General features: G+C 69.8%; 54 protein-coding genes and 1 riboswitch (1 of these 55 only partly in view). Of the genes, 29 read left to right on the top strand and 25 right to left on the bottom strand.

Translation table 11 applies throughout. The features are described 5' to 3' along the window. On the top strand, positions 1-835 hold the 3' portion of the coding sequence (locus ACFWP7_RS22980) for an MFS transporter (protein WP_384383838.1). 617 nt of this gene lie to the left of the window's left edge; only the last 835 of its 1,452 coding nucleotides appear in the window; its start codon lies off the left edge, out of view; it ends in the stop codon at positions 833-835. A gap of 72 nt (positions 836-907) precedes the next feature. Further along, entirely contained in the window at positions 908-1,627 is a 720-nt protein-coding gene (locus ACFWP7_RS22975; RefSeq protein WP_384383835.1) for a tetratricopeptide repeat protein, read from the top strand. A 171-nt stretch (positions 1,628-1,798) separates the two neighbouring features. On the opposite strand, the gene ACFWP7_RS22970 is transcribed toward ACFWP7_RS22975, so the two are convergent. After that, positions 1,799-2,704, bottom strand: coding sequence for a helix-turn-helix transcriptional regulator (locus ACFWP7_RS22970; RefSeq protein WP_384383833.1), 906 nt, complete (start codon positions 2,702-2,704; stop codon positions 1,799-1,801). Between the two features lie 101 nt (positions 2,705-2,805). Here ACFWP7_RS22970 and ACFWP7_RS22965 point away from each other — a divergent pair, with 101 nt between their 5' ends. Continuing rightward, a complete protein-coding gene (locus tag ACFWP7_RS22965; protein ID WP_384383830.1) occupies positions 2,806-4,236 on the top strand; it encodes an MFS transporter in 1,431 nt (476 codons plus the stop codon). On the opposite strand, the gene ACFWP7_RS22960 is transcribed toward ACFWP7_RS22965, so the two are convergent. Next, a complete protein-coding gene (locus ACFWP7_RS22960; RefSeq protein ID WP_384383827.1) occupies positions 4,229-5,128 on the bottom strand; it encodes an LLM class flavin-dependent oxidoreductase in 900 nt (299 codons plus the stop codon). The genes ACFWP7_RS22965 and ACFWP7_RS22960 overlap by 8 nt on opposite strands. Positions 5,129-5,289: 161 nt before the next feature. Here ACFWP7_RS22960 and ACFWP7_RS22955 point away from each other — a divergent pair, with 161 nt between their 5' ends. Continuing rightward, on the top strand, positions 5,290-5,823 hold the full coding sequence (locus ACFWP7_RS22955; RefSeq protein ID WP_384383825.1) for a MarR family winged helix-turn-helix transcriptional regulator: 534 nt from the start codon (positions 5,290-5,292) through the stop codon (positions 5,821-5,823). A gap of 79 nt (positions 5,824-5,902) precedes the next feature. Further along, positions 5,903-6,109: a hypothetical protein gene (locus tag ACFWP7_RS22950; protein WP_384383823.1), complete on the top strand. Its 207-nt coding sequence runs from the start codon at positions 5,903-5,905 to the stop codon at positions 6,107-6,109. Between the two features lie 142 nt (positions 6,110-6,251). On the opposite strand, the gene ACFWP7_RS22945 is transcribed toward ACFWP7_RS22950, so the two are convergent. Further along, entirely contained in the window at positions 6,252-6,842 is a 591-nt protein-coding gene (locus tag ACFWP7_RS22945; protein ID WP_384383820.1) for a TetR family transcriptional regulator, read from the bottom strand. Between the two features lie 26 nt (positions 6,843-6,868). Further along, positions 6,869-7,873 carry an aldo/keto reductase gene (locus tag ACFWP7_RS22940; protein WP_384383818.1) on the bottom strand — a complete coding sequence of 335 codons (1,005 nt, stop codon included), beginning with the start codon at positions 7,871-7,873 and terminating at the stop codon, positions 6,869-6,871. A gap of 238 nt (positions 7,874-8,111) precedes the next feature. Here ACFWP7_RS22940 and ACFWP7_RS22935 point away from each other — a divergent pair, with 238 nt between their 5' ends. Beyond that, positions 8,112-9,164: a chitinase gene (locus ACFWP7_RS22935; RefSeq protein ID WP_384383816.1), complete on the top strand. Its 1,053-nt coding sequence runs from the start codon at positions 8,112-8,114 to the stop codon at positions 9,162-9,164. 87 nt (positions 9,165-9,251) lie between these two features. Here ACFWP7_RS22935 and ACFWP7_RS22930 read toward each other — a convergent pair whose 3' ends face one another. Beyond that, complete coding sequence (locus ACFWP7_RS22930) at positions 9,252-10,634, bottom strand: glycine--tRNA ligase (RefSeq protein ID WP_384383813.1); 1,383 nt, start codon at positions 10,632-10,634, stop codon at positions 9,252-9,254. A 131-nt stretch (positions 10,635-10,765) separates the two neighbouring features. Between ACFWP7_RS22930 and ACFWP7_RS22925 the strand changes: the two genes are divergently transcribed. The 5 genes from ACFWP7_RS22925 to ACFWP7_RS22905 all read left to right on the top strand — a co-directional run bounded on the left by ACFWP7_RS22925 (position 10,766) and on the right by ACFWP7_RS22905 (position 16,843). Continuing rightward, a complete protein-coding gene (locus ACFWP7_RS22925) occupies positions 10,766-11,728 on the top strand; it encodes a metal ABC transporter substrate-binding protein (protein WP_384383811.1) in 963 nt (320 codons plus the stop codon). A 71-nt stretch (positions 11,729-11,799) separates the two neighbouring features. Then, a complete protein-coding gene (locus tag ACFWP7_RS22920; RefSeq protein WP_384383808.1) occupies positions 11,800-12,570 on the top strand; it encodes a metal ABC transporter ATP-binding protein in 771 nt (256 codons plus the stop codon). A gap of 54 nt (positions 12,571-12,624) precedes the next feature. After that, positions 12,625-13,527: a metal ABC transporter permease gene (locus ACFWP7_RS22915; RefSeq protein WP_384383806.1), complete on the top strand. Its 903-nt coding sequence runs from the start codon at positions 12,625-12,627 to the stop codon at positions 13,525-13,527. 59 nt (positions 13,528-13,586) lie between these two features. Further along, positions 13,587-14,003 (top strand): Fur family transcriptional regulator, encoded by a 417-nt coding sequence (locus ACFWP7_RS22910; protein ID WP_384383803.1) that lies wholly within the window; start codon positions 13,587-13,589, stop codon positions 14,001-14,003. Between the two features lie 485 nt (positions 14,004-14,488). Continuing rightward, the gene (locus ACFWP7_RS22905; protein ID WP_384383972.1) at positions 14,489-16,843 is read left to right on the top strand and encodes a M4 family metallopeptidase; all 2,355 of its coding nucleotides are present in this window, start codon (positions 14,489-14,491) and stop codon (positions 16,841-16,843) included. An 85-nt stretch (positions 16,844-16,928) separates the two neighbouring features. Here the strand turns inward: ACFWP7_RS22905 and ACFWP7_RS22900 are convergent, their stop codons facing one another. Genes ACFWP7_RS22900 through ACFWP7_RS22885 form a run of 4 tightly spaced genes read right to left on the bottom strand, consistent with a single transcriptional unit; the run spans position 16,929 to position 19,458 of the window. After that, positions 16,929-17,777, bottom strand: a complete 849-nt coding sequence (locus tag ACFWP7_RS22900) for an isoprenyl transferase (protein ID WP_384383801.1) — start codon at positions 17,775-17,777, stop codon at positions 16,929-16,931. Positions 17,778-17,805: 28 nt separating this feature from the next. Next, entirely contained in the window at positions 17,806-18,552 is a 747-nt protein-coding gene (gene recO / locus ACFWP7_RS22895; RefSeq protein ID WP_384383799.1) for a DNA repair protein RecO, read from the bottom strand. A gap of 22 nt (positions 18,553-18,574) precedes the next feature. Continuing rightward, positions 18,575-19,189 (bottom strand): DUF1266 domain-containing protein, encoded by a 615-nt coding sequence (locus ACFWP7_RS22890; RefSeq protein WP_384383796.1) that lies wholly within the window; start codon positions 19,187-19,189, stop codon positions 18,575-18,577. Between the two features lie 53 nt (positions 19,190-19,242). Continuing rightward, positions 19,243-19,458, bottom strand: coding sequence for a hypothetical protein (locus ACFWP7_RS22885; RefSeq protein WP_384383793.1), 216 nt, complete (start codon positions 19,456-19,458; stop codon positions 19,243-19,245). 319 nt (positions 19,459-19,777) lie between these two features. On the opposite strand from ACFWP7_RS22885, the gene ACFWP7_RS22880 reads away from it, so the two are divergent. Then, the gene (locus ACFWP7_RS22880; protein WP_384383789.1) at positions 19,778-20,611 is read left to right on the top strand and encodes a Scr1 family TA system antitoxin-like transcriptional regulator; all 834 of its coding nucleotides are present in this window, start codon (positions 19,778-19,780) and stop codon (positions 20,609-20,611) included. Then, entirely contained in the window at positions 20,593-20,865 is a 273-nt protein-coding gene (locus ACFWP7_RS22875) for a DUF397 domain-containing protein (RefSeq protein ID WP_384383786.1), read from the top strand. The genes ACFWP7_RS22880 and ACFWP7_RS22875 overlap by 19 nt, the downstream gene beginning before the upstream one ends. 2 nt (positions 20,866-20,867) lie before the next feature. On the opposite strand, the gene ACFWP7_RS22870 is transcribed toward ACFWP7_RS22875, so the two are convergent. After that, positions 20,868-21,803, bottom strand: coding sequence for a LysR family transcriptional regulator (locus ACFWP7_RS22870; protein ID WP_384383783.1), 936 nt, complete (start codon positions 21,801-21,803; stop codon positions 20,868-20,870). A 125-nt stretch (positions 21,804-21,928) separates the two neighbouring features. Here ACFWP7_RS22870 and ACFWP7_RS22865 point away from each other — a divergent pair, with 125 nt between their 5' ends. Both ACFWP7_RS22865 and ACFWP7_RS22860 read left to right on the top strand, forming a co-directional pair. After that, entirely contained in the window at positions 21,929-23,191 is a 1,263-nt protein-coding gene (locus tag ACFWP7_RS22865) for an MFS transporter (RefSeq protein ID WP_384383780.1), read from the top strand. Then, positions 23,188-23,295, top strand: coding sequence for a DUF397 domain-containing protein (locus ACFWP7_RS22860; RefSeq protein WP_384383969.1), 108 nt, complete (start codon positions 23,188-23,190; stop codon positions 23,293-23,295). Before ACFWP7_RS22865 ends, ACFWP7_RS22860 begins: the two co-directional genes overlap by 4 nt. 91 nt (positions 23,296-23,386) lie before the next feature. Here ACFWP7_RS22860 and ACFWP7_RS22855 read toward each other — a convergent pair whose 3' ends face one another. The 3 genes from ACFWP7_RS22855 to katG all read right to left on the bottom strand — a co-directional run bounded on the left by ACFWP7_RS22855 (position 23,387) and on the right by katG (position 26,587). Then, complete coding sequence (locus ACFWP7_RS22855) at positions 23,387-23,710, bottom strand: helix-turn-helix domain-containing protein (RefSeq protein WP_384383777.1); 324 nt, start codon at positions 23,708-23,710, stop codon at positions 23,387-23,389. After that, positions 23,707-24,087: a type II toxin-antitoxin system RelE/ParE family toxin gene (locus ACFWP7_RS22850; RefSeq protein WP_384383774.1), complete on the bottom strand. Its 381-nt coding sequence runs from the start codon at positions 24,085-24,087 to the stop codon at positions 23,707-23,709. The genes ACFWP7_RS22855 and ACFWP7_RS22850 overlap by 4 nt, the downstream gene beginning before the upstream one ends. A 280-nt stretch (positions 24,088-24,367) precedes the next feature. Then, complete coding sequence (katG, locus tag ACFWP7_RS22845) at positions 24,368-26,587, bottom strand: catalase/peroxidase HPI (RefSeq protein WP_384383771.1); 2,220 nt, start codon at positions 26,585-26,587, stop codon at positions 24,368-24,370. A 394-nt stretch (positions 26,588-26,981) separates the two neighbouring features. Between katG and ACFWP7_RS22840 the strand changes: the two genes are divergently transcribed. Further along, positions 26,982-27,392: a Fur family transcriptional regulator gene (locus ACFWP7_RS22840; RefSeq protein WP_384383769.1), complete on the top strand. Its 411-nt coding sequence runs from the start codon at positions 26,982-26,984 to the stop codon at positions 27,390-27,392. 12 nt (positions 27,393-27,404) lie between these two features. On the opposite strand, the gene ACFWP7_RS22835 is transcribed toward ACFWP7_RS22840, so the two are convergent. Further along, positions 27,405-28,172: an AraC family transcriptional regulator gene (locus tag ACFWP7_RS22835; protein ID WP_384383766.1), complete on the bottom strand. Its 768-nt coding sequence runs from the start codon at positions 28,170-28,172 to the stop codon at positions 27,405-27,407. A gap of 191 nt (positions 28,173-28,363) precedes the next feature. Here ACFWP7_RS22835 and ACFWP7_RS22830 point away from each other — a divergent pair, with 191 nt between their 5' ends. From ACFWP7_RS22830 to ACFWP7_RS22815, 4 genes are all read left to right on the top strand, one after another. Next, complete coding sequence (locus tag ACFWP7_RS22830; RefSeq protein ID WP_384383764.1) at positions 28,364-28,936, top strand: class I SAM-dependent methyltransferase; 573 nt, start codon at positions 28,364-28,366, stop codon at positions 28,934-28,936. Between the two features lie 75 nt (positions 28,937-29,011). Next, positions 29,012-29,093: riboswitch (cobalamin riboswitch) on the top strand. 125 nt (positions 29,094-29,218) lie between these two features. Then, the gene (locus ACFWP7_RS22825; RefSeq protein WP_384383761.1) at positions 29,219-30,256 is read left to right on the top strand and encodes a FecCD family ABC transporter permease; all 1,038 of its coding nucleotides are present in this window, start codon (positions 29,219-29,221) and stop codon (positions 30,254-30,256) included. Between the two features lie 3 nt (positions 30,257-30,259). Continuing rightward, complete coding sequence (locus ACFWP7_RS22820; protein WP_384383758.1) at positions 30,260-31,027, top strand: ABC transporter ATP-binding protein; 768 nt, start codon at positions 30,260-30,262, stop codon at positions 31,025-31,027. 13 nt (positions 31,028-31,040) lie between these two features. Then, a complete protein-coding gene (locus tag ACFWP7_RS22815; RefSeq protein ID WP_384383755.1) occupies positions 31,041-32,054 on the top strand; it encodes an ABC transporter substrate-binding protein in 1,014 nt (337 codons plus the stop codon). 7 nt (positions 32,055-32,061) lie between these two features. On the opposite strand, the gene ACFWP7_RS22810 is transcribed toward ACFWP7_RS22815, so the two are convergent. Together ACFWP7_RS22810 and ACFWP7_RS22805 are read right to left on the bottom strand one after the other, a co-directional pair. Then, complete coding sequence (locus ACFWP7_RS22810; RefSeq protein WP_384383753.1) at positions 32,062-32,496, bottom strand: protein-tyrosine phosphatase family protein; 435 nt, start codon at positions 32,494-32,496, stop codon at positions 32,062-32,064. 5 nt (positions 32,497-32,501) lie between these two features. Further along, complete coding sequence (locus tag ACFWP7_RS22805) at positions 32,502-33,278, bottom strand: FadR/GntR family transcriptional regulator (RefSeq protein ID WP_384383967.1); 777 nt, start codon at positions 33,276-33,278, stop codon at positions 32,502-32,504. A 235-nt stretch (positions 33,279-33,513) separates the two neighbouring features. Between ACFWP7_RS22805 and ACFWP7_RS22800 the strand changes: the two genes are divergently transcribed. The 5 genes from ACFWP7_RS22800 (at position 33,514) to ACFWP7_RS22780 (ending at position 40,304) form a co-directional block, all read left to right on the top strand. Continuing rightward, positions 33,514-35,142, top strand: coding sequence for an ABC transporter substrate-binding protein (locus tag ACFWP7_RS22800; protein WP_384383750.1), 1,629 nt, complete (start codon positions 33,514-33,516; stop codon positions 35,140-35,142). An 18-nt stretch (positions 35,143-35,160) separates the two neighbouring features. After that, positions 35,161-36,120 carry an ABC transporter permease gene (locus ACFWP7_RS22795; protein WP_384383747.1) on the top strand — a complete coding sequence of 320 codons (960 nt, stop codon included), beginning with the start codon at positions 35,161-35,163 and terminating at the stop codon, positions 36,118-36,120. After that, the gene (locus ACFWP7_RS22790) at positions 36,120-38,111 is read left to right on the top strand and encodes a dipeptide/oligopeptide/nickel ABC transporter permease/ATP-binding protein (RefSeq protein WP_384383744.1); all 1,992 of its coding nucleotides are present in this window, start codon (positions 36,120-36,122) and stop codon (positions 38,109-38,111) included. The genes ACFWP7_RS22795 and ACFWP7_RS22790 overlap by 1 nt, the downstream gene beginning before the upstream one ends. A 157-nt stretch (positions 38,112-38,268) precedes the next feature. Continuing rightward, positions 38,269-39,372, top strand: a complete 1,104-nt coding sequence (locus ACFWP7_RS22785; RefSeq protein ID WP_384383742.1) for an oligopeptide/dipeptide ABC transporter ATP-binding protein — start codon at positions 38,269-38,271, stop codon at positions 39,370-39,372. Continuing rightward, on the top strand, positions 39,369-40,304 hold the full coding sequence (locus ACFWP7_RS22780; RefSeq protein ID WP_384383739.1) for a dihydrodipicolinate synthase family protein: 936 nt from the start codon (positions 39,369-39,371) through the stop codon (positions 40,302-40,304). Before ACFWP7_RS22785 ends, ACFWP7_RS22780 begins: the two co-directional genes overlap by 4 nt. 228 nt (positions 40,305-40,532) lie before the next feature. On the opposite strand, the gene ACFWP7_RS22775 is transcribed toward ACFWP7_RS22780, so the two are convergent. The 6 genes from ACFWP7_RS22775 to leuA all read right to left on the bottom strand — a co-directional run bounded on the left by ACFWP7_RS22775 (position 40,533) and on the right by leuA (position 48,860). Then, the gene (locus ACFWP7_RS22775) at positions 40,533-41,741 is read right to left on the bottom strand and encodes an exo-alpha-sialidase (RefSeq protein WP_384383736.1); all 1,209 of its coding nucleotides are present in this window, start codon (positions 41,739-41,741) and stop codon (positions 40,533-40,535) included. A gap of 156 nt (positions 41,742-41,897) precedes the next feature. Beyond that, on the bottom strand, positions 41,898-42,560 hold the full coding sequence (locus ACFWP7_RS22770) for a response regulator (RefSeq protein ID WP_384383733.1): 663 nt from the start codon (positions 42,558-42,560) through the stop codon (positions 41,898-41,900). Then, on the bottom strand, positions 42,557-43,855 hold the full coding sequence (locus ACFWP7_RS22765; protein WP_384383730.1) for a sensor histidine kinase: 1,299 nt from the start codon (positions 43,853-43,855) through the stop codon (positions 42,557-42,559). Before ACFWP7_RS22765 ends, ACFWP7_RS22770 begins: the two co-directional genes overlap by 4 nt. An 81-nt stretch (positions 43,856-43,936) precedes the next feature. Then, a complete protein-coding gene (locus ACFWP7_RS22760) occupies positions 43,937-46,027 on the bottom strand; it encodes an MMPL family transporter (protein ID WP_384383727.1) in 2,091 nt (696 codons plus the stop codon). A gap of 212 nt (positions 46,028-46,239) precedes the next feature. Further along, on the bottom strand, positions 46,240-46,935 hold the full coding sequence (locus tag ACFWP7_RS22755) for a TerB family tellurite resistance protein (RefSeq protein WP_384383725.1): 696 nt from the start codon (positions 46,933-46,935) through the stop codon (positions 46,240-46,242). A 185-nt stretch (positions 46,936-47,120) separates the two neighbouring features. Further along, on the bottom strand, positions 47,121-48,860 hold the full coding sequence (gene leuA, locus ACFWP7_RS22750; protein ID WP_384383723.1) for a 2-isopropylmalate synthase: 1,740 nt from the start codon (positions 48,858-48,860) through the stop codon (positions 47,121-47,123). 321 nt (positions 48,861-49,181) lie between these two features. Between leuA and ACFWP7_RS22745 the strand changes: the two genes are divergently transcribed. Then, positions 49,182-50,255, top strand: coding sequence for a M4 family metallopeptidase (locus ACFWP7_RS22745; protein WP_384383721.1), 1,074 nt, complete (start codon positions 49,182-49,184; stop codon positions 50,253-50,255). 12 nt (positions 50,256-50,267) lie between these two features. On the opposite strand, the gene ACFWP7_RS22740 is transcribed toward ACFWP7_RS22745, so the two are convergent. Both ACFWP7_RS22740 and ACFWP7_RS22735 read right to left on the bottom strand, forming a co-directional pair. Next, positions 50,268-50,621, bottom strand: coding sequence for a hypothetical protein (locus tag ACFWP7_RS22740; RefSeq protein WP_384383719.1), 354 nt, complete (start codon positions 50,619-50,621; stop codon positions 50,268-50,270). Positions 50,622-50,718: 97 nt separating this feature from the next. After that, entirely contained in the window at positions 50,719-51,225 is a 507-nt protein-coding gene (locus ACFWP7_RS22735) for a GNAT family N-acetyltransferase (RefSeq protein ID WP_384383716.1), read from the bottom strand. Positions 51,226-51,976: 751 nt separating this feature from the next. On the opposite strand from ACFWP7_RS22735, the gene ACFWP7_RS22730 reads away from it, so the two are divergent. Together ACFWP7_RS22730 and ACFWP7_RS22725 are read left to right on the top strand one after the other, a co-directional pair. After that, positions 51,977-52,243: a protealysin inhibitor emfourin gene (locus ACFWP7_RS22730; protein ID WP_384383714.1), complete on the top strand. Its 267-nt coding sequence runs from the start codon at positions 51,977-51,979 to the stop codon at positions 52,241-52,243. Between the two features lie 230 nt (positions 52,244-52,473). Further along, entirely contained in the window at positions 52,474-53,787 is a 1,314-nt protein-coding gene (locus ACFWP7_RS22725; RefSeq protein ID WP_384383711.1) for a GH1 family beta-glucosidase, read from the top strand. 27 nt (positions 53,788-53,814) lie between these two features. Here the strand turns inward: ACFWP7_RS22725 and ACFWP7_RS22720 are convergent, their stop codons facing one another. After that, the gene (locus ACFWP7_RS22720; protein WP_384383964.1) at positions 53,815-54,669 is read right to left on the bottom strand and encodes an NAD-dependent epimerase/dehydratase family protein; all 855 of its coding nucleotides are present in this window, start codon (positions 54,667-54,669) and stop codon (positions 53,815-53,817) included. Positions 54,670-54,787: 118 nt separating this feature from the next. Here ACFWP7_RS22720 and ACFWP7_RS22715 point away from each other — a divergent pair, with 118 nt between their 5' ends. After that, entirely contained in the window at positions 54,788-55,630 is an 843-nt protein-coding gene (locus ACFWP7_RS22715) for a helix-turn-helix transcriptional regulator (protein ID WP_384383709.1), read from the top strand. Positions 55,631-55,776: the final 146 nt, after the last annotated feature.

The raw sequence follows: 55,776 nt of genomic DNA, 5'->3' as shown, positions 1-55,776 counted from the left end.
CATCGCGCTCCTCGGCTCCCTCACCTACGCGATCATCGAGGCGCCCACCTCGGGCGCCGTCAAGATCGTGGCCTTCGGCGCGGTCGCCGTCGCCTCACTGATCGGCCTCCTCCGCTACGAGCACCGGCGCGACGAACCCCTCATCGACCTGCGCTTCTTCCGCTCCGCGCCGTTCAGCGGGGCCACCGTCATCGCCGTCTGCGGATTCGCGGCGCTCAGCGGCTTCCTGTTCCTCTCGACGCTCTACCTGCAGAACGTACGCGGCCTCGACGCGCTGCACGCGGGCCTGTGGATGCTGCCGATGGCAGTCATGTGCTTCGTCTGCGCACCGCTGTCGGGCCGGCTGGTCGGCAGCCGCGGCCCCCGTGTGCCCCTCCTGATCGCCGGGGTCGCGATGACGGCGAGCGGGGTGCTGTTCGCCGCGTCCGAGGGCAAGACCTCGAACACCACGCTGATCATCGGCTACGTCCTCTTCGGCCTCGGCTTCGGCTTCGTGAACGCGCCCATCACCAACACCGCCGTCTCCGGCATGCCCCGCTCGCAAGCCGGCGTCGCCTCCGCCGTCGCCTCCACCAGCCGCCAGATCGGCGGCACGCTCGGCGTCGCGGTGATCGGCGCGGTGCTGGCCTCCGGGGTGAGCACGACGGCGTACAAGGACACCTTCATGGCGGCCGCCGGCCCCGCCTGGTGGATCATCGCCGGATGCGGCCTCGCGGTGCTCGTCCTGGGCGCCCTGACCAGCGGAGCCTGGGCACGGAAGACGGCCGAGCGGACGGCGTTCCGGCTGCAGCCGGAACCCGTGCGGACACGGAACTCGACGGGTGTGGGGGCCTGACACCGCGACCCCGTCCGCGCCCGGGCCGGCTGACCCGGGCCGGCTGACCCGCGCTGGCTAACCTCTTCCGGTATGACCTTCTACGAAGAGGCCGTCGAAGCCTTTCGCCGCCGCGAGATCGACGTGGTGCAGCGCCTGAGCGAGGCAGAGATCACCCGCGCCCAGGCTGCCGGTGACGTCGCCGCCGAGGTGGAAGCGGTGGGCTGTCTGGCACGTGTCGCCATCGTGGGCGGCGACCTGCCCGAGGCCCGACGTCTGGCCGAGGAGGCACGGGAGCTCGCACGGCGGACCAGCGACCGCCGCCTGGAGCGGACCCCCCTGCACATCCTGGCGGGCACCGCACGCATGGCCGGTGACGTGCCGGCCGCTCGCCGCCTGCTCGCGGAGAGCATCGCTCTCAACGAGTCCCTGGGCGAGCGCAGAAGCGTCGCGAACGAACGGCACAACCTGGCGTATCTGGAACTGCACGCGGGCGAGGTCCAGAAGGCCCGTGAGCTGTTCTCCGCGGCCCGCCGCGAGGTGGTGGAGGGCGAGATGACGGACGTGTACCCGCAGGTGGCTCTGAGCACAGCGGTCATCGCGGCCGCCGACGGCGACCACCGCCGTGCGACCCGGTACCTGGCAGCGGTCGACAGCGAACTGCGAAGGCTCGGGCATCAGCTGGACCCGGATGACGCCCAGGAGCACCAGACCCTCCGTGCACGGCTGGTGGAGGAGCTCGGCCGCGATTCGTTCGACGCCGAATACGGGGCGGGATCCGGCCAGGCCCTCCTGGAAGTGATCTCCCGGTAGACCACCGCACCGCGACCGGTCGGCCCGGACCGCCGTGACCCCGGCCGCCCTCGCCGTGCTCCACGCTTGGAAGCCGGGCACGACATCACCGGACATCACCCGGACACCGCCGGCTCGGGGACGAACCCGGTCCCGAGAGCCACGGGCGTACGAAGCCCGAGCCAATGCGGCTCAGGCCATGACCACCCCGCGCTCCCCCGCGATCGCGTGCAGCTTCTCCAGCCGCTCGCGCGACTCGGCGTCGGCGGGCACATACGTCACCAGGCGCGGCCCCACGTCCGGACCGAGCCACAGGTCGGTGTGGTCGACGGTGATCCGACCGACGTACGCGTTGCGGAACTCCTTGCGCTTGGTGCCCACACCGACCACCTCGTGGCGGTCCCAGGCCTCGCAGAAGTCCGGCGACTCCGCCCGCAGCCGCTTGAGGAGCGTCTTCCAGGCAGGCGAGGCGAGATGCCCGGCCATCGAGGCGCGGAACTTGGCCGCCATGAGCCGGGTGGTCTCGTCCAGATGCACGATCGAGGAGCGCCACTCCTCGTGCGTGTAGGCAAGGACCATGCAGTTCCGGTCCTCGCGCGGTACGGCGTCGAGGTCGCAGAGCAGCAGGCTGTACGTGCGGTTGTACGCGAGGATGTCGTACCGGCTGTTCTGGACGCAGGCCGGCATCGGCTCCAGCTGCTCCAGGATGGCCCGCAGGGCCGGGGACACCGTCGGGCACGTCGTGGGGGGCGCCGGGTCGACGGCTCCGGCCAGCTGGAAGAGGTGGACGCGCTCGCTCTGGTCGAGCATCAGGGCGCGGGCGAGTGCGTCGAGCACCTGCACGGAGACATGGATGTCGCGGGCCTGTTCCAGCCACGTGTACCAGGTGACCCCGACGGCGGCGAGCTGCGCGACCTCCTCGCGGCGCAGGCCGGGGGTGCGCCGGCGCGCGCCCCGGGGCAGACCGACCTGTTCGGGGGTGACGTGCTCGCGACGGTGGCGCAGGAAGGCAGCCAGTTCGGTCCGCCGGATCTCCGCCTCGCGACCACCGTGCCGCCTGGCCGCCGCCCCCGAATAGTCCTGTGCCATCGTTGTCATGCTCCTAGCCTGCCGCACGTCTTACCCTGTTGCCAGGTACTGCCTCTACCAGGATAAGTAAACTCTGGTACCAGCCTCGGGCCGAGGGCAGGCTGGAGCACGTGACCGAAACCGGAACCCTCACCACCCCCGTCCGATCCCCCGTCTCTCCACCCGTGCTCGGCGGCCTCGGACTCTTCACCGTGCTGATCGGCGCGGCCCTGCCGTTGATCGACTTCTTCATTGTGAACGTCGCACTGCCGACCATGGGACAGGACCTGCACGCGAGTGCGTCCGTCCTCGAACTCGTCATCGCCGGGTACGGAGTCTCGTACGCCGTCCTCCTCGTCCTCGGCGGCAGGCTCGGCGACCTCTTCGGCCGGCGTCGGCTCTTTCTCGTCGGCATGGCGGCCTTCGGCCTGACCTCGCTGGCGTGCGGGCTCGCACCCAGCGCCTGGACGCTGGTGGCCGCACGGGTCGCGCAGGGCGCGGCGTCCGCGGCGATGCTGCCGCAGGTGCTCGCCACCATCCAGTCGGCGACCGCCGGCCCGCGCCGCGCCAAGGCGATGAGCCTGTACGGCGCGACGGCCGGGCTCTCCATGGTGGCCGGGCAGATCCTCGGCGGCGTACTCATCGCCGCCGACATCGCGGGCACCGGCTGGCGCGCGGTGTTCCTCGTCAACGTGCCCGTGGTGATCCTCGGTCTGGTGCTGGCCACTCGGGCGGTCCCCGAGACGCGCTCGCAGCACCCGGAGCCGATCGACGGCCCCGGCACTGTCCTGCTCGCCGTGGCGCTGCTCGCGCTGCTGGCCCCGCTGACCGAGGGCAGGGCGGCGGGGTGGCCGCTGTGGACCTGGCTGTCGCTCGCGCTGTTCCCGGTCGCGGCGGCGGCGTTCTACTTCGTCGAGCGCCGGGAGGACCGCAAGGGCCGTACGCCGCTGGTGCCGCCGAGCCTTTTCGCGCTGCTGTCGTTGCGCCGCGGCCTGGTGATGATCGTGCCGTTCTCGATCGGCTTCAGCGGGTTCATGTTCGTGATCGCGGTGGCCCTGCAGGAGGGTGCGGGGCTCGGTCCGGTCCAGGCGGGTCTTGCCCTCGCGCCGATGGCGGCGGCGTTCTTCGTCGTCTCGCTGTGCGGTCCGCGGCTGATCGCGCGTTACGGCACCCGGGTCGTCACCGCCGGCGGACTGATCCAGACGGTGGGCCTGGCCCTCATGGCGCTGGCCGCCTCGCGGTCCTGGCCGGACCTGGGCATCTGGGAGCTGGCGCCGGGCGCGGCGGTGGCGGGCGCGGGCCAGGCCCTCCAACTCCCCGTTCTCTTCCGGATCATCCTCTCCGAGGTCCCGCCCGCTCGCGGCGGCGTGGGCAGCGGCGTCATGATCACCACCCAGCAGTCCGCCCTCGCCCTCGGCGTGGCCACCCTGGGCTCCCTCTTCCTGTCCCTCGTCCCGGGCCACGGGATGCAGGACGCGCTGGTGACCACGCTGCTGGTCCAGCTGGCGCTCGGAATCCTGACGACGGGCCTGAGCCTGCGGCTGCCCCGCACGATCAGCTGACGGCCCGCTCCTTGGCCACCAACTCCCGTACAGCAGGGGCGACTTCATGGGCGAACCGTTCGAGGGTCGGGGCGTCGTCGGAGGCGAGGAGATAGGCGCTCACTCCTTGGGTGAGGGTGAGTTCGGCGAGCCGCTCGGCGAGCTGCCCCGCCGGGGCGGGACCGGGGAGCTCGTACCCGACAGCCGCGACACCGGGGCCGGGCAGGTTGAGGAGACGGCGCACCGACCGTGGGTCGCGTCCCGCGGCGGCCGCCGCCTCGTCCACGATCCGCTGCCCCGCGGCGAGTTCGGCGGGCGGCAGCCGGGTGGCACTGGGCAGCCAGCCGTCGGCGGCGCGCCCGATGAGCCGCAGCATCCGCGGGCCCAGGGCGCCGACCCAGATCCCGATCGGGTGAGCGGCCGCAGGCCCTGGCCGGGCCCCGTCGAGCCGGTAGTGCCTGCCGTCGACTCCCTTGCTTCCCGCATCCGTCGACCACAGCGCCCGGATGACGTCGATCGCCTCGCCCAACGCCTCGACGGCCTCCCCGGGCGTGCGCCGCGACTGCCCCTCACTGGCGATGGCATCCCAGTACCCACCGGCTCCGAGCCCCAACTCCACCCGCCCGCCACTGAGTACGTCGAGACTCGCCGCGGCCCGCGCCAGCCCGGCCGGCGGCCGCAGCGGCAGGTTGGCCACGTTCGGGAAGACCCGCACCCGCTCGGTACGCGCCGCGATGACGGACAGCAGGGTCCAGGCGTCCAGGAAGTCCGGCCGGTACGGGTGATCGGCGACGCTGACGAGATCGAGCCCCGAGCGGTCGGCGAGCCGGGCCAACTCGATGACGGTGTGCGGCTGTTCGGCGTCGGGGGTGAGCACCGCGCCGAAGAGGAGGTCGTGGCCGTAGTCGGGCATGGCGGTCCTTAAGGGGGTCGCTGATATCGAGGGTGTCGAGGGTGTCGAGGGTGTCGACTGAGGTGTTCGACCGTCGGGATCACGTCGCGGTGCAACTCGGGATCACATCGCGACGTAATCATTACATGCCGACACTATTACGTCGAGGGTAGGGTTGCGGCATGGCAGCGACCCGCGACGACGCCCCCACCGACAGGCCTGACGGGACCCTGCACACCCCGGACTCGTCGGCCCTGCGCCCCCCGACCCTGCTGGCCCTGCCCTCCTACCTGGCGGGCCACGTGGCCCGGATCGGCCACCGCGCCCTGGTCGAGGCCCTCAAGGAACACGGCCTACGCCTCCCTCACTTCGCGATCCTCGCGGGCCTCGGCGACTTCGGCCCCCTCGCCCAGCACGAACTCGCCGACCGCCTCGGCCTCAATCGCAGCCACCTCGTGGGCTATCTCGACGAGGTCGAGCAACAGGACCTCGTACGCCGCGACCGCGATCCCGGGGACCGCCGCCGCCAGCGCGTCGCCCTCACGGCGGCGGGCGAGAAACGACTGAAGGACCTCAAGAAGGTGGCCGATCATTCGCAGACCGACTTCCTGGACGGCCTGTCGGACACCGAACGTGAGACTCTCATCACCTTGATGCGGCGGATCGTGGCGATGGACGACCGCGCCGCCAACTCACCGGCAAAGAATCCCCGTTGATCTTCGCCTTGCTGCACACTCCTTGCTGCGCAAGGGAATGCGGTATACGCGGCATCACGCGGTATCACCAGGAGGTGGCATGCTGCAGATCAACACGAGCAAGGTAAGCCGCTGGGACCAGCACGGCCGCGAGCACGTCGTGCACGTTCAGCGGGCGGGCGTACAGCGCACGATCAAATGTGACACGTGCGGGTGGCGCAAGGCGGCGCAGTTCCTGCCCTGGCTGAAGGCCGAGGAACACCTGGCGGAGGCGCACCAGGCGACGGTGGACCCGACGGAGCGGTAGCCGGTCCGTCGGTTACCTACCGGCCCGGGTGCCTCACTGCGCCGGGGCGGTGGGCGGCTCCACCGACACCGCCCGTGGCCTCCGTAACAGCCTGGCGCGCGGCGAGAACCCCGTGGCCGGTGCCGCGAGCAGGGGCTCCCGGTCAGGCTCGCACTCCTCGTACGACCAGGTCCACGAGCGCCTCGAACTCCCCGTCGATACCGGGCTGTTCCCACTCCCGGGAGTAGCCGGGGTCGTGGAAACGGTTCGTGGCGTCGAAGAGGGCGCGGGCCGTGACGTCCGGGGCGTCGGACGCGAAGACACCACGCCGCACGCCGTCCTCGACGATCTCGACGAGCTGGCCGGTGAGGTCGGCGACGTGCCGGTCGACGACCCCGCTGTTCTCGCCGGTCAGCAACACCATGTAGGTGGCGAAGAGTTGGGGGTCGTCGCCCGCCTTGCGGCGCTTGGCGGCGAAGAGCGCCGTGAACCAGTCACGCAGGCGGGACTCGGGGTCGCGGTCCTCGGCGACGATGCTCGCGAGGGACTCCGACGTACGGTCAAGCCAGCGCTTCGTGACCGCCTCCCGCAGCGCCGCCTTCGTGGCGAAGTGGCGGTAGACGCTGCCGTGACTGACGCCGAGCGCGCGGGCCACGTCCACCACGGTGGCCTTGGCGGGCCCGTGGCGGCGCAGCACCTCCTCGGTCGCTTCGAGGATGCGCTCGGCGGTCAGTGCTTCGGTGCTCGGTGCCATGACGAGGACGGTACCTGCCGGTACCGTCAGCGCTCCGTGCCGAGGTGCGCCATCTGCGCCTGCGGGTAACGGTCGCCCGCGGCGGCGCCGTCCGGCACGGCCTCCTCGATGGCGGCGAGGTCGTCGGCGCCGAGCGTCACGTCCAGCGCGCCCAGCGCCTCCGTCAGCCGGTCGCGGCGCCGGGCGCCCACCAGCGGCACGATGTCCTCGCCGCGCGAGAGCACCCAGGCGATCGCGATCTGCGCGACGCTGACGCCCTTCTGCTCGGCGACCTTCCGCAGCGCGTCGACCAGGTCGAGGTTGTGCTGGAGGTTGTCGCCCTGGAAACGCGGGCTCATCCCGCGGAAGTCGTTCGCGGCCAGCTGCCGGTCCCGCGTGAAGTGTCCGGAGATCAGCCCGCGCGACAGCACGCCGTACGCGGTGATGCCGATGCCCAGCTCCCGGGTGGTCGGCAGCACCTCGTCCTCGATGCCGCGCGAGATGAGCGAGTACTCGATCTGAAGGTCCGAGATGGGGGCGGTGGCGGCGGCCCGGCGGATCGTCCCGGCGCCCACCTCGCTCAGCCCGATGTGCCGTACGTGTCCGGCCTCCACCAGCTCCGCGATCGCGCCCACCGTCTCCTCGATCGGCACATCGGTGTCGGCCCGGGCGATCCGGTACACGTCGATGTGGTCGACGCCGAGCCGCCGCAGCGAGTAGGCGGCGAAGTTCTTCACGGCCGCCGGGCGGCCGTCGTACCCCGCCCAGACGCCGTCCGGGTCGCGCAGCGCGCCGAACTTGACGCTCGTCAGCGCCTGCTCCCGACGAGCGGCCGGCGCACTGCGCAAGGCCTCGCCGATCAGCAGCTCGTTGTGACCCATGGCGTAGAAGTCACCGGTGTCGAGCAGGGTCACGCCCGCTTCGAGCGCGGCGTGGATGGTCGCGATGGACTCGGCCCGGTCCGCGTCGCCGTACAACGCGGACATGCCCATACAGCCGAGGCCGAGGGCGGAGACCTGGGGGCCGGTGGATCCGAGGGGACGGGTTTGCATGAGGGCTCCTTGGGGGTTCTCCGGGCGGGAACGCGCTCGGAGGGGTGTCGTACATCCACCATGGCATGACAGATAACAGATTTCAATATCTGTCATCTGTCACTCGCCGGCCGCGACAGGCCCGAGGCCGGTCGCCATCCGCCATCGCATTTGGTCCAGACCTCTTGACGACTGGTCTGGACCAAGAGCACTGTCATGCCTACGACACCTCACCGCACCCCCCACCGGGAGGCCTCGCATGATCCGTCGGAAGCTGCGTCTGCTCGCCGTCGCGCTGGCGACAGTGGTACTCACCCCACTGTCGATCGCCATCGCGCCGAACGCATCCGCTGCCGATACCTGCGCCGTGAAGTCCCGCCCTTCAGGCAAGGTGCTCCAGGGCTACTGGGAGAACTGGGACGGCTCCTCCAACGGCGTCCACCCGCCCTTCGGCTGGACCCCGATCACCGACTCCCGTATCGCGCAGCACGGTTACAACGTGATCAACGCGGCGTTCCCGGTGATCCGTTCCGACGGGACGGCGCTGTGGGCGGACGGGATGGACACGGGTGTGAAGGTCGCGACGCCCGCCGAGATGTGCGCGGCGAAGGCGTCGGGGCAGACGATCCTGCTGTCCATCGGCGGGGCCGCGGCCGGGATCGACCTCAGTTCCGCGACCGTGGCCGACAAGTTCGTCGCGACGATCGTCCCGATCCTCAAGCAGTACAACTTCGACGGTATCGACATCGACATCGAGACCGGCCTGGTCGGCAGCGGCAACATCAACACGCTCTCCGCCTCACAGGCCAACCTGATCCGCATCATCGACGGGGTACTGGCCCAGATGCCGTCGAACTTCGGGCTCACCATGGCCCCGGAGACCGCTTACGTCACCGGCGGCAGCGTCGCGTACGGCTCGATCTGGGGCTCGTACCTGCCGATCGTGAAGAAGTACGCGGACAACGGACGCCTGTGGTGGCTGAACATGCAGTACTACAACGGCAGCATGTACGGCTGCTCCGCCGACTCGTACTCCGCGGGCACCGTCCAGGGCTTCACCGCCCAGACCGACTGCCTGAACAAGGGACTTGTCGTCCAGGGCACCACCATCAAGGTGCCGTACGACAAGCAGGTCCCCGGCCTCCCGGCCCAGTCCGGCGCCGGCGGCGGCTATATGACCCCGAGCCTCGTCTCCCAGGCATGGCGCACCTACGGCACCTCACTCAAGGGCCTGATGACCTGGTCCATCAACTGGGACGGCTCGAAGAACTGGACGTTCGGCGACAACGTCAAGGCGCTGCAAGGCCGTTGAGAAGCCCCCGCGGGACCGGTTGAAACACTGGTGCCGGGCCCCCGTCGATCCGGGGCCCGGCACCAGTGATGTTGTCCACGACCCGACTCAGCAGCCGATCAGCCGGGTGGCGAGGTAGCCCTCGATCTGGTCGAGCGACACACGCTCCTGCTTCATCGTGTCGCGCTCGCGCACGGTCACGGCGTTGTCGTCGAGCGTGTCGAAGTCGACCGTGACGCAGAACGGGGTGCCGATCTCGTCCTGGCGGCGGTAACGGCGGCCGATGGCGCCGGCGTCGTCGAAGTCGATGTTCCAGTTCTGCCGGAGCGCGGTGGCGAGGCCCTTGGCCTTCGGGGAGAGCTCCGGGTTGCGGGACAGCGGGAGGACCGCGACCTTGACGGGCGCCAGGCGCGGGTCGAGGCGCAGCACCGTGCGCTTCTCCATCTTGCCCTTGGCGTTCGGGGCCTCGTCCTCGATGTAGGCGTCGAGGAGGAAGGCGAGCATCGAGCGGCCGACACCGGCGGCGGGCTCGATGACGTACGGGGTCCAGCGCTCGCCGGCTTCCTGGTCGAAGTAGGAGAGGTCCTGGCCGGAGGCCTTGGAGTGCGCGTTCAGGTCGTAGTCGGTGCGGTTGGCGACGCCCTCCAGTTCACCCCATTCGTTGCCGCCGAACTGGAAGCGGTACTCGATGTCGGCGGTGCGCTTGGAGTAGTGGGAGAGCTTCTCGGCCGGGTGCTCGAACCAGCGCATGTTCTCCTCGCGCATACCGAGGCCGGTGTACCAGTTCCAGCGCTCCTGCATCCAGTACTCCTGCCACTTCTCGTCCTCGCCCGGCTTGACGAAGAACTCCATCTCCATCTGCTCGAACTCGCGGGTGCGGAAGATGAAGTTGCCGGGCGTGATCTCGTTGCGGAAGGACTTGCCCATCTGCGCGATGCCGAACGGCGGCTTACGGCGCGAAGTCTGCTGCACCTGGGCGAAGTTGGTGAAGATGCCCTGCGCGGTCTCGGGGCGCAGATAGGCGACGGAGCCGCTGTCCTGCGTCACGCCGAGGTGGGTGGAGAGCAGGCCGGAGAACTGCTTGGGCTCGGTGAACTGGCCCTTGTTACCGCAGTTGGGGCAGTTGACGTCCGCGAGGCCGTTCTCCGGGAGGCGCTTGTGCTTCGCCTCGTAGGCCTCCTCCAGGTGGTCGGCGCGGTAGCGCTTGTGGCAGGAGGTGCACTCGGTAAGGGGGTCGGTGAACGTGGCGACGTGGCCGGAGGCGACCCAGACCTCGGTTGCCAGGATCACGGACGAGTCGATACCGACGACGTCCTCACGGGAGGTGACCATGTAACGCCACCACTGGCGCTTGAGGTTCTCCTTGAGCTCGACGCCGAGCGGGCCGTAGTCCCAGGCGGCCTTCTGCCCACCGTAGATCTCACTACAGGGGTAGACGAAGCCACGGCGCTTGCTCAGGCTGACGATGGTGTCGATCTTGTCGGCGGCCACGGTGCTCTCTTCATTACGAACGGACGGCACGAATGCTTCAGGTTACCGGCGCTGCCCACCCCGGTATCAAATCGGTTGGGTGACCCAACCCTTGTTGACAATCGTTTCCACATTTGTTGAAAATGACTGTCATGAACGTACGACGACGCCTCATATCCGGGACCGCTGTGACCGCGGCCACATTCCTCGGTCTCGGCACCCTCTCCGCCTGCTCGGACTCGTCCGCCGCCGACAACAACAGCAGCGGGAAGCTCGACGTCGTGGCGTCGTTCTACCCCCTGCAGTATCTCGCCGAGGAGATCGGCGGGAACCACGTGAGTGTCACGGACCTGACCGAGCCCGGTCAGGAGCCGCACGACCTGGAGATCAGCGCCAAGCAGACCGCGCAGCTGCAGGAGGCCGACGCCGTCCTCTACCTGAAGAACCTCCAGCCGGCCGTCGACGACGCCGTGGCACAGTCCGAGGTCAAGACCAAGATCGACGCCGCGACGCTGACCACCCTGGAGAAGCACGGCAACGAGGTCGGCGGCCACGCGGCCGAGCACGACGACACCGAGGGCGAGGAGACCGGTGCCACCGACCCGCACATCTGGCTGGACCCGGTGAAGTACGCCGAGGTCGCCGAGGGCGTGGGCAAGGCCTTCGAGAAGGAGGACCCGGACAACGCCGCGGAATACAAGAGCAACACCGCCGCGCTGGTGAAGAAGCTCGACGCGCTCAACACCCAGTACGAGGACGGGCTCAAGAACACCAAGAGCAAGGTCTTCATCACCACCCACGCGGCCTTCGGCTACCTCGCCGAGCGCTACGGCCTCACCGAGGAGGCCATCAACGGCCTGGACCCGGAATCGGAGCCCAGCGCGAACCGCGTCAAGGACCTTGAGACCATGGCCAAGGCGGACGGCGTCACGACGGTGTTCTACGAGACCCTCGTCAGCGACAAGACCGCCAAGACCATCGCCGGCGACGCGGGCCTGAAGACCGACGTCCTCGACCCGATCGAGGGCATCACCGACAAGTCCAAGGGCGACGACTACCTCCAGGTCATGGAGTCGAACCTGAAGGCGCTGGAGACGGCCCTGGGCGCGAAATGACAGAAAGTGCCCAGTGACAGCACGCCCCACACGCACCACGAAGTGACGGAACGAACACGGAGGACGGCGGAATGAAGAGCGGGCCCGTCATATCCCTGCGCGGAGTGACCGCGGAACTCGGCTCACGCCCCGTCCTGCGCGGTATCGACCTCACCGTGAACCACGGCGAGGTCGTCGCCCTGCTCGGCGCCAACGGCTCCGGCAAGTCCACCGCCGTACGCAGCATCATCGGCCAAGTCCCCGTCAGCGGCGGCGAGATCGAGATCTTCGGCACCCCGCGCCGCCGCTTCGGCGACTGGGCGCGCGTGGGCTACGTACCGCAGCGCACCACGGCCGCGGGCGGCGTACCAGCGACGGTGACCGAGATCGTCGCCTCCGGACGGCTGTCCCGCGCCCGCTTCGGTGTGCTGCGCAAGGCCGACCACGAGGCCGTACAGAAGGCCATCGCGCTCGTCGGCCTGGCGGACCGCGCCAAGGACTCCGTGAACGCACTGTCCGGCGGCCAGCACCAGCGGGTCCTGATCGCCCGCGCCCTGGCCTCCGAGCCCGAGCTGCTGATCATGGACGAGCCGATGGCGGGCGTCGACCTGGCGAGCCAGGAGGTGCTGGCCTCGACCCTGCGCAAGCAGGTGGCCCAGGGCACCTCCGTCCTCCTCGTGCTGCACGAACTGGGCCCTCTGGAGCCGCTGATCGACCGCGCGGTCGTGCTGCGCGACGGCTGCGTCCTGCACGACGGCCCGCCCCCGGCCGCACTCGGCCAGCACGCACTGCCCGGGCACGACCACGTACACCCGCACGCGGCTCACGACGCCGAACCGATCCGGACGGGACTGCTGAGCTGATGGGAACGAAGAGTTGATGGGACCGAAGAGCCAGTCGATGGGATCGAAGAGCTGATGGACATCCTCGATTACGCGTTCATGCAGCGGGCGCTGCTCGCCGCCGTTCTCGTCGGCATCACCGCGCCCGCCGTCGGCATCTACCTCGTGCAGCGCCGCCAGGCCCTGATGGGCGACGGAATCGGCCACGTCGCGATGACCGGCGTCGGCCTCGGCTTCCTGCTCTCCTGGTCCCCGGTGTGGATGGCGACGGCCGTCTCCGTGGTCGGCGCGGTCCTCATGGAACTGATCCGCTGGTACGGCAAGACGCGCGGCGACATCGCCCTCGCCATGCTCTTCTACGGCGGCATGGCGGGCGGCGTGATGTTCATCAACCTCGCGCCGACCGGCTCGAACGCCAACCTCACCTCGTACCTCTTCGGCTCGCTGTCCACCGTCTCGGAGTCCGACGTGACGGCGATCTGCATCCTGGCGGCCTTCGTCGTACTGGTCACGCTGGGCCTGCGACGCCAGCTGTTCGCGGTCAGCCAGGACGAGGAGTTCGCGCGCGTGACGGGCCTGCCGGTGCGCGCCCTCAACCTGCTCACGGCCGTCACGGCGGCGGTCACGGTGACGGTCGCGATGCGCGTCGTGGGCCTGCTCCTTGTGTCCGCCCTGATGGTCGTCCCGGTGGCCGCGGCGCAGCAGCTGAGCCGGAGCTTCGCCGCCACCTTCGCGATCGCGGTGGCCATCGGCGTGAGCGTGACGATCGGCGGCACCGTGACCTCGTACTACCAGGATGTGCCGCCGGGAGCGACCATCGTGCTGCTGACCATCGGCACGTTCATGGTGCTGACCGCGCTGGCGACACCGCTCGCGCGGCGCAGGGCCCGGGCACTGGCGGCCGCGCAGACGGTCGGGGATCCGGCGGAGTGCGCAATTCCGGCCACCCGCGGGATGGACGGGAAGGTCGGCGTCTGACTTCGTACAGCCCGGACTGGCACAATGGCGGGGCAAGTGCAGACGTGGAGGAGGCAACGGTGACAACCGCTGGATCGCCCGTACGGGGCCGTTCCACCCGGCAACGTACCGCCGTGGCGGCGGCGCTGGACGAGGTGGACGAGTTCCGCAGCGCGCAGGAACTCCACGACATGCTGAAGCACAAGGGCGACTCCGTCGGGCTGACCACCGTGTACCGCACGCTGCAGTCCCTCGCCGACGCCGGCGAGGTCGACGTCCTGCGCACCTCCGACGGCGAGTCCGTCTACCGCCGCTGCTCCACCGGCGACCACCACCACCACCTCGTCTGCCGCGTCTGTGGCAAGGCCGTCGAGGTCGAGGGCCCGGCCGTCGAGAGCTGGGCCGAGGCGATCGCGGCGGAGCACGGGTACGTGAACGTGGCTCACACGGTCGAGATCTTCGGGACCTGCGCGGAGTGCGGGGCGAAGAGCGTCTGAGGTACCTCTGACGTCTTCCGGACTTCCAGGCCTCCGGACTTCCAGGCTTCCGGACTTCCAGGCTTCCGGACTTCCAGGCTTCCGGACTTCCGGACTTCCGGACTTCCGGGGGGGATACGCGGCGGGCCGGCCGGGTCCTTCCGGCCGCCGCCGGCGTCATGGAAGAGTCATCGATCGGTCATCAAACGGCATGCTCACCCGCTGGGCACAGGGATAACCCTCGACCTCACCGGGTTCGAATGACATGCCCTCATCAGGGGTGCCACTCTTCCTTCAGCCATCCCCCACGTCTGTCACACCCTGCCCCGCGCGAGGGATGCGCACTGCTCAGCTCGTCCCGGGCCGCACACCCCCGTCCGCCCGGGTCTGTCTCCGGCCGCCGTAGTGCGGCCGTCGCAGTAGGAGTACGAGTGAGACGCAACAGCCCCCACAGATCCGCCCGCCTCGCGAACCGGCGCTCCTCCAGGGCGACCACGGCCGGCGCGCTGGTCGCCGCCGCCGCGCTCCTGGCCGTCGGAGTCCAGACGGTTCCGGCCGCCGCGAAGCCCGCGTCCCCCGGCCCAAGTCCCCTGCGCACCAGCGCACTTGAGGCAGAGCTGACCCCCGCCCAGCGCACCGCGCTGATCAAGAGCGCGGCCGAGAAGACCACGCAGACCGCCGGCACCCTGGGCCTCGGCGCCCAGGAGAAGCTGGTCGTCAAGGACGTCTCCAAGGACAACGACGGCACGCTGCACACACGGTACGAGCGCACCTGGGCCGGTCTGCCGGTACTCGGCGGCGACGTCGTGGTGCACACTCCGCCCGCCTCGCAGGCCTCGGGCACGGTGAGCAGCACCTTCAACACCAAGCAGACCATCAAGGTCGCCTCCACCACCCCGACCTTCAGCAAGTCGGCCGCCGAGACCAAGGCGCTCGGCGCCGCCGAGGCACTGGACGCCGAGAAGGCCACCACCGACAGCGCCCGCAAGGTGATCTGGGCCGGCAGCGGTACCCCGAAGCTCGCCTGGGAGACGGTGATCGGCGGCTTCCAGGACGACGGCACGCCCAGCCAGCTGCACGTCATCACCGACGCCACCAGCGGCGCGGAGCTGTACCGCTACCAGGGCATCAAGACCGGTACCGGCAACAGCCAGTACAGCGGAACGGTCACCATCGGCACCACGCTGTCCGGTTCGACGTACCAGCTGAACGACACCACACGCGGCACCCACAAGACGTACAGCCTGAACAACGCGACATCCGGCACCGGCACCCTGATGACCGACGCCGACGACGTCTGGGGAACCGGCGCCGGCTCCAACACGCAGACCGCCGGTGTCGACGCCCACTACGGCGCCCAGATGACGTGGGACTTCTACAAGAACACCTTCGGCCGCAGCGGCATCAAGAACGACGGGGTCGCCGCCTACTCACGCGTCCACTACAGCACCGCGTACGTCAACGCGTTCTGGGACGACTCCTGCTTCTGCATGACGTACGGCGACGGCACGAGCAGCACTCACGCCCTCACCTCGCTGGACGTGGCCGGGCACGAGATGTCGCACGGCGTCACCTCCAACACCGCGAACCTCACCTACTCCGGTGAGTCGGGCGGGTTGAACGAGGCGACCTCCGACATCTTCGGCACCGGCGTGGAGTTCTACGCCAACAACAGCTCCGACGTCGGCGACTACCTCATCGGCGAGAAGATCAACATCAACGGCGACGGTACGCCGCTGCGTTACATGGACGAGCCCGACAAGGACGGCGGCTCCTACGACAGTTGGTTCTCCGGCATAGGCAGCTCGGACGTCCACTACTCCTCGGGCCCGGCGAACCACATGTTCTACCTGCTCTCCGAGGGCAGCGGCTCCAAGACCATCAACGGCGTCACCTACAACAGCCCGACCTCCGACGGTGTGGCCGTCGCGGGCATCGGCCGGGCCGCCGCCCTGCAGATCTGGTACAAGGCGCTGACGACGTACATGACGTCCAGCACCACCTACGCCCAGGCCCGCACCGCCGCACTGAACGCCGCCGCGGCGCTCTACGGCACCAGCTCCACCCAGTACGCCGGAGTCGGCAACGCCTTCGCCGGCATCAACGTCGGCAGCCACATCACCGTGCCGACCACGGGCGTCTCGGTCACCAACCCGGGCAGCCAGTCCTCCACCGTCGGCACCGCGGTGAGCCTCCAGATCGCGGCCAGCAGCACGAACGGCGGGACGCTGACCTACGCGGCGACCGGCCTGCCGACCGGCCTGTCGATCAGCTCCACGGGCGCCATCTCCGGCACCCCGACCACGGCGGGCACCTACAGCACCACGGTCACGGCGACCGACAGCACGGGCGCCAGCGGCACGGCGTCCTTCACCTGGACGGTCAGCTCGACCGGCGGCGGCACCTGCACCTCGACGCAGCTGCTCGGCAACGCCGGCTTCGAGTCGGGCGCCACCATCTGGACGGCCTCCAGCGGGGTCATCACCACCGACAGCGGCCAGGCGGCCCGTACCGGCTCCTACAAGGCCTGGCTGAACGGCTACGGGACGACGCACACCGAGACGCTGTCCCAGTCGGTGACGATCCCGAGCGGCTGCACGGCCACCACGTTCACCTTCTACCTGCACATCGACACGGCCGAGACCACCACCAGCGTCCAGTACGACAAGCTGACGGTCACCGCCGGATCGACGACGCTGGCCACCTACTCCAACCTGAACAAGGCCAGCGGATACGTCGCGAAGTCCCTCAACCTGGCCGCCTACGCCGGCACCACCGTCACGCTGAAGTTCACCGGTGTCGAGGACTCCTCGCTCCAGACGAGCTTCGTGATCGACGACACGGCGGTGACGACCCACTGATCCCGTAGGCCCGTACGACAGACAGCGGCACCCGGCGCGGGGAGCGCCGGGTGCCGTGTCGTCGTGTCGTCGGGTGGCAGCTGCCTCAGTCTTCCGTGCGGCCCCGCATGTCCCGCTCCATCTCCAGCAGTTGCTCGTTCGGGACGGCGCCGCCGAAGCGGCGGTCGCGGGAGGCGAATTCGACGCACGCGCGCCACAGATCGCGCCGGTCGAAGTCCGGCCACAGCACGTTCTGGAAGACCATCTCGGCGTAAGCGCTCTGCCAGAGCAGGTAGTTGGAGGTGCGCTGCTCACCGCTCGGCCGCAGGAACAGGTCCACGTCCGGCATGTCCGGGTAGTAGAGGTACTTCGCGAAGGTCTTCTCGCTGACCTTCGACGGGTCGAGCCGACCGGCCTTGATGTCCTGCGCCATGGCCTGCGCGGCATCGGCGATCTCGGCGCGACCGCCGTAGTTCATGCAGAAGTACAGGGTCAGCCGGTCGTTGTCCTTGGTCTGCTCCTGGGCGATCTGGAGCTCCTTGGCCACCGATTTCCACAACTTGGGCATCCGGCCCACCCAGCGGACCCTGATGCCGAGCTCGTCGAGCTGGTCGCGGGTCTTGCGGATGAAATCGCGGTTGAAGTTCATCAGGAAGCGCACCTCGTCGGGCGACCGCTTCCAGTTCTCGGTGGAGAAGGCGTACAGCGAAATGGCACCGACTCCCACCTCGATCGCGCCCTGCAGTACGTCCAGGACGCGCTCGGCGCCGACCTTGTGCCCCTCGGTACGCGGCAGCCCACGGTCCTTGGCCCAGCGTCCGTTGCCGTCCATGACGATCGCCACATGGTTCGGCACGAGCTCACCGGGGAGTTTGGGCGCACGGGCACCGGACGGGTGCGGTTCCGGCGTCCTGTGCTCGCGGCGCTGGCGTCCCAGGATCCCGCGTACGACCATGTGTTTCTCGTCTCCTTGTTTCTTCTTTTTACTTCTCTACGTAACGAAGTGAGCGAAGGCCCCGTTCCAGGTGCCAGTGGAGGTAGGCCGACACCAGTCCGCTGCCCTCCCGGACGTGCCGCGACTCGGCGGCGTCCGCGGTCTCCCAGTCCCCCGTCAGCAGCGCGGCGAGCAGTTCGAGAGCCTGCGCCGAGGGTACGACGCTGCCGGGCACCCGGCAGTCGACGCAGACGGAACCTCCCGCGGAGACCGAGAAGAACCGATTCGGTCCCGGCATCCCGCACTTCGCACAGGCGCTGAAACTGGGCGCGTAGCCGTTCACCGCGAGGGAGCGCAGCAGGAAGGCGTCGAGGACGAGATGCGGCTCGTGCTCACCGCGGGCGAGCGTGCGCAGGCCGCCGACCAGCAGCAGATACTGCTGCACCGCCGGCTCCCCCTCATGGTCGGTGAACCGCTCGGCGGTCTCCAGCATGGCCGTCCCGGAGGTGTACCGCGCATAGTCGGTCACGATCCCACCACCGTACGGAGCGATCGTCTCGCTCTGCGTGCACAGCGGCAGCCCCCGCCCGACCAGCTCACCCCCCCGCGCGAAGAACTGCACGTCCACATGCGAGAACGGCTCCAGCCGCGCCCCGAACTTCGACTTGGTCCGCCGCACCCCCCGCGCCACGGCGCGTACACGTCCGTGACCACGGGTGAGCAGGGTGATGATGCGGTCCGCTTCACCCAGCTTCTGGGTGCGCAGCACGATGCCGTCGTCGCGGAACAGGCTCATGGGGTCATTCTCGCGTACTGAGTCAGCGTGTGTGGTCCGGGTGGCCAATCGCTTCCCACGGAGCCATGTTCCAGGGGCTCGCCCGGTTCGCCGGGTCGAGGAGGGACTTCAGGTGTGCGTCGGACACAGCCTGCGGGGCGGGGAAGTCGGCGTCCGGCGTGCCCTGGAGGTTGTCCCGCCAGACCATCCGGCCCAGCAGATAGTGATCGGCGTACTCGTTCCAGGAGGCGTACGACCGCACCACCGCCGGCACGATGTTCTTGAGCGCGGTCCACGCCTCGGACTCGCCCAGCATTCCGGACGCGAAGCCCCTGCGGGAGATGTCCACGTACAGCCCGGCGTCCCACGCCAGTGGTTCGACGCCGAGCCGTAGCCGCGCCCGGGTGCGGTACCCGGTCCGCGCGAGGTCGTCGAGCCGGCCGACCAGAGCGTCACGCGAGGTGATCTCCCACTGGTCGGCCAGCCAGCGTCGGGCCCTGTCGTCGTCGATGCGGGTGAACGGGTACAGGGTCGTCCGCGACGCGTCCCGGTCCCGGTTCACCGGCGCGCTGAGCGACACCATCCACAACTGGTGCGCGGTGAGGGGAACGGGGTACTTCTTCGCCGCCTTCGGCTTACGACGGTTCCATATCGCCATGGCGCAGCACCTTATGCCACGCCGCTCCTTGTGGGTTCAGGGCGCTTCCCCCTTCAAGGGACCTCACCGCGGCTGCGTGCGTTGGCATACGCCGTCGCCGCGCTGAGCCGCTCCGCCGCGGTGGCTCCCCGGACGGCGTCCGGTTCGCAGTCCCACTCCTTGCCGCCGCCGTACGGTCTCAGCTGAACGTACGGCCCCTCGTGCCCCATGACCATCCCCACCCTTCCGGTCCGTGTGTCCAGCGCGTACGAGCCGATCACCGGCCTCACCGCAGGGCCGCCGCGAGCCGGGCCGCCAACTCGACGGAACAGCCGCCCAATTCGATGCGCGGACAAGGCGCCTCTCGCGCCAAACTTGCCTGGTCGATCCGCAGTGACGGCAGCGTAATTCCGGCGTTCGTGAGCGCCGCCCGCAATTCCTTCACCGTTTCCTCCGCTTCTTCGACGCACCGCGCCGAGTGTTGTGCCTTCACCCTGCTCCCCTGTCTTTTCGACTTTCACTCTTCACATCTCCAGGATGGCGCTCCCCGCCTACACTCGGCAGGAGTCTGTCCTCTACAAGTGCAGCGCAGTGCAGGGGGGTTGGCCTGTGGCCAAGGGTTCGCGGCAGGCGGCTTGGGAGTTTTTCGGGACGGAGTTGAAACGGCAGCGGGAGAACGCCGGGTTAACCCAGGCGGAGTTGGGTCATCGCGTTTTTGTGTCGGGCGGCTACATTGGGCAATTCGAACAGGCCATTCGCAAGCCGCAGTTGGATGTGGCGCAGAGGATCGACGAGATCCTACAAACCGGAGGCTTCTTCGAGCGGCTGTGGCGAAAGCTCATCCAGGAGGAGCGGTACGCGGAGTACTTCGCGCACGCGGCGGAACTTGAGCGGCTCGCTACCGAGATCTGCGAGTACGCGCCGACGGTCGTCCCGGGGCTGCTCCAGACCGCCGAGTACGCACGCGCGATCTACCTGGCGAGCAACCCGCTCGCCGCCGACGCCTACATCGAGGAAATGGTCAGGCTCCGAATGGACCGTTCCCAGCTCCTCAAGGACGCTACACGGCCCGTGTATTGGGCGGTTCTGCACGAGACGGCACTGCGCGTCCCGGTCGGCGGTCCCGCCGTGATGGCCCGGCAGCTGGACCACATCGCGGCGATGGTGCGTGAGCGCATGGCGCTGGTGCAGGTGCTCCCGTTCTCGGCCGGGGCGCACCCGGAGATGGGCAAGATGATGAAGCTCATGGAGTTCGAGGACGCCCCGCCAACTGTCTATACAGAGGCGGTGTATTCGGGGAATCTGCTGGACGATCCGGCTGTGGTGAAGCGGACCCAGACGAATTACGATCTGCTGAGGGCCGCCGCGTTGCCGCTGGAGGCGTCCCTGGCCCTGATCGAGTCGGCGGCGGAGGACTCCAGACGATGCGCGAGTACGACCTGAGCAACGCCCGCTGGTGCAAGAGCAGCTACAGCGGCGGCAGCGGCGGGGAGGACTGCGTCGAGGTCGCGTACGACTTCAAGGGCGCCGCCTGGCGCAAGAGCAGCTACAGCGACGACAACGGCGGCGAGTGCGTCGAGGTGGCCGACGGCCTCCCCGGTGTCGTCCCCGTCCGCGACAGCAAGGTCCAGAACGGGCCCGTCCTGGTGATCGGCTCCGCCGCCTGGACGGAGTTCACTCGCGCCGTGGCGGAGTGACCCTAGGCCCATGCCGGCGTCCAGGTCTCGGCCTCGGCGTGCTCGGGCCGCCCGGAGCTGAGATGGTCACGGAGTGCGGCCAGCGCCGGGTGTGGGTTGGCGCGATGCCAGACCAGTGAGTGCGGGTAGACCGGTGTCGGATCCCGCAGGGGGATGCGTCGCAGGCCGTGGTCGGCGGGCCAGACGAGGTGGGTCTGCTTGCCGACGAGGGTCACCAGTGACCGGGACTCGGCGATGGTGTCCAGCAGCGGCTTGGTGCCGAAGTCGGGGCCGGTGACCTCGATGGTGAGCCCGAACGCGGCGGCGAGATCGTCGTAGTAGGCGCCCCACTCGGTTCGGGGAACGAGGCCGGGCATCCAGATCCGGTGCCCGACGAGCTCGGCGGGCCTGACCGCGCGAAGGTCGGCGAGCTCGTGGGCCGGCCCGATGACGATCTCAATCGGCTCGTCGAAGGCCCGGGCGACGCCGATGTCGTCGGGGAGCCGTCGGCCAGGCATCGTGACGGCCCGGAAGGACACGTCGATCGTGCCGGACCGGAGGGCGTCGACGGCCGCGTCGACGTCGAAGAGGGTCACGACATCGAGTTCGACCTCGGGGTGCGCGCGATGGAATTCACCCAGCACGGCGGCCGGGGCGAGCCGTCGGCCGATCACGTCGACACGCAGCGGGCGGCGGCCGGGACGGACGGAGGCGACCGCGCGCTCCTCGGCCCGTAGGAGCTCGCGGGCGTGGGGCAGGAACGCGTGTCCGTCGATGGTGAGCTGCACTCCGCGCGCGGTACGGATGAACAGCCGTACGCCGAGGATCTTCTCCAGGGTGGCGATGCGCTTGGAGACGGCCTGCTGGGTGACCGCCAGTTCGCCGGCGACGTCCTGGAATCGCCCCGCGTCCGCGGCGGCCACGAAGGTGCGCACAGCGGCGAGGTCCACACACGTCATGCTAGTGACACAACCAATGGTTGTGGATTCCTGGCTGGTTGGTTGTTTGCTCTCGTCACTCGCCACTCGCTTGGATGCGGACGTCAACATGTGGTGGTTCCGGAGCGGCGAGAGGTGCGGTGGGTATGACGGGGGGACAGGCGCTGGGGCGGCGGTTCGGGTGGTTGTGGGCGTCGTTCGCCGTCAGCTCGTACGGTACGGCGCTCGGGTTCGGCGCGTTTCCCATGATCGCGGTGCTCGTGCTGCACTCCGGGCCGACCCAGGTGGCGGCGCTGGCTGCGGCGGGGCGAGCGGTGGGGGCCGTGGTGGCGGTGCCGCTCGGTCCATGGGTGGAGTTCCGCCGCAAGCGGCCGGTCATGGTCGCGATGGACCTGACCCGGTTCGCGGCGCTGCTGAGCGTCCCCCTCGCGTTCGCGCTGGGCCTGCTCAGCTTTGCCCAACTACTCGTCGTCTCCGTAGTCGTGGCAGCGGCCAACATCGCGTTCAACGCGGCAAGTGGTGCCTATCTGAAGGCGCTCGTGCCACCGGAGGATCTGATCGTCGCGAACAGCCGCTTCGAGTCCACGACATGGACCGCGACGACGGTCGGACCACCGCTCGGCGGAGCCGCGATCGGCATCTTCGGCCCGGTGACCACCGTGATCGCGGATGCGGTCAGCTATCTGCTCTCGGCCCTGGGCATCCGCGCGATCGGCGGAACGGACCCACAGCCCACACGGCCCGCCGCACCACGACTGCAAGCGGGCGATCTACTCGACGGCTGGCGCTACATCCTCGCCCATCCCACCCTCCGCCCCCTGTTCTTCAACGTGCTGGCGGTCAACGGCCTGATCATGGCCTCCGAGCCGCTGATCCTCGTACTCCTGCTGGGCGACCTCGGGTTCGCACCCTGGCAGTACGGCCTCGTGTTCGCGTCCCCCTGCATCGGCGGCCTCATCGGCGCACGCCTCTCACGCCGGCTCGTACCGCGTTTCGGGCAGCACAGGGTGATGCGCATCTCCGGGGTACTGCGTGCCTGCTGGCCCCTCGGGCTGGCGTTCGTCCAGCCCGGTGTCCCCGGGATCGTGCTCGTCATCGCCGTCCAGTTCGGCCTGGTGACCTGCATCGGCCTGTTCAACCCGGTACTGGCCACCTACCGTCTCGACCACACCACCCCCGACCGGGTCGCCCGCACCCTCACCGCGTGGTCGGTCAGCAGCAGCGCCACCATCGCGACCCTGACCGCCGCATGGGGCCTGCTCGCCGCCATCACCGCCCCACGCACCGCGATCGCGATCGCGGGGGTCCTCCTCCTGGCCACCCCGCTCCTGCTCCCGCGCCGCGAGACCGCACCCCAGGACAAACTCACCGCCGATCCCGAAACTCCGGAAGCCGCCGACCGCACCTGAGCCTCGGTATCGTCCCCGTCCGCGACAGCAAGGACCCGGACGGTCCCGTCCGGGTGATCGGATCCTTCACCTGGACGGAGTTCACTCGCGCCGTGGCCGGGTGACCCCACCCCCGTTCTCAAGTGACTGCCGGGGCCGCCCGCACCGTGTCCCCGACCGACAAGCACCCCCGCACGCTCCACCACCCACGTCCGGTCAACCGACCTTGCGCAACTCCCCGTCACCAAAGACCGCGACCAGCACCAGATTCCCACCCAGCGCCTCGACGTACCGCGCCACGACATCCGTGCCGGAGACCTGACCACTCTCGATCTGGGAGACCCGTCCCTTGCTCACACCCATACGCTCAGCCACTTGGGCCTGGGTGAACCCGCGCTCCCGACGCATGTCGACCAGCCGCCAGGCCTGTGCCTCGGTGAGCATGCGCTGGGCACCCTCCAGAAACGGGTCCCGACCACCCGCCAGCGTCTCCGCCCGTTCTCGGTGCCCACTGTCCGACCAGCTGACGTATCCGCTCACTTCCCCGACTCCTTCTTCCGATCAGCCACGTACTCCGCATACCGAAGCTCGGCCAACGGGATCGCCTCGTCGTACCAGGCGCTCCAGTTCCCCGCCTTGTCTCCGGCCACCAACAGGATCGCGGAACGCCATGGGTCGAACATGAACAGGACGCGCATCTCGCTCCGCCCCGCCGAACCGGGACGCAGCTCCTTGAGGTTGTGCAAGGCCGAGCCCTTGATCCGGTCGACAAGAGGACGCCCCTCGGCCGGGCCGTGGCAGGCAAGGATCCAGATCGCCTGGTTGACAAGCGTGTACGAGCCTGGGTCGGCCTTCTCCAAATCGTGCAGCCACTGATCCACCTCGTCCGTCAGGTAGATGTCCCACTGCTCTTCCACGTTCAATCCCTTCGCGAGTTTAGCATTCACTAAACCAGCGGGAGGTGGAGTCGCAGGTCCGAACCCGGAGCCTTCACTCATACGAGGCCGATGCACTCACCGGTCATCAGGCTCCGCCCCCCTGGACCCTGTTTGGTGAAGGACTGCATAGGCACGTTCGAAGCCAGATGGCCAGAGCTCGACGGCACCGGAAAAAGGAACGTCCAGGCCGACCCCTATGGGCTGGCCTGGACGTTCGTTACCGGCGGATCACCGCCGGATCACCGGTGAATCGGGATGATCAGACCAGGTCGAACCGGTCCAGGTTCGAGACCTTGACCCACGCGGCGACGAAGTCGTTCACGAACTTCTCCTTCGCGTCATCGCTGGCGTAGACCTCCGCGACGGCGCGCAGCTCGGAGTTGGAGCCGAAGACCAGGTCGGCGCGGGTGCCGGTCCACTTGACCTCGCCCGAGGCGTCGCGGCCCTCGAAGGTGTTCTGGTCCTCGGAGGTCGCCGACCACGTCGTGCCCAGTTCGAGCAGGTTGACGAAGAAGTCGTTGGTCAGGATGCCCGGGGTGGTGGTGAGGACGCCGTGCTTGGTGTCCCCGTAGTTCGCACCCAGGACACGCAGGCCGCCGACGAGGACCGTCAGCTCGGGCGCGCTCAGGTTCAGCAGGTTCGCCTTGTCGATCAGCAGATACTCGGCCGGCAGGCGGTTGCCCTTGCCGAGGTAGTTGCGGAAACCGTCGACGGTCGGCTCAAGGGCGGCGAACGACTCGACGTCCGTCTGCTCCTGCGTGGCGTCGACGCGGCCCGGCGTGAAGGGGACCTCGATGTCGAAGCCGGCGTCCTTGGCGGCCTTCTCGACGCCCGCGGCACCCGCGAGGACGATCAGGTCGGCCAGCGAGATCTGCTTGCCGCCGGCGTTGAAGGACGTCTGGATGCCCTCCAGGGTGCGCAGCACCTGCGCGAGCTGGTCCGGCTCGTTGACCTCCCAGCCGATCTGCGGCTGGAGACGGATGCGCGCACCGTTGGCGCCGCCGCGCTTGTCGCTGCCACGGAAGGACGAGGTCGCCGCCCACGTGGTGGAGACGAGCTGGGAGACCGACAGGCCCGAGCCGAGGATCAGGGTCTTGAGGGCGGCGATCTCCGCCGCGTCGACGAGCTCGTGGGTCACCGCGGGCAGCGGGTCCTGCCACAGCAGCGTCTCGGAGGGGACCTCGGAGCCGAGGTAGCGCACGATCGGGCCCAGGTCGCGGTGGGTCAGCTTGAACCAGGCGCGGGCGAAGGCGTCCGCGAACTGGTCGGGGTTCTCGTAGAAGCGCCGCGAGATCTCCCCGTATGCCGGGTCGACCTTCAGGGCGAGGTCGGTGGTCAGCATCATCGGAGCCTTGGTCTTCGACGGGTCGTGCGCGTCGGGGATGGTGCCCGCGCCCGCGCCGTCCTTCGCGACCCACTGGTTGGCGCCGGCGGGGCTCGACGTCAGCTCCCACTCGTAGCCGAACAGGTTCTGGAAGAAGTAGTTGCTCCACTGGGTCGGCGTCTGCGTCCAGGTGACCTCCAGGCCACTGGTGATCGCGTCGCCGCCCTTGCCGGTGCCGTAGGTGCTCTTCCAGCCGAAGCCCTGCGCCTCGATCGGGGCGGCCTCGGGGTCGTCGCCGACGGCGTCCGCCGGGCCCGCGCCGTGGGTCTTGCCGAAGGTGTGACCGCCCGCGATCAGGGCGACCGTCTCCTCGTCGTTCATCGCCATCCGGCGGAAGGTCTCACGGATGTCGCGGGCCGCGGCCAGCGGGTCCGGGTTTCCGTTCGGGCCCTCGGGGTTGACGTAGATGAGGCCCATCTGGACGGCGCCGAGCGGGTTCTCCAGCTCGCGGTCACCGGTGTAGCGCTGGTCGTCGAGCCAGGTGGTCTCGGGACCCCAGTAGACGTCCTCGTCGGGCTCCCAGACGTCCGCGCGGCCGCCGGCGAAGCCGAAGGTCTCGAAGCCCATCGACTCCAGGGCGACGTTGCCGGTGAGGATCATGAGGTCGGCCCACGAGATGGACTGGCCGTACTTCTTCTTGACCGGCCACAGCAGACGGCGGGCCTTGTCGAGGTTGCCGTTGTCCGGCCAGCTGTTGAGGGGGGCGAAGCGCTGCTGGCCCGCACCGGCGCCGCCGCGGCCGTCGCTGATGCGGTAGGTGCCCGCGCTGTGCCAGGCCATCCGGATCATGAACGGGCCGTAGTGCCCGAAGTCGGCCGGCCACCACTCCTGCGAATCCGTCAGCACCTCGGCGATGTCCGCCTTCACGGCGGCGAGGTCGAGGGTCTTGAACGCGGCGCTGTAGTCGAAGTCCTCACCGAGGGGGTTGGCCACGGCGGGGTTCTTGGCGAGGATCTTCACATTGAGCCGCTCCGGCCACCACTGGCGGTTTCCGCCGCCCTGGGTCGGGTGTGCGGCTCGGTCGTGCGCGACCGGGCAGCCACCGCCGCCCTCCGTTTTCGCGTCGGTGACGATTGCGTCGTGGTTCTCAGTCATGGGAATCCTTCCGGACCTGGCGGATCACGGTGCTCAGGAACTGCGGGCGGTGGAACGGTCGGGCGGGGGGTACGAAGACTGGGGTGGGCGGCGGCGAAGTCGGGGTGACCGGCCTCGCCGACCTGCGGAGAACCTCACACACGACCTGAAGGGAGATATGGCTCGCGCGACCGCGCATCCCGGAGGGGATGGATCGCCTCGAAGCCGAGGTGGTCCCGTCACGTCTCTGTCTCATGTCGTACTGGAGTCTTCCTGTCCCTTGGCTATCGCCGGAACCGATCCTACGATGGACCGAGTCCAAGTCAAGAAGCGGGCCAAGCCCATATCCAACCGGGACCCGGACGTCCACCGGTAAACTCCGGGCATCCCACTGAACCTGAATAGGTGAACCGATATGAGTGACCTGCTGGAGCGACTGCGAGGACGTGGCTGGCGGATGACCTCCCAGCGACGTGTCGTTGCGGAGGTCCTCGACGGCGAGCATGTACACCTCACGGCCGACGAGGTGCACGCCCGCGCGGCACAGCGGCTGCCGGAGATCTCCCGGGCGACCGTCTACAACGCCCTGGGCGAGCTGGTCTCCCTCGGTGAGGTCCTCGAGGTCTCCACCGACGGCCGCGCCAAGCGCTACGACCCGAACGCCCACCACCCCCACCAGCACCTGGTGTGTTCCAACTGCGGCACCATCCGCGACGTCCACCCGGCCGGAAACCCACTGGCCGACCTCCCGGCCGAGGAGCGCTTCGGCTTCACGGTCTCCGAGGTCGAGGTCACCTACCGCGGCCTGTGCCCGGCCTGCGCCTAGCGTGCCTTGTCATCAGGGCTGGGCAGGGAAGTACTGGCGCGGTGTGACGCCCGTGATCCGGTGGAAGGCCGCGACGAAGGAACTGGCTGAGGCGTAGCCGACGTGGCGCGCGACGGTCTCCAGAGTCAGGCCGTCGGCGAGCAGGGGCATCGCGGCCCGCATCCGCAGTTGTTCCCGCCACTGGGCGAAAGCCAGGCCCGTGTCGGCGACGAAGAGGCGGGCCAGCGTACGGGCGCTCGCGCCGACCTCCTCCCCCCAGGCGAACAGCGGGCGCCCGTCGGACGGATCGGCGGTCAGGGCCCGGGCCACGGCACGGGTGCGCGGGTCCCGGGGCTCGGTCACCACGATGCTCGTCACGGGGACGGGGCTCAGCACGTCCAGGAGTACGGCCTCCGCGCGGGACCGGGCCTCCGGGGCGATGTCCGTGCGCACCAGGTGGTCGATGAGGGCGCGTTGCAGCGGCCCGACCGCCACCACCGTCGGCTCCGTCCAGGCGATCTGCGGGCAGCTCGCGGGATCGACGTACGGGCTGCGCATCACCGCGTCGCCCTCCGATCCGGTCGAATGCGGCAGCCCGGCCGGGATCCACAGGGCGAGCGAGGGAGGCAGCAGCCAGGAGCCCTTTTCGCTGCCGACGCGCAGCAATCCCTTTGCCGACCAGGCCAGTTGGTGGAAGGAGTGCCAGTGCGTGGTGAAGGCGGTGCCTCGCGGCATGGTGAAGTGCCCGACGAAGATCGCGGTGGCGGACGTGGGCGACGGCCTCCCGGTCCCCGGCGGCACAGACGACTGCCTCCCGGTCCCCGGCGTCACAGACGACGGCCCCTTCCGCGATGTCACAGGCGGCTGCCCGTCCCGCGGCACCCCCGACAGCTGCCCCTTCCGCGACACCCCGGGCCCCTGTCCGTTCCGCGACATGGAACGGCAGCCTAGCCCGTGGCGGACAGGCCGCGGCGGCCTCTAGCGTCGGGTGCATGCCGATGAACCGAGCCCACCGCAGGCTGTGCAGCTCCGAGGGATGGGCGCAGACCACGAAGGACCGCATTCTGCCCTGGGCCCTGGAGGGCGTGGAGCTGGGCGAGGACGTACTGGAGATCGGGCCGGGCTACGGGGCCAATCTGCGCGTACTCGTCGAAGAGGTTCCGCACCTGACCGCCGTGGAGATCGACGGGGACACCGCGCGGCTCCTCCAGGACGGGTGGGGCGAGCGCGCCCGCATCCTGCACGCCGACGGCGCGGCCACGACGCTGCCCGACACCTCGTACGACTCCGTCGTCTGCTTCACGATGCTCCACCATGTCCCCACGGCCGAGCACCAGGACCGGATCTTCGCCGAGGCCTTCCGTGTGCTGCGTCCAGGCGGCACCTTCGCGGGCAGCGACAGCCAACTGAGCCTGCCTTTCCGGATCCTGCACTTCCGCGACACGATGAACACGCTGGACCCGCGCACCCTGCCCGCGCGCCTGACCGGGGCCGGCTTCACCGGCGTATCGGTGGACCTGCACCCGAAGAGCGGCAGCCTGCGCTTCCGTGCCACCCGCCCCTGAGCAGCCGAACCGGCGCCCCTGCCACGGCCGGCATCGGCCCATCGCCCGTTTGTTACGCTCGGGGCGCGTCCCGTGGGGGAAGCCGGTGAGAGTCCGGCGCTGACCCGCAACGGTAAGCGTGGCAGGCCGCCCGGCCGTCGCGTGAGCCCGATTACCCACGGGGTGGCATGTGACCCGATGACGCTCGCCGCGGACTGCGAGAGGGGAGCGCACGGTCGTGCCGTGCCGCCCACCCCCCTGCTTGTGTTCACGAGGCGGCCCGAGGCTTAGGACCCGCCGCTCGTGCGCCGAATACCCGTCGTGCCGCTGGTCGTTGGGCTGGCGCTGTTGCTGTGTCTGTCGCTGCTCTGCGGGGTCGGGCTGGGCGCTTCGGGGATCGGGTGGGGGCAGGTACTGCGGTTCTTGTGGGCCGGGGTGACCGGCGGCGGTATCGCCCCCGGTGACGTCGCCCCGTACACCATCGTCTGGGAGATCCGGCTGCCTCGTGCGATGCTCGCCGCCGTCGTCGGCGCCGGGCTCGCGGCCGTCGGCGTCGCCGTGCAGGCCATGGTGCGCAATGCGCTCGCCGACCCGTTCGTGCTCGGGATCTCCTCCGGCGCGGCCGTGGGTGCCAACGCGGTCATCCTGCTCGGGCTGTTCGCCGGGCTCGGGGTGTGGGCCCTGTCCGTCGCCGCCTTCGGGTCGGCGCTGGCAGCCATGGCGCTCGTCTACGCGGTGGCCAGGTCACCGCTCGGGCTCACACCCCTGCGCCTGGTGCTGACCGGGACGGCACTGGCGTACGGCTTCGAGGCCCTCACCACCGTCATGGTCTTCGGCGCGGCCCGCGGTGAGGCCGCCCGGTCGGCCATGATGTGGCTCCTTGGCAGCCTCGGCGGCGCGACCTGGGAGAAGGTGCCGCTCGCCGCCGTGGTGGCGCTCGCGGGGTGGGCCTGGCTGCTGCGGCGGGCCGGGTCTCTCAACGCCCTCGCCATGGGGGACGAGACCGCCGCCGCGCTCGGTGTGCGGCCCGAGCGGTTGCGCCGGGAGCTGTTCCTGGTCACGGCCGCCGTGACCGGGTGTGTGGTCGCCGTCAGCGGAGCCATCGGGTTCGTCGGACTGATGGTGCCGCATGTCGTACGGATGCTCGTCGGCGCCGATCACCGGCGGGTGCTGGTGGTGGCGCCGCTCGCCGGAGCAGTCCTGCTCGTATGGGCCGATGTGCTGTCCCGGCTACTGCTCGCGCCGTCCGAACTGCCGGTCGGCGTGATCACCGCCGTGGTCGGAGTGCCCGCCTTCCTGCTGCTGATGCGGCGCGGCGGCTACGCGTTCGGAGGGCACTGACCGATGCGGCTCGATGTGGAGGGTGTGTCGGTCGACGCCGGTGCGGTCCGGCTCGTGGACGACATTCGACTGAGCGTGAACAGTGGGGACTTCGTCGGACTCGTCGGGCCCAACGGGAGCGGCAAGTCGACACTGTTGCGGTGCGTGTACCGGGCCTTGCGGCCGGCGGGCGGGGTGGTGCGGCTCGACGGGGACGACGTGCACGCGATGGACCCGCGGGCCACCGCCCGGCTGCTCGCCGCGCTGCCGCAGGAGTCGTCGTCCGAGTTCGACTTCACCGTCGCCGAGGTGGTCGGCATGGGGCGGCTGCCGCATCAGGGGCGTACCGCCAAGGAGGACCGGGCGATCTGCGCCGACGCCATGGCCCGTACCGGAGTCGCGCATCTCGCCGAACGCGGCTTCCTCGCGCTCTCCGGCGGCGAGAAGCAGCGCGTCCTGATCGCGCGGGCACTCACCCAGCAGCCGCGCGTGCTGGTGCTGGACGAGCCGACCAACCACCTCGACATCGCCCACCAGTTGGACGTGCTGTCCCTGGTCCGGGGCAGTGGCCTGACCGTGCTGGCCGCCCTGCACGACCTCAACCTCGCCGCCGCCCACTGCGACCTGCTGTACGTGATCGACGGGGGCCGTGTCGTCGCGTCGGGCCCGCCGCACGACGTGCTCCAACCAGCGCTGCTGGCCGAGGTGTTCGGGGTCCGCGCCCATCCCGTGCGGCATCCGGAGACCGGCGCCGTGCAGTTGCTCTTCGACCTTCTCCCCTCGGCCCGATAAAGGAACTCCTCGTATGCGCAAGCCCGTTGCAGCCGCCGCCGTGTGCCTCGCCACTCTCGCCACCGGATGCGGCGCCCAGGTCGAGACAGCTGAGTCGAAACCCGCGTCGTCGGCCGTCACCCTCACCAACTGCGGTCAGAAGGTGATGTACGAGAAGGTCCCCGAACGTGTCGTCACGAACGACGTCGGTATCACCGAGATCATGTTCGCGCTGGGCCTGGAGGACCGCATGGCCGGGTTCGCCATGCCCGACGACAAGGGCGATCTGACCGGCGTGCCCTGGAAGGACGGCTACGACGAGGTGAAGTGGCTGTCCAAGCAGCAGCTCACCCAGGAGAACGTCCTCGACGCCCGCGCCGACCTGGTCTTCGCCGGCTGGAACTACGGCTTCCGCGAGGACAGCGGCTTCACCCCGGACGCCCTCAAGAAGCTCGGCGTCCCCTCGTACATCCTCACCGAGTCCTGCCGCAACGGCCGTACCGATTCCTCGCGCGGCATCATGCCGCCGCTGGACGCCCTGTACGCCGACCTCACCAACCTCGGGAAGCTCTTCGGCGTCGAGAAGCGGGCGGCCACGCTGGTCGCGGACTTCAAGAAGGAGGTCACCGCCGTGCAGGCCGAGGCACCGACGGGCGCGGACCGGCCGAAGGTCTTCCTCTACGACAGCGGCCAGGACCAGCCCTTCACCTCCGGCCGGTACGCCGCCCCCGAGGAGATCATCAGCAAGGCGGGCGGCGTGAACATCACGCACGACCTCAACGACTCCTGGACGACGGTGGGTTGGGAGACCGTCGTCGAGCGGGACCCGGATGTCATCGTGATCTGCGACTACGGGGACGTCAGCGCCGAGGAGAAGCGCAAGTTCCTTCTCTCGTACGCGCCATTGAGGAACGTCTCCGCCGTCAAGAACAAGCGGATCTTCGTCCTCGACTACGTCGACCTCGTCGAGAGCCCGCGCAACCCGTCGGCCATCGCCCGCCTGGGCGCCTACGTACGGACGGTGGCGGAAACCGACGCCGCTTCGTAGTCCCCGCTCAGGCGGCAAAGTGCCGTACGTACCTCCGCTGCCACGGTGTCTCCACCGCGTGCCGGTCGTAGTGGCGGCGTACGAAGTCCACGGCCCCCTCCGGCGGTACCCCGTCGAGGACGGCCAGGCAGGCCAGGGCGGTGCCCGTGCGGCCCCGGCCACCGCCACAGGCGAGCTCGACGCGGTCGGCAGGGGTCCGGCGCCAGGCCTCGGCGAGGAGTTCGACCGCACGGGCCCGGTCGGCGGGCAGCCGGAAGTCCGGCCAGCGCAACCAGTGGGTCTCCCAGGGGACTTCGGGCGGCTGCTTGCCGAGGAGATACACGGCGTACGTCGGTGGAGGGCCGTCAGGTGGCAGCGGGCGGCGCAGGGCGCGGCCTCGGACCAGGCGGCCGGAGGGGAGGCGCAGGACGCCCGCGCCGTTCGGGTCCCAGGTCTCGGTCACGAGACTCAACCTACCCCGCGTGACTCCTGCGCCGCCCGCGCCTCGATGCCGCGGAAGTGGACCGTCATCGCCCGCTGCGCGCCTTCGACGTCGTGGGCGCGCAGGGCGGTGACGATGTCGCGATGGCGGCGGACGGTGACCTCGGGTGCCGGGTCGTCGGTCCAGCCGCGGATGCCGGAGACGCGGCGGAAGACGGTCCAGAAGGCGCCGAGGAGCTGGGGGACGAGGGCGTTGCCCAGGGAGGCGTAAAGCAACTCGTGGAATTCGCGGTCGAGTTCGGCGAAGGGGCCGCCTTCCCGGCCGGGAATGTCCGTCGGGCCCGCGCTCTCCGTCCCGCCCGCGATCTCCATCCTCGCCACGATCGATTCGAGCCGGTCCAGCTCGGTTTCGGAGAGCGTGCCCGCGACCCGGCGGATCAGCCCCTCCTCCAGCACCTCGCGGACCTGGAGTATCTCGGCCAGCGCGCTCGCGTCGTCGACGGGCCGGGCGAGTGTCCGGAAGGTCAGGCCGTCCACCAGCGGGGTCAGCGACGCCTCGCCGACGTAGGTGCCGTAGCCGTGCCTTATGTCGACTATGTCGAGGGCCTGGAGCGCCTTGAGGGCCTCGCGGACGGAGTTACGGCTGACGCCGAGGTCCTCCATCAGCTCCGTCTCGGTCGGCAGGGGCGCACCGGCCCGGAGTCCGCGGTCGAGGATCAGCTGCATCACCTCGCGCTGTATCTGGCCGCCCAGCCGACGCTCGGGTCTGCGCCGGTTACCGGTCTCCTCGGGCATGCGCCGCATCGTACGCTCGCTGGACATCCGACGTCCCACCTCCAGAATGAAGAAACGTCAATCAGTCATTGACCAGTCGTCAATTAGGCCTATTTCTCTGTGCCATTGGTCGCACCTTTGGAACATACGCCATTCGTGTGTGTTCCCTTGACCCTCCTTACGCCCCCTCTTATGGTCACGCTGCCCCCTATGACGTAGGACGTCGTATCTCCCACTCACTGGACCACTCCTCACTGGAGGAACCGTGCGCGACGTGACCCCCACTCCGGCGCTGCACCGCCGGTCGTTCCTGAAGTACACCGGCGCGCTGGGCGCGGCCGCCGCCGTCTCGTCGTCGCTGTCGGCGTGCTCGTGGGGGCCGGAGTCCACGAACGACACCGGTGGCGGAGGCAGCGGCGGGAACGGCACGCTGACCGCCGTCATCGGCTACGGGAACGACGGCAGCTGGGATCCGACGCAGACGGCGTCCGCCTTTTCCATGGCCGCCAACAACCACATCTACGAGGGCCTGCTCGACACGGACCCGATCTCCCGCGAGCCGTACGCCGCACTCGCCACCCAGGTGCCCGCCGACCTCACCGGCACCTCCTGGAAGTTCGAACTGCGGCCGGGCGCCAGGTTCCACGACGGGAAGCCCGTCACCGCCGACGACGTGGTGTTCGTGTTCGACCGGATCCTCGATCCGAAGACGCAGACGCTCGGCAAGGGCTTCTTCGCGAGCTGGCTGCGGGAGGTCAGGAAGATCGACGCGATGAACGTCGAGCTGCTGCTCAAGTTCCCCTTCCCCGAAGGGGTTTCGCGGCTCACCCTCGCGAAGGTCATGCCGAAGCACGTCTTCTCCCTGCCGGGCGCCTGGGACGACGCGATCAGGGGCAAGGCGATCGGTTCGGGACCGTACCGGCAGACCGCCCACCACCCGAAGTCCAACACCACCTTCGAGGCCTTCGCCGACTACAACGGCCCGCGCAGGGCGGCCTTCAAGAAGATGAACTGGCTGACGATGGTGGACGCCGCACCGCGCGTCGCCAAGATCTCGGGGGCCAGCGCCGGAGCGCCGATCGCCGACAACATTCCGTACGCCAACATCCAGCAGCTCACGAAGGGCGGGATGACCGTCGAGGGCGGCGCGGGGATGAACAACCTCTTCCTGATGTTCAACACCCGGCGCAAGCCCTTCGACGATGTGCGGGTGCGGCAGGCGCTGCACTACGCCATCGACACCGACAAGATGGTCCAGGTCGCGCTCAAGGGGCACGGCAGGCCGTCGAGTTCGTTCCTCAACGAGGGCAACCCGAGCTACCGGCCGGCGAAGACCGTGTACGCGTACGACCCGGAGAAGGCGAAGCAGCTCCTGGCGGAGGCCGGGGTCAAGGGGCTGAAGGTCGACATCATGGCGGTCAACGTCAGTTGGATCGTCGACTGCCTTCCGACGATCAAGGCGTCCTGGGACGCGATCGGCGTCAGGACGACGCTCGACCCGCAGGAGACCACGGCCGTCTTCACCAAGATGGACCAGAAGCAGGACTACCAGGTGGTCGCCGCGGCCTCGAACCCCAACCAGTTCGGCCTCGACGCCGACCTGATCATGCACTACAACTACGGCCCGCAGAACCTGTGGATGGGCTACGCCCGCTGGGCCGACAACTCCGTCGCCAAGAAGCTCTTCAAGGACATGGACCAGGCGACGCGGGAGCCGGACGCCACCCGGAAGAAGACGATGATCCAGGACTACATCGACGTCGTCGCCGAACAGGCCGTGCTCTATCCGGTCGTGCACAACGAGCTGATGACCGCCTGGGACCCGAAGAAGCTCACCGGGATAAGGGCTCAGCCGTACCCCGGGATCAACCTCCTGCAAGCCAAGTGGGCGTAGACCGGAGGTAGTCAGCACGTGGTCACCGTCGTCAGAATCCTGCTCCGCCGCATCGCCCTGCTCGTGCCGCTGATGCTCGGAATCGTCTTGTTCGTGTTCATCGTGATGCGGTTCTCGGACGTCGATCCGGCGTCGGCGTTCTTCCAGGGCGCCAATCCGACTCCGCAGCAGCTGAACGACTTCCGGCAGCGGAACGGGCTCCTCGATCCGTTCCCGGTCCGCTACTTCTCCTTCCTCGGTGACCTGCTGCACGGCGACCTGGGCACCAGCGCGCTGACCAGGGAGCCGGTACTCCAACAGATCACCACCGCGCTGCCACTCACACTCCAGCTCACCTTCCTGGGGCTCGGCGTCGCCGTGGTGCTCGCGCTGCTCGGCGGGGTCACCGCCGCGATCTACCGCGACCGGCTGCCCGACCAGATCATCCGCGTCGTCTCGCTGACCGGTGTCGCGGCGCCCGGCTTCTGGCTGGCGCTGCTGATGATCCAGTACCTGGCCGTCGACCTGGGCTGGTTCCCGACCGGCGGCTACATCAACCCGGGTGACTCGCTGACCGGCTGGCTCAAGACGATGACGCTGCCCGCGCTGGCGCTGTCGCTGCCGGTCGCCGCGCAGCTCACCCGGATCGTGCGCACGTCGGTGGTCGAGGAGCTCGACAAGGACTACGTGCGGACGGCGATCGGCAGCGGCCTGCCGCCGCACGTCGTGGTCGGCCGCAACGTCCTGCGCAACGCCCTGATGAACCCGCTCACCGTGCTCGGACTGCGCGTGGGCTATCTGCTCGGCGGGGCGGTCGTCATCGAGACGATCTTCTCGCTGCCCGGCATGGGGAAGCTGATGATCGACGCCGTGAAGAACGGTGACCCGGCGGTCGTGCAGGGTGTCGTCCTGACCACGGCCACCGGATTCGTCGTCGTGAACCTCGCCATCGACATCCTGTATCTGCTGGTCAACCCGAGGCTGAGGGAGGCGACCTGATGTTCACGCCGTTCCATCGCACACGTCTCACCGAGGTCCTGTCCCGCCCCGGCATCCGGCTGCGCGGCTGGCGCCGGCTGCCCCTGCTGTCCAAGATCGCCGTGTGCTTCCTGGCCCTGGTGGTGCTGGTCGCGGTGTTCGCGCCGCTGCTCGCCCCGGACGACCCGCTCGACCAGCAGACACCGGTCGGCGGCACCGGCGCCCCGTCCGCCAGCCACTGGATGGGGCAGGACAGCCTCGGCCGGGACATCATGAGCCGCCTGATGTACGGCGCACGCTGGTCCCTCGCCATCGGCCTGGGCGCCACCGCGCTCGCCCTCGTCGTGGGAGCGCTCCTCGGCGCGGTCGCCGCGACCTCGCGCAAGGCGGTCGACGAGACGCTGATGCGCTGCCTGGACGTGGTCATGGCGTTCCCGGGCATCGCGCTGGCCGCCGTCCTGGTCGCCGTGTTCGGCGGCGGGATCACGGTGCTGATCTGCGCGATCGCCTTCCTGTTCACGCCGTCGGTCGCCAGGGTCGTACGGGCGAACGTCCTCGCCCAGTACGGCGAGGACTACGTCACCGCCGAGCACGTCATCGGCGCCCGCACCCCGCACATCGTCATCAAGCACGTGGCTGTCAACTGCGCCGCGCCGATCCTGGTGTTCTGCACCGTGCAGGTCGCCGAGGCCATCGTCTTCGAGGCCTCGCTGTCCTTCATCGGCGCGGGCGTCCGGCCCCCGGACCCGTCCTGGGGCAGCGTCATCGCGGACGGCAAGAACATGGTGCTGACCGGAGGCTGGTGGGCCACGGTCTTCCCGGGCCTGCTGATGCTGGTCACCGTACTGTCGCTGAACATCCTCTCCGAGGGCGTCTCGGACGCGTGGGCCGCACCCGCCGCGCGAGACGTGCCGGCACGAGAGGCGAAGGACCGTCTTGAGGCCCCCGAGCCCGGCAGCGGCAAGGTCCTGGACCTGCCGGGGCTCTCGGAGGCCGCCGGGCGGCTGCGCAGCCGGGCCCGCCCCCTTCCCGAGGGTGCCCTGCCCGTTCTGGCCGTCGAGAACCTGGCCATCGGCTTCGATGCCCGCCACGGGGGTGTGGACATCGTCGACGGCATCAGTTTCGAGGTGCGGCCGGGTGAGGTACTCGGGCTGGTGGGCGAGTCCGGCTGCGGCAAGTCGCTGACGGCGCTGACGGTGATGGGCCTGGAGCCGAAGGGCGCCCGGGTCCGGGGCCATGTGCGTTTCAACCAGCGGCAGTTGGTCGGCGAGCCGATGCGCGTGCGGCGCAAGCTGCTCGGCCACGAGATGGCGATGATCTACCAGGACGCGCTGTCGTCCCTGAACCCGGCGATGACGATCAGGTCGCAGCTGAAACAGGTCGTACGACGGGGCGGCCGACGCACTCCCGCCGAGCTCCTCGAACTGGTCGGCCTCGACCCCGAACGCACCCTGCGCAGCTACCCCCACGAGCTCTCCGGCGGCCAGCGCCAGCGCGTCCTGATCGCCATGGCGCTGTCCCGCGACCCCAAGCTGATCGTCGCCGACGAACCGACGACGGCCCTCGACGTGACCGTCCAGGCGCAGGTCATGGAGCTGCTGCTGCGACTGCGCGCCGAGCTGGACTTCGCGCTGATCCTCGTCTCGCACGACCTGGCGTTGATCTCGGCGGTCACCGACCGGGTGGTCGTCATGTACGGCGGCCAGATCGTCGAGGTCGGCGTGACCGCCGACCTGGTGGAGGAACCGGCCCACCACTACACGCGCGGCCTCCTGGGCAGCGTCCTGTCACTGGAGACGGCGGCCGAACGGATGACGCAGATCAAGGGCGTCGTCCCCTCCCCCGCGGACTTCCCGGCGGGCTGCCGCTTCGCCGACCGCTGCCCGATGGCGAGCGAACGGTGCCGCGACACCCCGCCCGACCTACTGGGCAGCCGCTACCACCTGGCGGCCTGCCACCACCCGGCGATCGACCTGACGCCGGATCCGACCGAAAGCGAGGTGGTGAATTGAACGCGCAGGCTGGGGAAGCGGGGTCGTCGGTGAACGCGCCGGCTGAGAAAGACGGGGCCGTACGAGGCCACGCCGACTGGGGGAAGCGCGGGCGCCGTACGGTGACGCGGAGCCGCCGTACGGTGATCACGCCGACTGGCGAAGACGGGACCGTACGGTGAACGCGCCGACCCTCGAAGGCGAGGCCCCCGCGACGAACGCCCTGCTCTCGCTCTCCGACGTTCACGTCGTCCACAAGGCCCGCACCGGCGGGCTGTTCTCGCGCGACCGGGTGTACGCCCTCACCGGCGCCGACCTCACCATCGCGCCCGGCGAGACGGTCGGCGTCGTCGGCGAGTCCGGCTGCGGCAAGTCGACGCTCGCCAAGGTGCTGGTGGGGGTGCAGCAGCCGACGTACGGGACGGTGACGTTCGGTGGCCGGGACCTGTGGTCGCTGAGCCCCGCCGAGCGGCGCAAGGCCGTCGGCAGCAGCACCGGCATGATCTTCCAGGACCCGTCCACCGCCCTGAACCGGCGCCTGACGATCCGGCGGATCCTGCGGGACCCGCTGGACGTCCACAAGCGCGGTACGCCGGCCCAGCGCGAGGAGCGGGTCAAGGAGCTGATGGAGCTGGTCGGCCTGCCCCGCGTGCTGGCCGACGGCCTGCCGGGGCAGCTCTCCGGCGGCCAGCGCCAGCGCGTGGCCATCGCCCGCGCACTGGCCCTGGACCCCGACCTCGTCGTGGCCGACGAACCGACGAGCGCCCTGGACGTGTCGGTCCGCGCCCAGATCCTGAACCTCCTCCTGGACCTGAAGGAGCGCCTGGGCCTGGCCCTCGTCTTCGTCTCGCACGACATCCAGACGGTCCGCAGGATGAGCGACCGGGTGATCACGATGTACCTCGGCCGGATCGTCGAGGAGTCCCCGGCCCACGAGGTCACCGACAGCTCCCGGCACCCGTACACCCGGGCCCTCTTCTCGGCCACGCCCGGCCTCCTCGACCCCATCGACCCGATCCCCCTGGTGGGCCCCGTCCCCTCGGCGACCCGTCCGCCGTCCGGCTGCCCGTTCCGTACCCGGTGCTGGAAGGCGGACGAGGTGTGCGCGGGTGGCATGCCGGACTTCACGGCCGCGTCACGCCCCGATCACCGCTACCGGTGCCACCATCCTGTGGAGGAGGGCCAGTCCACGCGCGACCTGGTCGCGCAGGCGCTGTCCGCCTCGCCGGCCGCCGTCATGGCCGACGTCCCGTTCGAGCACCATCCCAGGGAGCCCTCATGACGATCCCCGCCCCGCTGACCGGTGTCGTTCCGCCCGTCTGCACGCCTCTGACACCGGCCCGCGAGGTGGACGTCCCCTCGCTCATCCGGCTCGTGGACCATCTGGTGGAGGGCGGGGTGCACGGTCTGTTCGTGCTCGGTTCGTCGGCCGAGGCCGCGTACCTCACGGACGCGCACCGGCGGCTCGTCGTCTCCACGGTCGTCTCGCACGTCGGCGGACAGCTTCCCGTCCTTGCCGGGGCGATCGACATGACAACTCCGCGCGTACTCGACCACATCGGGTACGCGACCGCGGCGGGCGCCGACGCGGTCGTCGTGACCGCCCCCTTCTACACCCGTACCCATCCCGCCGAGATCGCCCGCCACTTCCGCGTCCTCGCCGCGCGGTCCTCCGTGCCCGTCTTCGCGTACGACATGCCGGTGTCCGTCCACACCAAGCTGAGCCCGGAGCTCGTCCTCGAACTCGCCGCCGACGGCGCCCTCGCCGGCCTGAAGGACTCCAGCGGCGATCTCGCCGACTTCCGCTCCGTCGTCATGGGCGCCCGCTCGCACCCCGGCATCACCGGTTTCAGCGTCCTCACCGGCTCCGAACTCGTCGTCGACTCCGCGCTCGCGCTCGGGGCGGACGGGGTCGTGCCCGGGCTGGCGAACGTCGACCCCGAGGGGTACGTACGGCTGTACCAGCTCTGCCGGGACGGCGACTGGGGGCGGGCTCGGGCCGAGCAGGAGCGGTTGTGTGCGTTGTTCGGGATCGTGGGGGTCGGCGATCCCGCCCGGATGGGGGGTAGTTCCGCCGGGCTCGGAGCCTTCAAGGCGGGGCTGTACCTACGGGGGATCATCGACTGCCCGGTCACGGCGGAGCCGCAGGTCGCGTTGTCGGAGGGGGAGATCGAGCGGGTGGGGAAGTACCTGGCGACGGCGGGGTTGCTGTAGGGTTTTTCGCCCCCTCCGCCCCTTCCCGTCCCGTTTCTGGGGGCTGCCGCCCCCAGGCCCCCGCTTCGGCCTGGACGGCCTCGTCCTCAAACGCCGGACGGGCTGAAAATCTCCAGTGCCGGCCGGGTGAGTTTCAGCCCCTCCGGCGTTTGAGGAGCGGGGGTTTGGGGGCGGAGCCCCCAAGTGACGGGAATGGGCAGGGGCGGAGGGGGCGAAACAAACCCCACCTCACCCCCGTAGGTCAGCCATCCGCACTCGCCGGAACTCGATCCCCTCGTACGTCCCCGCCGAACCCGTCTCGTAGAGAACCCCCACCCGGCTGGTCCCAAGCTGCACCAGGTCGGAGTACGCGGCCGGCCGCTGCGACAGCGTGATCGCCTTGGTGAAGGTCGAACCCCCGTTCGCGCTACGCCAGACAGCCATCGCCCGCCGAGCGGTGGGCACGGAAGGCGCGGAGAAGAGCAGCACAGCCCCCGCCCCCCGGAGCTGAAGGACGCTGCCCTGGACGACGGGCGCGTCGTTCAGCGTGGGCTGGACGGCGTACGGACGGTCCAGGGTCTCGCCACCGTCGCCGGAGTAGGAGTCGAGCCGGTTGCCGGCACTCGTGCCGTTCTGGTCGCGGGAGCTGAAGTACACCCGCCCGTCGGGGAGTTCGGCCGCGACGCTCTCGTTCGCGTTGTCGACCCCGTCGTACGAGTCGTCGACGAACCCGAGCCGCCAGCTCACCCCACCGTCGTCGCTGTAGATGGCGTGCGCGCCGTAGTACTTGGGCTCCTGCCCGGTGTCGGCGGACCCGGCCGGCGGCGCGGCGGAGTGGTTGGCGGCGACCACAAGCCGCCCGGCATGCGGACCGTGCCGAAGGGCGACCGCGTGCCCGGGACCGGTGGCGTACCACCGCCAGTCCGGCAGCTTCACCTCTGCCGTGATGTCACGGGGGGCGGAGAAGCTGAGGCCGTCGTCACGGCTCGTCTGGACGAAGACGCGCCGGCTCTGCGCCGCCGTGACCTCGCCGCGCATGATCTGCCCCTCGGTCACCGCCCCGCTGTTGTACGACGTGACAAGGACGATCCGGCCGCTACGAGGGTCCACGACCGGCGCCGGGTTGCCCCGGGTGTCGCCGTCCCCGGAAGCGACGACCCGCAGCGCACCCCACGTACAGCCGTTGTCGTAGGAACGCCTCACGACGACGTCGATGTTGCCGGTGTCACCGGCGCCGCTGTGCCTCCCCTCGGCGAAGGCGAGCAGGGTGCGGGCCGGGGTCTTGACCGTGGCCGGGATGCGGTAGGTGTCGTAGCCGCCCTGGCCCGCGGTGTACGGCACGGAGGAGGTGCAGTCGGGCGAGGCCGGCGGGACGGTGGAGTCCCTGCCGGGGTCGGCGGCGGCCGTGAGGAGTGCGGTGGCTGCCGCGAACGCGGCCGTGCGGCTCATGACGGTCATGACACTCCCTGGACTGCGACGGACTGCGGCGGACGGTTGGCCATCGAGCGGACATGGGACATGAGACGTGGGACGTGGGACGTCCGGCAGAACCTAATCTGCCCGTTGGGACACCGTGATACGCACACCACCGCGGCGTGTTGACGTGCCGTCAGCTCACAGCGCGCGCGGAGCGACCAGCCCCGACTCGTACGCCACGATCACCAGCTGGGCCCGGTCGCGGGCGCGCAGTTTGCCCATGATGCGGCTCACGTGGGTCTTCGCGGTGAGCGGGCTCAGCCCCAACGACCCTGCTATCTCCGTGTTGTTGAGGCCCCGCGCGACCAGCGTCAGCACCTCGCGCTCCCGCCCGGAGAGCCCCTCGGGCCCGCCCGTCGCGGGCACCGAGGGGCTGCGCAGGAAACGGGCGATGAGCCGGGCGGTCGGGCCCGGCGAGAGCAGGGACTCGCCGGCGGCCACCGTGCGGATCGCGTCGAGGAGCTCGGCGGGCCTGGTGTCCTTCACCAGGAAGCCGGAGGCGCCCGCGCGCAGCGCCTCCGCGATGTGCTCGTCGGTGTCGTACGTGGTCAGGACCAGGACTCTGACCCCGGCCAGGTCCGCGTCGGCGGCGATGAGCCGGGTGGCCTCGATGCCGTCGAGGTCGGGCATGCGGATGTCCATGACGATCAGATCCGCCCCTGCGCTGCGGGCCAGCTCCACCGCCTCCCGGCCCGTGGCCGCCTGCCCGACGACCACCATGTCCCGCGCCGACTCGACGAGCATCGCGAACGCCGCCCGCACGAGGGTCTGGTCATCGGCGAGGACCACCCGGATGGTCATCGGGGCTCACCCGACCCGAGCTCGGCGACACGAACGGGTCCTGCTCCCCTTGTGGGTTGCCAAGGCACCGCATCCCCCACCGGCTCCGCCGACTCCACCGGCAACACCGCCACCACCTCGAATCCACCTTCCACCCGCATACCCGCCTCCACCGTCCCGCCCACACTGCGCGCCCTCTCCCGCATCCCCACGAGCCCGAACCCGGGTGTGCTGCCCGCGTCGCCCACCCCGTCGTCCGTGACCGCGAGCCGCAGCGCGCCGCCCTCGGCACGCAGGTCCACGCGTACCGTCACACCGGGTCCCCCGTGCCGTACCGCGTTGGTGAGGGCCTCCTGGACGATCCGGTAGGCGGCGGCGCCGACCGCGGAGGGGACGCCGTCCGCGTGGACGGCGAGCTCGACCTCGGCGCCGGAGAGCCGGGCCGCCGCTGCCAGGTCCGGCACTCCGTCGAGCCCGGGCAGCGGGCCGCGCCCGTCTCCTCCGTAGGGAGACTCGCGCAGCACCTCCAGTGTGGTGCGCAGTTCGCCGCGGGCGCTGCGGCAGGTGCCGGAGATGTCGTCGAGGGCCTTGGCGACCGCCTCCCGGTCCAGGCGGTCGGGGTCGGCGGCCAGGACGTGTGCGGCGACGGATGTCTGCACGCCGATCAGGGTGATGCTGTGGGCGAGCAGATCGTGCAGGTCGCGGGCGATGCGCAGGCGTTCCTCGGCGACGCGGCGGCGGGCCTCCTCCTCGCGGGTCCGTTCGGCGCGTTCGGCGCGCTCGACGATCGAGGCGACGTACTGGCGGTAGAAGCGGACGTCGACGCCGAAGAAGAGCACGGCGACGACCCAGCCGGAGATACGCAGCAGTTCGATGGCCTGGTGGGTGTCGACGGTGAGCATCACGCTGACGGAGATGCCGACGACGGCCATGCCCACCAGCACGGTGCGCAGCGGACGGCCGGTGACGGCGACGGTGTAGAGCGCGACGTACGAGGCCGGCGTCACCGCGAGGTGGTTGTTGTCGAGGGCGTGGTAGGGCGCCACCATCGCCACCACGGCGGCCAGGACGAGCAGCGGGTGGCGGCGGCGCCACACCAGGGGCGTATGGGCGGCGAGCAGCAGTACCCAGCCGAGTGTGTCCGGTTCACGTGCGTCGTCGGTGAGGAGCGCGAAGGTCGTGCCGATGACGGCGACCGCCAGGGCCAGCAGCGCGTCGTTGCGGGTCGCGTGCGGGGAGTCTCCGGGATCGCGGTTGATCGCCGCCATGACCCGCTCGCTGCGGCGGGGCCGCGCCGCCGTGGTGGTTGCCTGCACGGGTTCATCCTCCGTCTGTCTGAACGGTTCATCTTCCGCCGGAAGGCGCCCCTCCGACAGGGAGGGGCGCCCACGCGGTACTCAGCCGACGACGACGGGTTCCTTCTGGCGCGGCTCGGGGGGCTGCCCCTGAGCCGGTTCCCGCGACAACCGCCCTGGCCACCACACCTTCCGGCCCAGCGCGACGCTCGCGCTCGTCACCAGATACGTCCGTACGAGGAAGGTGTCGAGCAGCACCCCCACCGCGATCACGAATCCCAGCTGGACCAGCTGCACGAGCCCCATGTTCGTCAGCACGGCGAACGTCGCCGCGAGGACGAGCCCGGCGGAGGCGATGACACCCCCGGTGGTCCGCAGCGCGGTGAGCGCGGCGGCGGCGGGTTCGGCGCCGGACAGCGACTCCTCCCGCATCCGGTGCATGAGGAAGATGCCGTAGTCCACGCCGAGGGCGACGAGGAACACGAACGACAGCAGGCCAAGTCCTGGATCCGTCCCCGCGAAACCGAGGACCGGTCCGAAGAGCAGGCCGCCGATTCCGAGCGCCGCGCCCCACACCGCGATCACGGCGGCGACGAGCAGCAGCGGGGCGACCAGGCTGCGCAGCAGCACGATCAGGATCAGCAGGACGGACAGGATGACGATCGGTACGACGACGAGCTGGTCGCGGGCGTTGGTGTCCTTGAGGTCGAGCTGTTCCGCGCTAGGTCCGCCGATGTAGGACCCGTTGAGGTCGTCCCGTAGGGACTTGATGGTGGCGGTCTCCGCCGCGGACTGGGGCGCGCCCTTCGCCGTGACGGAGATCTCCGTCCAGCCGTTTCCGGTGCGTCCGCGTTCGGCGGCGGCGACGCCCTGGTGGTCGCGGGCCGCGGCGAGGGTGGCGTCGGCCTGGTCGGCGGGGGTGATCACGGTGATGGGCTGGGTGCCCTGTTCGGGGTAGGCGGCGGCGAGGGTCTCCATCGCGGCGACGGCGTCGGGCTTGTCGACGAAGGAGTCCTGCTGCTTGAGCGCGCCGGGCAGGTTCAGTGTGCCGAGCGCCAGCGCGCCGAGGAGTACGGCTCCGCCCGCCAGGACGGCGTACGGCCGGCGTCCGGCCGAACTCCCCATCGCGGTGAAGAGGCTTCGGCGTTCCTTGGGCCTGCTCCCGAAGGCGGGGACGAGCGGCCAGAACACCCGGCGCCCGAGCAGGACGAGGACGGCCGGCAGCAGGGTCAGCATGGCGACGAGCGCGCACAGCACGCCGAGTGCGCCCAACGGGCCCATCCCGCGGCTGCTGTTGAGGTCGGCGGCGAGCAGGCACAGCAGTCCTACGGCGACGGTGCCGGAGGAGGCGAGCACGGCGGGCCCGCAGCCGCGCAGGGCGACCACCATGGCGTCGTACGGCCGCTCCACGCGCCGCAGTTCCTCCCGGTAGCGGGAGATGAGCAGCAGCGCGTAGTCGGTCCCGGCACCGAACACCAGGATGGTCATCACGCCCGAGCTCTGTCCGGAGATGGTGGTGCCGAACGCCTGATGGAGTCCGTAGGCGACGCCCATCGACAGGTAGTCCGCGATGCCCGCGACGGCGAGCGGGACGAGCCACAGCAGCGGGCTGCGGTAGATGACGATCAGCAGGAGGGCGACGACGGCGACGGTGGTGTAAAGGAGCGGCCCGCCGAGGGAGTTGTATACCTCGGCGGCGTCGGTGGCGAGCGCCCCCGGCCCGCCCACCTCGACGCTCAGGCCGTCCTCTCCCCGGGCGACATCGCGTACGTCGTTGACGAACGCGTCCCGCAGTTCCTCGTCGATCCCAGGCTCGGTACTGGCCACCGGGTACATCAGGGTGGTCCCGTCCCCGGACGGCACGCCCCGCGGTGTTCCGGTCAGCCGGTTCGCGGCCGCGATCGCGTCGACCTGCTGCGCCGCCGTCGTACGGTCGGCGGCGGTCAGCCCGCCGTCGCGGTGGTAGACCAGCACCAGTTCGGTGGTCTCGCCGCCGGGCAACTGTTCCTGGATCTTGGCGACCTGGGTGGAGTCCGCGCTCGCCGGGAGGTAGTCCGTGGCCCGGTCGTGCTGTACGTCGGCCAACTTGGCCGCGAACGGCGCGACGAAGGCGAGCAGTGCCACCCAGAGTCCGAGCAGCGCCCAGGGCACGGCCCTTCTCCGGGTACGCGTGGTGGTGTTTCCGGGCCCCATGGCGGGGTCCCCCCTCCTGGACGGTTCGTCTGGACACACACCAGACTTCCGGCGCGGAGAGGCCAATTCGTCGCACGGGAGGGCGAGTTCACGGGTACTGCGGCGGGTGTCCCGACGGCCGGACTACTCCCTGGGGAGTACGGGGAATCAGGGAGCACCGCGAGTACGGGGGGTACGGGGAGGTACGGGGAGGTACGACGGCGTACGGGGTATTACGACGGCGTACGCGCCGCCGCCAGCAGCCGCGTCACGTCGTCCGAGCAGATCGTCAGTGCCGCGCCCACCGTCGACAGGACATCACGCTCGGCGGGCGTGTACGGGCCGTCGGCCAGCGCGATACGCGCCCCCTGGAGGAGGATCGCCTCCCGGCCGGTGGGGGCGAGGTGCGGGGCCAGCGGGTCCAGGGCCTCGTGCAGCTCTATGGCCAGACTCGCGCCGCACGGTTCGCCGAAGACGCGCCCGGTGTCCGCGGCGAGCGCCTCGACGAGGGCGCCGAGCTGGTCCTCCGTGCAGTCGTCGAAGCCGGCCGAGCGGACGGCCGAGGCGGCGGTCTCCAGGGACGTACGGGCGCAGTGGGCGTCCGCGGCGAGCACGGCGAGGGCGACCGTGTGGACGGCGTCGCGGAGCATCGCGGAGAAGCGGGTGGTGGTGGGGTGGTCCAGGACGTCGGCGCCGTAGTGGTGGCGGCAGGCGGCGCATTCGACGACGGGCCCGGTCTCGCCGCGCGGGAGAACGGGAACGCCGAGGCAGGTGATGCGGCGCCGGCCGGTGAGCCGCTGGTAGTTGCGGTCACCTCCGCAGCCCGGGCAGAAGAACTCACCGTCGCCGACGGTGGTCCACGCGGTACGGGTGCCCAGGATCCGGGAAACCGGAACTGCACGACCGTTTCGTCCCCATCCTGGCAGCACGTCGCACACCTCCGTAACGCCGCGGCAACATCGCCGCGCTGGCGTGATGTTAGCCACATTGTTGATGTCGAGTCAGTACCCAGGACGAGACCCACCCGTGACCTGCACATGGAATGGCCGGTAAACGACACGGCCCCGCCCGCCTCAAAAGGCGGACGGGGCCGGGAAATGCCAGGTGAACGAGGTCAGCGGCCCGCGCGGTTGACGGCGGAGACCACGGCCTTCAGCGAGGCACGTGTCGTATTCGAGTCGATCCCGATTCCCCACAGAACCTTGTCGCCGATAGCGCATTCGATGTACGAGGCGGCCTGCGCGGAGGCGCCCTCGCTCATCGTGTGCTCCTGGTAGTCGAGCAGGCGCGCGTCGACGCCGATGGACTGCAGGGCGTCGAAGAAGGCGGAGATCGGACCGTTGCCGGTACCGGTCAGGACCGTGTCCTGACCGTCCACCGAGGCCTCGACGGTCAGCGAGTCGATGCCGTCGCGGTCCGTCGTCGACTGCCCCGTCTTGACCTGGATACGGCCCCACGGGTTTCCGGAGTTCGGCAGGTACTCGTCCTGGAAGATCGCCCAGATGTCCTTCGGGGTGACCTCGCCACCCTCGGCGTCCGTCTTCGCCTGGATGATCCTGGAGAACTCGATCTGCATCCGGCGCGGCAGGTCCAGCTTGTGCTCGTTCTTCAGGACGTACGCGATACCGCCCTTGCCCGACTGCGAGTTGACCCGGATGACCGCCTCGTAGGAGCGGCCGACGTCCTTCGGGTCGATCGGCAGGTAGGGGACCGCCCACTCGATGTCGTCGACGGTGACGCCCTTGGCGGCCGCGTCGGCCTCCAAGGCGTCGAAGCCCTTCTTGATGGCGTCCTGGTGCGAGCCGGAGAAGGAGGTGTAGACGAGGTCGCCGACGTACGGGTGACGGGGGTGGACCTCCATCTGGTTGCAGTACTCGGCGGTGCGGCGGACCTCGTCGATGTTCGAGAAGTCGATCTGCGGGTCGACGCCCTGCGAGAACAGGTTCATGCCCAGGGTGACCAGGTCGACGTTGCCGGTGCGCTCGCCCTGCCCGAACAGACAGCCCTCGATGCGGTCGGCGCCGGCCATCAGCGCCAGCTCGGCCGCCGCGACCGCCGTACCGCGGTCGTTGTGCGGGTGGACGGAGACGCACACGTACGCGCGGCGGGAGAGGTTCCGCGACATCCACTCGAAGCGGTCCGCGTGCGTGGACGGGGTCGAACGCTCCACCGTGGCGGGCAGGTTGAGGATGATCTCGCGGTCCGGGCCCGGCTGCCAGACGTCCATGACGGCCTCGCAGACCTCCAGGGCGAAGTCCAGCTCGGTGTCGGTGAAGATCTCGGGGCTGTACTGGTACCCGAAGGTCGTCCGCTCGTCCAGCAGCTTCTCGGCGTACTCCACGACCAGCCGGGTGCCGTCGACGGCGATCTGCTTGATCTGGTCCTTGGAGCCGCGGAAGACGACCCGGCGGAAGACGGGGGCGGTGGCGTTGTAGAGGTGGACGTTGGCGCGCTTGGCGCCGACCAGGGACTCCACGGTCCGCTCGATCAGGTCCTCGCGGGCCTGGGTCAGTACGGAGATCGTGACGTCGTCCGGGATCGCGCCCTCCTCCTCGATGATCGAGCGCACGAAGTCGAAGTCGGTCTGGCCGGAGGCCGGGAAGCCGACCTCGATCTCCTTGTAGCCCATCTTCACCAGCAGGTCGAACATCTCGCGCTTGCGGGCGGGCGACATGGGGTCGATCAGGGCCTGGTTGCCGTCACGCAGGTCGGTGGAGAGCCAGCGGGGGGCGACGGTGATCCGGTTGTCCGGCCACGTACGGTCGGGGATGTCGACCTGGTCGTACGGGCGGTACTTGTGGACCGGCATGGAGGTGGGCTGCTGACGGTTCGGACGGTGCTGGCTGTTCGCCATGATGCGACGGCTCCTCGAAGGTGTCCTGAAGGACGGCCGACGGCGCAACGCCAGACTCCGCGGGGAGGGGGTCGGCCTCGACTTACAGGCCCTCGCCGCGGCAGCTAAGGAGGAGCAGCCCGAAACGCATGATGCTCCGCATGCTAGCCGAACCGCACCGGATGCGGGGGCCCGTATCAGTATGCGGGACCGCCCACCCATATCAGGCAAAAGGTGCGCCATACCACTTGGGGGCAGGTCCGGGCGGCCCTTATTGTCACATTTCACCAATCATGGTTGCCGGTAGTGACAGAGTCATGACTCAGTGCAAATGTGCCCGGCATGACCGCCAATCCGTCAGGCTTCGAGCCTGTCTTCTGCACCATCGTGCCGCCCCACGTCCTCGACCGGCTGGCCCGCGCCGAGGACCCCGCGCTCGCCGGGCCCGCCCGCCGCACCCTGGAGCGGGACGCTCTCGAACGCACCCACCGCCGGCTGACCACGGTCGTCGGAGCGCCCGCCGTGGCCCCGGCCAGGGAAGCCGCCGACGACAAGCCGCACCGCACGATCTTCGACGCCCGCCACCGCACGGACCTGCCCGGCAGGAAGGTCCGCGGCGAGGGCGACAAGCCCGGCAAGGACGCCACCGTCAACCGTGCGTACGCCGGTCTCGGCGCGACCTTCGAGCTGTACCTGAACGCCTACCGACGCAACTCGATCAACGGCGAGGGCCTGCCGCTCGACGCGACCGTGCACTACGACGAGAACTACAACAACGCCTTCTGGAACGGCGAGCAGATGGTGTTCGGCGACGGTGACGGCGAGATCTTCCTCGACTTCACCATCCCGGTCGACGTCATCGGCCACGAGCTGACCCACGGCGTCACCCAGTACACCGCGAACCTCACCTACTTCGGGCAGCCCGGCGCCCTCAACGAGTCCCTGTCCGACGTCTTCGGCTCGCTCATCAAGCAGTACACACTCGGCCAGAGTGCCGCCGAGGCCGACTGGCTGATCGGCGCGGGCCTGCTCGCCCCGCGCGTCACCGGCACCGCGCTGCGCTCCATGAGGGAACCGGGCACGGCGTACGACGACGACGTGCTCGGCAAGGACCCGCAGCCCGCGACGATGGACGACTTCGTGAACACGGGCCGCGACAACGGCGGAGTCCACATCAACTCCGGCATTCCCAATCACGCCTTCTACCTGGCCGCCACCGCCCTCGGCGGCAACGCCTGGGAGCGGGCGGGCCAGATCTGGTACGACGTGCTCACCGGCGGCGAACTGGGCCAGCAGGCCCTGTTCTCCGACTTCGCCGGGCTCACGATCGCCGCGGCGCGCGCCCGCTTCAACGACGGCGAGGAACTCCAGGCCGTCCTGAAGGCGTGGGAACAGGTCGGGGTACCCACCTCCTAGGGCAGCACCGCGTTAGGTCGTTGAGGGTGGGGTGAGCCAGGCGGTGAGGTCGTTGAGGTAGAGGCCGCAGGCGCAGTCGAGGGCTTCTTCGGGGCTTCCGACGGGTAGGCCGCTGGGCAGGGTGTTGTCCTGACAGCTGTCGCGGCTGGCGATGTAGATCGCGAAGGCCCAGGTGTGCAGGACTCCGCCGAAGCGCAGGCGACACAGCGGGAGCACCTCACCGCCAGGCAGTACGCCGTCGAGGTAGGCGAACCCGCCCCGGTAACGGACCTCGACCCGGGTCAGTTGCGGCCAGCGGTCCGCGGTGTGCTTGTTGAGGCGCTGGCGCAGATGATGCTGCATCGACTCGGGCGAGTTCTTCGGCATGCCGCTCGCGCCGGGCGCTCTGTGCGGTCCTCCATGCGGTGGTGAGTCAGCGGCGGTCCGTCTGCCGGCCAGGTGGTGAGGTGGACGGGGCCGATGGTCACAGGGCTCTGCGCATGCACACCCGTGGCCAGCGGTCCAGGCCGTGGGCTGCTTCCCGTTGGCGGATCGCCCGGAGACCGGGGGTGAGCGCGTTCTCCTCCAGTGGCTGGAAGCCGCAGCGTGCGTAGTAGGGGGCGTTCCAGGGCACGTGGGCGAACGTGGTCAGGGTCACGGCGGGTTTTCCGTCGGTGGCGGCTCGGGCTGCGAGGTGGTCCAGCAGCGACCGGCCCACCCGGCGGTGCGCGCTGTCCGGATGGACCGATACCTGTTCGACGTGCAGGTTGCCGTCGACGGGGTCCGCGATGAGGTAGGCCACCGGACGGTCAGTTTTGTCGGCTGACACCCAGGCCAGTCCGGCCCGCTGGTAGCGGGAGAGTTCCTCGATCGGGAGAGGGTCGTCGTCGGCGATCTCCGGCATGCCGATGCCGCGAAAGCACTGCCCGGCGGCCCTTTCGATGTCCTGGAGGAGAGGAAGTTCCTCGATGCCGACCGCTCGGATGCGCATCGGGTCAGTGTCCCTGGCCTGGCGGGTGGGGGCCACTCAAATACCCTGCTGCCCCTGCGGGTTCGTCGTTGTCGCAGGCCCGATGGCAGACGTGGGGTTGCGATCTGTCGTGGCCGCCGCGGTCCTCTCACGCGTCGGTGACCGGGAAGAAGGAGCAGGTCGAAGCAGCGCGGGCACTGGCGGTGCGGGTGGTGCTGGAGGAAGCGGTGCGCGGGAGGCTGGAGCGGATCCCGCTGCCTGCGGCGCGCCTCGACGTTCACCACCGCCTGGTCCCAGCACTGCCTGTGCGGACGCCTCGTCCCCAAATCCCTGTCCCAACGCACCCATTACTGCGACCCTGCCGACGGAGGCTGCGGCCTGCGCGCGGACCGCGACCTGATCGCCACCGCCTGGGGTTGCTTCACCACCCTCACCGACCCTGACGACCCGGCCAGCGCCCGCCTCGATACCGAGGCGGCCCGCGGGGCCCTTGACCAGTTCAGCCCTGGGCTGCAAGAAGCCCTGTCCGAGTCCACCGTGATCGCCTCCCCACCCCCACCCGGGGACAAGAGCACCACGGCAGCCCACCCGGCGGAGCACCACGTGCCCCGCACCAGGGCCTCTGCTCGGCGAAATGCCGGACCGCGTACCGTGACAACCCCGGATGAAACCCAAACCGCGTCCATGCGGCCCAAGGCCCACACCGGAACGACACGACCACGCACCGGACGCCCCCGTGTCATAGACACGGGATAAGTCTTAGACAGGACCCATGCGTATTCAGATAAGGCGCACAGGCGGATTCGCCGGCATCGAGCGCCACGCCGAGGTGAACACCTCGGGACGGCCCGATGCCCACGAGTGGCACGCCCTGGCCGAGCAGGCGGTCGCCGCTGGCCGGGACACTGCCCCCATCGGAGTCCCGGACGGCTTCAGCTACGAGATCACCGTGGACGGAAAAACCGTGTTCGCGGCGGACCCGAAACTGACGGAGGAGCAACGGAGTCTGATTTCGAGGGTGTTGAAGGAGGGAGCGTAAAGGGCGAGGGCCCAGTCCGAGGGCTTTCAGGGCACTCTCGTCAGACGAGGGCCCCGGGGAGGTCTTTAGAGGGGCGGGCTGTGACATTGCGCGGCTCCGACGCGTGGGCGCGACGAGCCCAAGACGGCCCGCAGTCGCCCAACAACCGCACCACGCCTCCCTCCAGGCGCCCCCGAAGTCGTAACTCCTAGTTCACACGGCCCTGTTGACTTCCGTTACTGCGAGTAAGGATGATCGCGCGCATGGCGACGAGTCCCCTCCCGCAGTTCCCGCCCACCTTCCTCTGGGGCGTATCCACTTCGGCCCACCAGATCGAGGGAGCCGCAGACGAACGCGCCCCCTCGATCTGGGACACCTTCACCGCCGAACCAGGCCATGTGAAGGACGGCTCCACCGCCGAGGTGGCCTGCGACCACTACCACCGCTACCGCGAGGACGTCACGCTCCTGCGCAACCTCGGCGTGGACGCGTACCGCTTCTCCGTCTCCTGGCCCCGGGTGAACTCCCCCGGAGGCCTGGACTTCTACGACCGTCTCGTCGACGAGCTCTGCGCGGCGGGCGTACGTCCGGTGCCGACCCTCTTCCACTGGGACCTGCCCGTCGACCTCGACTGGCTGGACCGCTCGACGGCGGAGCGCTTCGCCGAGTACGCGGCCGTCGTCGCCGCCCGTCTCAGCGACCGCGTCACCAAGTGGATCACCCTCAACGAGCCCGCCGAACACACCCTGTTGGGCCACGCGCTGGGCGCACACGCACCTGGCAAGAAGCTGCTCTTCGACGCCCTGCCGGTGGCCCACCACCAACTTCTGGGCCACGGTCTTGCCGTACGGGCCCTGCGCGCGGCCGGAGTCACCGACATCGGGATCGCCAACTCGCACGGGCCGACCTGGGCGGCGTCGGACAGCACGGAGGACGTACAGGCCGCCGACTTCTACGACCTGCTCCTCAACCGCCTGTTCGCGGACCCGTTGCTGCTCGGCCAGTACCCGGAGGGCATCGCCGACCTGCTCCCCGGTGACGTCGAGTCCGACCTGAAGATCATCGCGGAGCCGCTGGACTGGTACGGCATCAACTACTACCAGCCGACCAAGGTGGGCGCCCCCGAGGGCGCGGAGATCGAGTTCGGCGGACTGACACTGCCCGCCGAACTCCCCTTCTCCGTACGCGAACTGGCGGGCTACCCGGTCACGGACTTCGGCTGGCCGGTGGTTCCCGAGGCGCTCACCGAGCTGCTCACCGGCTTCCACGAGCGCTACGGCGACCGGCTGCCCCCCGTGGTCATCACCGAGAACGGCTGTAGTTACGAGGGCATCGACGACCAGGAGCGGATCACGTTCCTGGACGGTCATGTGCGGGCGCTGCACAAGGCGTTGGAGGCCGGCGTCGACGTACGCGGCTACTTCGTGTGGTCGCTCCTCGACAACTTCGAGTGGGCGGAGGGGTACACGCGCCGCTTCGGCCTCGTGCACGTCGACTACGCAACGCTGGAGCGGACGCCCAAGGCGTCGTACGCGTGGCTGCGCGACGCTCTTCGGGCGCGCTGATGACGGCAGCTCCGGCCGCGCCCACGGCTACAGCGCGCCCGCGTCCAGGGCTGTCCAGACGGACGGATAGAGCGGGCGGTAGCCCAGTTCGCGGCGGATGCGGGCCGTGGAGGTGATGCAGAGCCACGGGTCGGGGTCCGTGCGGTCGTAGAGGGCCGGGGGGAGGTCGATGCGGTTGAGCTGGTGGAGGTCCACGGCCGTGACGGGGGTGTCGTCGGCGATGTTGTAGACACGGCCCTCGGCTCCCGGGGCGTGCAGGAGCCGCAGCAGGCCCTGGGCCGCATCCGCGTGGTGGACCATCTGGAGGCGCTGCGTGGCCGCCCAGTCGCCCGCCCACATCATCGACTGGGCGAGATGGGGATCGCCCTCGCCGTAGACGAAGGCCAGGCGGCCGACGCGGACGTCCAGGTTCTCCAGGGACAGCAGGGCCTGCTCCGCCTGCGCCTTCGACTCCGCGTAGGCGCCCCACATCAGGCCACCGGGGACGGTCGGGTCCTCCTCGGTGACGGGCCGGCCACGGCCCGTTCCATAGACCACGACCGTGCTGACCTGGATGAAGCGGCGTACGCCGGAGGCCACCGACGCGCGGCCCAGTTCGAGCGCGGCGTCGTGGTTGACCGCCCATGCCTCCTCGTCGGACACCCCACGGAACGCGGCCGCGATGTTCACCACGGCGTCCACACCTGCCAGGGCCTTGCCGAGCGCCTCGTTGTCGCGCAGGTCCCCGATCACGACCTGGGCGCCGAGCTCGGCGAGCCCGGACGCCTTCGACCCGTCGCGGATCAGGATCCGTACCTGATCCCCCGCCTGCGCCTGCCGCAGCAGCCGCGGTACGAAACGGCTGCCCACCTGACCCGTTGTGCCGGTCACCAACGTCAGCATCATGTGCTCCCTCTGTTGCCAGCAGCGTGGGGCGTCGCCGAGTTCCGCGGGAGAGACCTCTCGATCCTGGGATCGGCAGGCCCTGGATAAGCCGGGCGCGTTCGGCCAGGCTGGAAGCGTGGACCGAACCGAACTCGCCGATTTCCTGCGTCGCAGCCGGGCCCGCCTCGATCCCTCCGACGTGGGACTCGCGGCCGGTGCCAGGCGCCGTACGCCAGGACTGCGGCGCGAGGAGGTGGCGGCGCTCGCGGGCATGTCCGTGGACTACTACACGCGCCTCGAGCAGTCCCGCGGCCCGCGCCCGTCGCGCCAGATGCTGGCCGCCCTGGCACGGGCACTGCGGTTCACGGGCGACGAGCGGAACCATCTCTTCCACCTGGTGGGTGAGGAGCCGCCGCGTACGGACGGCGTCTCCGGCCACGTGCGCCCGGGTCTGCTGCTGATCCTCGACCGGCTGTACGACGCGCCGGCGCAGGTCATGACGGACTACGGCGACGTGCTCGCCCAGAACGCGATGGCGGTGGCCCTGGGGGGTGAAGCGAGCGTCGGCCGCAACGTCATACGGCGGTTCTTCACCGAGCCACGGGTGCGCGCCCTGTTCCCGCCCGAGGACCACCCCGAGCTGGCCCGCTCGCATGTGGCCACCCTTCGCGCGGTCGCCGCGGCCCGCCCGGACGACCCGGAGCCGGCCCGCCTGGTGACCGAACTCCGCGCGGCGAGCGAGGAGTTCGCCCGGCTGTGGGAGTCACACGAGGTGGCGGTGCGGCGCGCCTCGACGAAGAGGTTCCGGCACCCGACCGTGGGGCTGCTGGAGCTGGGCTGCGAGGTCCTGCTCAACCCGGCCCACGACCAACTCCTGATCGTCCACACCGCCCGCCCGGGCACGGAGTCCCACGAACGCCTCCAACTCCTACGAGTAGTAGGCCTCCAGGACCTGACCCCGAGCGCTGACCGACACTGATTTCCCTCGCCCCCTCCGCCCCTACCCATCCCGTGCCTGGGGGCTGCCGCCCCCAGACCCCCGCGCCGGAGGGGCTGAAGATTTTCAGCCCCTCCGGCGTGTGAGGCGCGGGGTCTGGGGCGGAGCCGCAGGAACAAGGGACGAAT

The sequence above is a fragment of the Streptomyces sp. NPDC058470 genome (assembly GCF_042721055.1).
Lineage (GTDB): Bacteria > Actinomycetota > Actinomycetes > Streptomycetales > Streptomycetaceae > Streptomyces.
This window is presented reverse-complemented; position numbering and strand designations above follow the sequence as displayed.

Coding starts and splice junctions, on each gene's coding strand:
- ACFWP7_RS22725 (WP_384383711.1), top strand. CDS start 52,474: ATGATCGCGCGCATGGCGACGAGTCCCCTCCCGCAGTTCCCGCCCACC.
- ACFWP7_RS22775 (WP_384383736.1), bottom strand. CDS start 41,741: ATGACCGTCATGAGCCGCACGGCCGCGTTCGCGGCAGCCACCGCACTC.
- ACFWP7_RS22950 (WP_384383823.1), top strand. CDS start 5,903: ATGCTGCAGATCAACACGAGCAAGGTAAGCCGCTGGGACCAGCACGGC.
- ACFWP7_RS22870 (WP_384383783.1), bottom strand. CDS start 21,803: ATGACGTGTGTGGACCTCGCCGCTGTGCGCACCTTCGTGGCCGCCGCG.
- ACFWP7_RS22975 (WP_384383835.1), top strand. CDS start 908: ATGACCTTCTACGAAGAGGCCGTCGAAGCCTTTCGCCGCCGCGAGATC.
- ACFWP7_RS22830 (WP_384383764.1), top strand. CDS start 28,364: ATGCCGATGAACCGAGCCCACCGCAGGCTGTGCAGCTCCGAGGGATGG.
- katG (WP_384383771.1), bottom strand. CDS start 26,587: ATGACTGAGAACCACGACGCAATCGTCACCGACGCGAAAACGGAGGGC.
- leuA (WP_384383723.1), bottom strand. CDS start 48,860: ATGGCGAACAGCCAGCACCGTCCGAACCGTCAGCAGCCCACCTCCATG.
- ACFWP7_RS22780 (WP_384383739.1), top strand. CDS start 39,369: ATGACGATCCCCGCCCCGCTGACCGGTGTCGTTCCGCCCGTCTGCACG.
- ACFWP7_RS22970 (WP_384383833.1), bottom strand. CDS start 2,704: ATGACAACGATGGCACAGGACTATTCGGGGGCGGCGGCCAGGCGGCAC.
- ACFWP7_RS22915 (WP_384383806.1), top strand. CDS start 12,625: ATGGACATCCTCGATTACGCGTTCATGCAGCGGGCGCTGCTCGCCGCC.
- ACFWP7_RS22925 (WP_384383811.1), top strand. CDS start 10,766: ATGAACGTACGACGACGCCTCATATCCGGGACCGCTGTGACCGCGGCC.
- ACFWP7_RS22720 (WP_384383964.1), bottom strand. CDS start 54,669: ATGCTGACGTTGGTGACCGGCACAACGGGTCAGGTGGGCAGCCGTTTC.
- recO (WP_384383799.1), bottom strand. CDS start 18,552: ATGAGCCTGTTCCGCGACGACGGCATCGTGCTGCGCACCCAGAAGCTG.
- ACFWP7_RS22900 (WP_384383801.1), bottom strand. CDS start 17,777: ATGGTCGTACGCGGGATCCTGGGACGCCAGCGCCGCGAGCACAGGACG.
- ACFWP7_RS22940 (WP_384383818.1), bottom strand. CDS start 7,873: ATGCAAACCCGTCCCCTCGGATCCACCGGCCCCCAGGTCTCCGCCCTC.
- ACFWP7_RS22935 (WP_384383816.1), top strand. CDS start 8,112: ATGATCCGTCGGAAGCTGCGTCTGCTCGCCGTCGCGCTGGCGACAGTG.
- ACFWP7_RS22805 (WP_384383967.1), bottom strand. CDS start 33,278: ATGCGGCGCATGCCCGAGGAGACCGGTAACCGGCGCAGACCCGAGCGT.
- ACFWP7_RS22840 (WP_384383769.1), top strand. CDS start 26,982: ATGAGTGACCTGCTGGAGCGACTGCGAGGACGTGGCTGGCGGATGACC.
- ACFWP7_RS22875 (WP_384383786.1), top strand. CDS start 20,593: ATGCGCGAGTACGACCTGAGCAACGCCCGCTGGTGCAAGAGCAGCTAC.
- ACFWP7_RS22745 (WP_384383721.1), top strand. CDS start 49,182: ATGACCGCCAATCCGTCAGGCTTCGAGCCTGTCTTCTGCACCATCGTG.
- ACFWP7_RS22865 (WP_384383780.1), top strand. CDS start 21,929: ATGACGGGGGGACAGGCGCTGGGGCGGCGGTTCGGGTGGTTGTGGGCG.
- ACFWP7_RS22890 (WP_384383796.1), bottom strand. CDS start 19,189: ATGGCGATATGGAACCGTCGTAAGCCGAAGGCGGCGAAGAAGTACCCC.
- ACFWP7_RS22760 (WP_384383727.1), bottom strand. CDS start 46,027: ATGGGGCCCGGAAACACCACCACGCGTACCCGGAGAAGGGCCGTGCCC.
- ACFWP7_RS22730 (WP_384383714.1), top strand. CDS start 51,977: ATGCGTATTCAGATAAGGCGCACAGGCGGATTCGCCGGCATCGAGCGC.
- ACFWP7_RS22820 (WP_384383758.1), top strand. CDS start 30,260: ATGCGGCTCGATGTGGAGGGTGTGTCGGTCGACGCCGGTGCGGTCCGG.
- ACFWP7_RS22770 (WP_384383733.1), bottom strand. CDS start 42,560: ATGACCATCCGGGTGGTCCTCGCCGATGACCAGACCCTCGTGCGGGCG.
- ACFWP7_RS22920 (WP_384383808.1), top strand. CDS start 11,800: ATGAAGAGCGGGCCCGTCATATCCCTGCGCGGAGTGACCGCGGAACTC.
- ACFWP7_RS22945 (WP_384383820.1), bottom strand. CDS start 6,842: ATGGCACCGAGCACCGAAGCACTGACCGCCGAGCGCATCCTCGAAGCG.
- ACFWP7_RS22960 (WP_384383827.1), bottom strand. CDS start 5,128: ATGCCCGACTACGGCCACGACCTCCTCTTCGGCGCGGTGCTCACCCCC.
- ACFWP7_RS22790 (WP_384383744.1), top strand. CDS start 36,120: ATGTTCACGCCGTTCCATCGCACACGTCTCACCGAGGTCCTGTCCCGC.
- ACFWP7_RS22955 (WP_384383825.1), top strand. CDS start 5,290: ATGGCAGCGACCCGCGACGACGCCCCCACCGACAGGCCTGACGGGACC.
- ACFWP7_RS22815 (WP_384383755.1), top strand. CDS start 31,041: ATGCGCAAGCCCGTTGCAGCCGCCGCCGTGTGCCTCGCCACTCTCGCC.
- ACFWP7_RS22740 (WP_384383719.1), bottom strand. CDS start 50,621: ATGCCGAAGAACTCGCCCGAGTCGATGCAGCATCATCTGCGCCAGCGC.
- ACFWP7_RS22735 (WP_384383716.1), bottom strand. CDS start 51,225: ATGCGCATCCGAGCGGTCGGCATCGAGGAACTTCCTCTCCTCCAGGAC.